We start from the raw sequence: 55868 nt of genomic DNA, 5'->3' as shown, positions 1-55868 counted from the left end.
GACGATCTGAAGGCGATTTTCCGCACCAACCAGCTGCATCAGAAGCGCCAGCAGCAGCGTTTCGGCAAATTGCTCGCCGAATTGCTGGGCTGAATAGCACTTCCCAAAACCGCTGCAAGGGCTTTACATTGGCACTTGTAGCGGGTTGGAAAGCTTGGTTAAAAAATCAGCGCTTCCCTAATCGCTGGTGATTTTTTAAACTGTTGAGTCCGCTCGCCCATCCGGGCAGCGCGCATATTGCATTTGCTACGAGGAAGACCATGGCCCGCGTAACCGTTGAAGACTGTCTAGAACACGTGGATAACCGCTTTGAGCTGGTCATGCTCTCTACCAAGCGTGCCCGTCAACTGGCAACCGGCGGCAAAGAGCCGAAAGTAGCATGGGAAAACGACAAGCCTACCGTCGTCGCCCTGCGCGAAATCGCTGAAGGCCTGATCGACTACGCAGCTATCGCCGAAGCCGAAATCGTTGAAGATGAACCGCTTTTTGCTGCATTCGAGGACGAGTCCAACGAGGCCGTCTAAGCCTATGCCTGGTCGACGTAGCACGGCGCGGGATCACAGCTTACGGCAGGAGTCATCATGCCGAGCATAGACGCCCTCGCCGATCGCTTATCGACCTATCTCGGCACGGACCAGGTCAATCTGGTCCGCCGAGCGTATTTCTACGCCGAACAAGCCCATGACGGTCAGCGCCGTCGCAGCGGCGAGGCGTACGTCACGCACCCGTTAGCGGTCGCAAACATTCTCGCCGACATGCATATGGACCATCAGAGCCTGATGGCGGCCATGCTGCATGACGTGATCGAAGACACCGGTATCGCCAAGGAAGCGCTGCAAGCGCAGTTTGGTGAAACCGTGGCCGAACTGGTCGACGGGGTCAGCAAACTGACCCAGATGAATTTCGAGACCAAGGCCGAAGCCCAAGCGGAAAACTTCCAGAAGATGGCCATGGCCATGGCGCGCGACATTCGCGTGATCCTGGTCAAGCTGGCCGACCGCCTGCACAACATGCGCACCCTGGAAGTGCTGTCCGGCGAAAAACGCCGGCGGATCGCCAAGGAAACCCTGGAGATCTATGCGCCCATCGCCAACCGCCTGGGCATGCACAGCATCCGCATCGAATTCGAAGACCTCGGTTTCAAGGCCATGCATCCGATGCGTTCCGCACGGATCTACCAGGCGGTCAAGCGCGCCCGGGGCAACCGCAAGGAAATCGTCAACAAGATCGAAGAATCCCTGAGCCACTGCCTGGCCATCGATGGCATCCAGGGCGAGGTCAGCGGCCGCCAGAAGCACTTGTATGGCATCTATAAAAAGATGCGCGGCAAACGCCGGGCCTTCAACGAGATCATGGACGTCTACGCGTTCCGGATCATCGTCGACAAGGTCGACACCTGCTACCGCGTGCTCGGTGCCGTACACAACCTGTACAAGCCGCTGCCAGGTCGCTTCAAGGATTACATCGCGATTCCCAAGGCCAACGGCTACCAGTCGCTGCACACCACGCTGTTCGGCATGCACGGCGTGCCGATCGAGATCCAGATCCGCACCCGCGAAATGGAAGAGATGGCCAACAACGGCATCGCCGCCCACTGGCTGTACAAATCCAGCGGCGACGAGCAGCCGAAGGGCACCCACGCCCGGGCTCGCCAGTGGGTCAAGGGCGTGCTGGAGATGCAGCAACGCGCCGGCAACTCCCTGGAATTCATCGAAAGCGTGAAGATCGACCTGTTCCCGGACGAGGTCTACGTGTTCACGCCGAAAGGCCGGATCATGGAGCTACCCAAAGGCTCCACCGCAGTGGACTTCGCCTATGCGGTACACACTGACGTCGGCAACAGCTGCATCGCCTGTCGGATCAATCGCCGCCTGGCGCCGCTGTCCGAACCGCTGCAAAGCGGCTCCACCGTGGAAATCGTCAGTGCCCCGGGCGCACGGCCCAACCCGGCCTGGCTCAACTTCGTGGTCACCGGCAAGGCTCGCACCCACATCCGCCATGCACTGAAACTGCAACGCCGCTCCGAGTCCATCAGCCTGGGCGAACGCCTGCTGAACAAGGTGCTCAACGGTTTCGACAGCGCGCTGGAAAAGATCCCCGCCGAACGCGTGCAAGCGATGCTCACCGAGTACCGCCTGGAGCTGATCGAAGACCTGCTGGAAGACATCGGCCTGGGCAATCGCATGGCTTATGTGGTCGCCCGCCGCCTGCTCGGCGAAGGCGAACAGCTGCCAAGCCCGGAAGGTCCGCTGGCCATTCGCGGCACCGAAGGCCTGGTCCTGAGCTATGCCAAGTGCTGCACGCCGATCCCGGGCGACCCGATTGTCGGCCACCTGTCCGCAGGCAAAGGGATGGTGGTGCACCTGGACAACTGCCGCAACATCAGCGAAATCCGCCACAACCCGGAAAAATGCATCCAGCTTTCGTGGGCCAAGGATGTCACCGGCGAATTCAACGTCGAGCTGCGCGTCGAGCTGGAGCACCAGCGCGGCCTGATCGCCCTGCTGGCCAGCAGCGTCAACGCGGCCGACGGCAATATCGAGAAAATCAGCATGGACGAACGGGATGGTCGCATCAGCGTGGTCCAACTGGTGGTCAGCGTGCACGACCGCGTGCACCTGGCTCGCGTGATCAAGAAACTGCGCGCCCTGACCGGGGTCATTCGCATCACTCGCATGCGTGCATAGCTCGCTATATAGCCCGCCCATTACAAGGAGTCATTCATGACCAAGACCGTTATCACCAGCGACAAGGCACCCGCCGCGATCGGCACCTATTCCCAGGCGATCAAGGCAGGCAACACCGTCTACATGTCCGGCCAGATCCCGCTCGATCCAAAGACCATGGAACTGGTGGAAGGCTTCGAAGCCCAGACCGTCCAGGTATTCGAGAACCTCAAGTCCGTGGCCGAGGCCGCCGGTGGTTCGTTCAAGGACATCGTCAAACTCAACATCTTCCTCACCGACCTGAGCCACTTCGCCAAGGTCAACGAGATCATGGGCAAGTACTTCCAGCAGCCTTACCCTGCCCGCGCCGCCATCGGCGTTGCCGCCCTGCCAAAAGGCGCGCAGGTTGAAATGGATGCCATCCTGGTCATCGAGTAACACGTCCGGCGCGGCTACCCAGGCCGCGCCGCCTCCGTTCTGAAAGGATTTCCTCATGCGCAAAGCGCTAGCCCTCTCGTTGTGCGCCCTGTTCCTCGGTGGCTGCGCCAGCGATCCCGCCGACCGTGACATCAGTGGTACCTGGATCAACCAGGTCGCCATCGACGCCGCCGCCAAAGGCGGACCGCTGCGCGAAGCCCTGCAAGGCTACGGCCCGAACCTGGAATGGGACGTCAACACCAAGGCCAGCCAGGCGCGCTACACCAACGGCTTCGAAAACGTCGAAGGCAAGGTGCTGGCTGAAGAGTCCGGCGCCTGGAAAATCGATTTCTACGGCAGCTCCGCCAGCGAATTGAAACGCGACGGCAAACAGCTGCTGCAAGAAGCCAACGACAACGAGCCGGAGCAGGTCTTCGATCGTCCCAAGGACCCGGCCCCGGAAGGCGCGCCACTGGGCGCCAACTTCGAGCGCGCCCTGTACTCGGCTTACCTGGGCGGCGAATGGAAAATCGTCAACGGCCCGGGCGAAGGCGGCACCGTGCTGTTCCAGTCCAACGGCCAGGTCATGGGCCTGCCGGGCGCCGATCGCTACGCACTGTGCCTCGCCGGCGACTGCGCCTCGATGAGCGGCGGCTACGACAACCTGTGGCTGCAGCTCAACGGCCAGGGCAACCCGTGGATCTTTGCGCGCAACGGCAAGCAACTGGAGATCTTCCAGCCCATCAACGCCTCCCAGGCGAACGAGGTACCTTCCCTCACCCCGGGTACGCGCCAGTGGCTACTGGAAAAACAGTGATCCAGCAAAAAGGAGCCGAAAGGCTCCTTTTTCTTTATCCATGATGCGGCTCAGCCCTGCCCTTCGATAATCTGCGCATACCCCTCGCGAAAACTCGAATAACGCGGCGCCCAGCCCAGGGCCCTGGCGCGGGCATTGCTGCAGCGCTTGCTGCCGGAACGCCGCACGCTCGAGCTGTCCGCCCACTCGGTCACGCCCAGGTACTCCCGTAGCCAGCCCACCACCTCGGCCAAAGGCACCGGTGCATCGTCGACCCCGATATAGCAATCCTCGAGCACCACGCCGCGCCGATCGGCCTGCAACAGGAAGGCCAGCAACCCCGCGGCATCGTCGGCATGAATGCGGTTGCCATACAGCGGTGGATCGATGGCGACGCGATAACCCTGACGCACCTGATTCAACAGCCATTCCCGCCCCGGGCCGTAAATCCCGGTCAACCGCACCAGGCTGGCTGGAATGCCACTCTGCAAGGCCACTTGCTCGGCCTCGAGCATCAGTCGCCCGGAATAGCCGTCGGCCTGGGCCGGCGAGGTCTCGTCGATCCACTCGCCGCCTTTCTGCCCGTATACGCTGCTGCTGGAAACGAACAGCAGGCGTTTCGGCGACTGCCCGTTCTGCTTGAGCCAGCCCAGGACATGGGTCAACCCCTCGACATAGGCCGCACGATAGCCCGCCTCGTCATGCTCGGTGGCGGCCGCGCTGTACACCAGGTAATCCAGCGACGAGGTGGGCCAGGCTGGCGGACACTGCTCACTGAAAAGATCGCCCGCCACGCCGATCACCCCTTCCGGCAATTGCGCAACCGTGCGCCGCAGGCCGTAGACCTGCCAGTTTTCAGCCAGCAGTTGCTTCGCCAGACGGCTGCCGACATCACCGCAGCCAGCGATCAGAACAGAAGGGGCGGACATCAGAAAACTCCTATCAGAAAGGCACAGACTAGCGTCGGCAATGGACGAGCGGCTAGCAATCAAAGAAAAAAAGATACTCTATTACTTCTGTTAACAAGAATTAGTTGCAATAATGACGGCCCATTTGTTCTCGGCCCTGCGAGGCCTAGAAGGACACTTACCCTTTTCCCTCTCAGGTCCGGCCAGCATGACACGCAATCAATTCTCCGCTTCGCCAACCCAACGCCCAAGCCCGCTGCGCGCCATGAGCGCGGCCGCAGCGTTGCTGTTCAGCCTGCTGCTGGCACCGACCGCGGCCTTCGCCGATGAGCAGGCCCCGGCTGGCGCCGCGACACCTGCGGCAGCCCACGCGCCGGCCGACGCCACGGCGCCGGTAGCCACTCCGGTCGCTGCAGCGCCGGCACCTGCCGAAGGCGAACCAGCCGGCGATGCACCTGAAGTCCTCGAAGCGGACAACTCCCTGGGCATGGCCCACGACCTGTCCCCGTGGGGCATGTACCAGAACGCCGACATCATCGTGAAGCTGGTGATGATCGGCCTGGCCATCGCCTCGATCATCACCTGGACCATCTGGATCGCCAAAGGCTTCGAGCTGATGGGCGCCAAGCGTCGCCTGCGCGGTGAAATCCTCAACCTGAAAAAGGCCACCACCCTCAAGGAAGCCAGCGTCACCGCCGCCAAAGAAGGCACCCTGGCCAACCTGCTGGTCCACGACGCCCTGGAAGAAATGCGCCTGTCGGCCAACAGCCGCGAGAAAGAAGGCATCAAGGAGCGCGTCAGCTTCCGCCTCGAGCGCCTGGTAGCCGCCTGCGGCCGCAACATGAGCAGCGGCACCGGCGTGCTCGCCACCATCGGTTCCACCGCGCCCTTCGTCGGCCTGTTCGGTACCGTGTGGGGCATCATGAACAGCTTCATCGGTATCGCCAAAACCCAGACCACCAACCTCGCCGTTGTCGCCCCCGGTATCGCCGAAGCCCTGCTGGCAACCGCCCTGGGTCTGGTCGCAGCCATTCCGGCGGTGGTCATCTACAACGTCTTCGCCCGCTCCATCGCCGGCTACAAGGCCCAGGTCTCCGACGCTTCCGCAGAAGTCCTGCTGCTGGTCAGCCGTGATCTCGATCACCTGCCGACCGCCGAGCGCTCTGCGCAACCTCATGTGGCCAAAGTAGGGTAATCCGCCATGGGCCTGCATTTGAAAGAAGGCGCAGAAGACGATCTCGCCGAAAACCACGAAATCAACGTCACGCCGTTCATCGACGTGATGCTGGTGCTGTTGATCATCTTCATGGTCGCGGCGCCGCTGGCTACCGTGGACATCAAGGTCGACCTCCCGGCCTCGACGGCCAAACCGGCACCACGCCCCGAGAAACCGGTGTTTCTCAGCGTCAAGGCCGACCAACGCCTGTACCTCGGCGACGACGAAGTGAAGGCCGAAGCCCTCGGCGCCACCCTCGACGCCAAGACCCAGGGCAAAAAAGACACGACGATCTTCTTCCAGGCCGACAAAGGCGTGGATTACGGCGACCTGATGAGCGTGATGGATGCCCTGCGGGCCGCCGGATACCTGAAGGTCGGCCTGGTCGGACTTGAGACGGCTACCAAGAAATGATCACGACGCGCCAAAAACTGACGCGTTACAGCGGTAGCCTGGCCATCGTACTGGGGGTCCATGCGGTCGCGATCCTGCTCGCGCTCAACTGGAGCTCCCCCATGCCGGTCGAGCTGCCACCCCAGGCGATGATGGTCGAGCTGGCGCCGCTTCCGGCACCGCCTCCTCCCGCGCCGCCCAAGGTCGTGACGCCACCGCAGCCGCCGGCTCCGGTCGAAGAGCTGCCGCTGCCCAAACTCGCGGAAGCGCCGAAGCCGACGATTTCCGTGCCCAAGCCGGTCAAACCCAAGCCCAAGCCGCAACCGCCCAAACCGGTGGAGAAAAAGCCGGAACCGCCGAAGGAAAAGCCGAGCGAAGAGAAGCCTAGCGACGCTCCGCCGACGCCCACCGCGGCACCGTCCTCGGCACCTGCTCCGGGCCCGTCGCCGGCGCAGATCGCCGCCAAGGAAAGCTGGCAAGGCACGCTGCTGGCGCACCTGGCCAAGTACAAGAAGTACCCGCCGGGTGCCCAGGCACGCGGCAAGGAAGGCCTGAACCGGCTGCGCTTCGTGGTCGACGCCCAAGGCAACGTGCTGTCCTATGAACTGGTAGGACGCTCGGGCAACGCCGATCTGGACCGGGCCACCCTGGAAATGATCCGCCGCGCCCAGCCGCTGCCCAAGCCACCGGCGGACATGCTCAACAACGGCTCGATCGAGATTGTCGCGCCCTTCGTCTACTCCCTGGAGAAACGTCGCCGCTGAGCATGATGCCCAGGCAATCCCCAGCAAAAAGGCACCCCAAGGTGCCTTTTTGCTTTTCCAGGCATGACCGGCATGCATTGCCCGGTGTCACAGCGAGCATTGAGTCTGATAACGTGCGTCTATCGATTGCAGCCGGTATGCTTGGCCCGCAACCTCATGGACGTCCGCTATGACTCTTACTGAATTACGCTACATCGTTACCCTCGCCCAAGAGCAGCACTTCGGCCACGCGGCCGAGCGTTGCCATGTCAGCCAGCCGACCCTGTCGGTGGGCGTGAAGAAGCTTGAAGACGAACTCGGTGTGCTGATTTTCGAGCGCAGCAAGAGTGCGGTACGTCTGACGCCGGTCGGCGAAGGCATTGTCGCCCAGGCGCAAAAGGTCCTCGAACAGGCCCAGGGCATTCGCGAACTGGCCCAGGCCGGCAAGAACCAGCTGACCGCCCCGCTGAAGGTCGGCGCGATCTACACCGTCGGCCCGTACCTGTTCCCGCACCTGATCCCGCAACTGCACCGGGTCGCCCCGCAGATGCCGTTGTATATCGAAGAGAACTTCACCCACGTGCTGCGCGACAAGCTGCGCAACGGCGAACTGGATGCGATCATCATCGCCCTGCCGTTCAACGAAGCCGACGTGCTGACCCTGCCGCTGTACGACGAACCGTTCTACGTGCTGATGCCCAGCACCCACCCCTGGACCCAGAAAGAGACCATCGACGCCAACCTGCTCAACGACAAGAGCCTGTTGCTGCTGGGCGAAGGCCACTGCTTCCGCGATCAGGTCCTGGAAGCCTGCCCGACCCTGACCAAGGGCAACGACGGCGCCAAGCACACCACGGTGGAATCCAGCTCCTTGGAAACCATCCGCCATATGGTCGCTTCCGGCCTTGGCGTCTCGATCCTGCCGCTCTCGGCGGTGGACAGCCATCACTACGCTCCGGGCGTGATCGAAGTGCGGCCGCTGACCGCGCCCGTGCCGTTCCGCACCGTGGCGATCGCCTGGCGCGCCAGCTTCCCGCGGCCGAAAGCCATCGAGATCCTCGCCGACTCGATCCGCCTGTGTTCGGTGGCCAAGCCGCCTGCCGCGAGCTAAGCCGTCGCGATGACTGAGCTGTCGAACGTGCCGGTCACGGCACTCAAGGGCGTCGGCGAAGCCATGGCCGAGAAGCTGGCCAAGGTCGGCCTGGAGAACCTGCAGGACGTATTGTTCCACCTGCCCCTGCGCTATCAGGACCGCACCCGCGTAGTACCGATCGGCGCGCTGCGCCCCGGGCAGGACGCGGTGATCGAAGGCACCGTCAGCGGCGCCGACGTGGTGATGGGCAAGCGCCGCAGCCTGCTGGTGCGCCTGCAGGACGGCACCGGCGGGCTCAGCCTGCGCTTCTACCATTTCAGCAACGCGCAGAAGGAAGGCCTCAAGCGTGGCACCCGCGTGCGCTGTTATGGCGAAGCCCGCCCAGGCGCGTCGGGGTTGGAAATCTACCACCCGGAATACCGTGCCATCAGCGGCGATGAACCGCCGCCCGTGGACCAGACCCTGACCCCCATCTACCCGCTCACCGAAGGCCTGACCCAGCAGCGCCTGCGCATGCTGTGCCAGCAGAGCCTGGCCCTGCTCGGCCCGCGCAGCCTGCCGGACTGGCTGCCGCAAGAGCTGGCGCGGGATTACCAGCTGGCGCCGCTGGACGATGCGATTCGTTACCTGCATCACCCGCCGGCCGACGCCGATGTCGACGAACTGGCCCTGGGTCACCATTGGGCCCAGCATCGCCTGGCGTTCGAAGAACTGCTGACCCATCAGCTGTCCCAGCAGCGTCTGCGCGAAAGCCTGCGCTCGCAACTCGCTCCGGCGCTGCCCAAGGCCACCCGGCTGCCGGCGCTGTACCTGAAGAACCTCGGCTTTGCGCCCACCGGCGCGCAACAGCGGGTCGGCAACGAGATTGCCTACGACCTCAGCCAGCCCGAGCCGATGCTGCGGCTGATCCAGGGCGACGTAGGGGCCGGCAAGACCGTGGTCGCCGCCCTCGCCGCCCTGCAGGCGTTGGAGGCTGGCTATCAGGTGGCGCTGATGGCACCCACCGAGATCCTCGCCGAGCAGCACTTCATCACCTTCAAGCGCTGGCTCGAACCGCTGGGGCTGGAAGTCGCCTGGCTGGCCGGCAAGCTCAAGGGCAAGAACCGCACAGCCGCCCTGGAACAGATCGCCGCCGGGGCACCAATGGTGGTCGGCACCCACGCGCTGTTCCAGGACGAAGTGCAGTTCAAGAACCTGGCGCTGGTGATCATCGACGAACAACACCGCTTCGGCGTGCAGCAGCGCCTGGCCCTGCGCCAGAAAGGCGTGGGCGGACGCCTGTGCCCGCACCAACTGATCATGACCGCCACGCCGATTCCACGGACCCTGGCGATGAGTGCCTACGCCGACCTGGACACCTCGATCCTCGACGAACTGCCCCCTGGCCGTACGCCGGTGAACACCGTGCTGGTGACCGACTCGCGGCGCGTCGAAGTCATCGAGCGGGTGCGCGCCGCCTGCGCCGAAGGGCGCCAGGCCTATTGGGTGTGCACGCTGATCGAGGAATCCGAAGAGCTGACCTGCCAGGCCGCGCAAACCACTTACGAAGACCTGAGCAGCGCCCTGGGCGAACTGCGGGTCGGCCTGATCCACGGGCGCATGAAGCCGACGGAAAAGGCCGAGGTCATGAGCCAGTTCAAAGCCGGTGAGTTGCAGCTGCTGGTGGCCACCACCGTGATCGAAGTCGGCGTCGATGTGCCCAACGCCAGCCTGATGATCATCGAGAACCCCGAGCGCCTGGGCCTGGCCCAGCTGCACCAGCTGCGCGGTCGCGTTGGTCGGGGCAGCGCCGCCAGCCATTGCGTCATGCTCTACCATCCTCCCTTGTCGCAGATCGGCCGCCAGCGCCTGGGCATCATGCGCGAAACCAACGACGGTTTTGTCATCGCCGAAAAGGACCTGGAACTGCGCGGCCCCGGTGAGATGCTCGGCACCCGCCAGACTGGCCTGCTGCAATTCAAGGTCGCCGACCTGATGCGCGATGCCGACCTGCTGCCGGCCGTGCGCGATGCCGCCCAGGCCTTGCTGGAGCGCTGGCCGCACCATGTCAGCCCGCTGCTGGAACGCTGGCTGCGCCACGGGCAGCAATACGGCCAAGTGTGAGCAGCGTCTCAGTTAAGGGGCGAACGCCCCGATCAAGCTGGTTATACTCCTGAAATTGTTTGAAAACGGATACAGACCATGACAGAAGTTGCCCTCGCCACCGCAGCCCCGCACGCTCCGTCTGTAATCCGGTTGCTGCTCGGCAAGCTGGACATCGGCTTCACGGAAGTCCTCGACCATCCTGGCCTGCCGGCCGCGCGCAAGGTACAAGCCGTCCTGCTGGACGACGCCGTCGGCGCGCTGATGGTGCTGTTCCCACAGAGCCAGTTGCTGGACCTCAATCGCCTCGCCGAACTGACCGGCCGCCGCCTGACCGCCGTCTCCACGGAACGCCTGGAGCGCATGCTCGGCAAACACAACCTGAGCCTGCTGCCCGGCCTGCCGGCGCTCACCAGCTCGCCCTGCCTGTATGAAGAAAGCCTGCTGCGCGAGCCGACCCTGCTGATCAACTCCGGTGAGCCGGGCCTGCTGCTGGAAATCACCAGCGACGCCTTCAAGAGCATGCTGAGCAAGGCCAGCGCCGGCAACTTCGGCGAGGCCCTGAGCAGCATCCGCCCGAACCTCGACCGTCCGGACGACGACCGCGAGGAAATCACCCAGGCGATGCAGGCCTTCACCGCCCGGCGCATCCAGCAACGCCTGGAAGCGACCATCGAGATTCCGCCGCTGGCCGAAACCGCGCAGAAGATCATCAAACTGCGGGTCGACCCCAACGCCACCATCGACGACATCACCGGCGTGGTGGAAACCGACCCGGCCCTGGCCGCGCAAGTGGTGAGCTGGGCGGCTTCGCCCTACTACGCCTCGCCAGGCAAGATCCGCTCGGTGGAAGACGCCATCGTCCGCGTGCTGGGCTTCGACCTGGTGATCAACCTGGCGCTGGGCCTGGCCCTGGGCAAGACCCTGAGCCTGCCCAAGGACCACCCGCAACACAGCACGCCGTACTGGCAGCAGTCGATCTATACCGCCGCCGTCATCGAAGGCCTGACCCGCGCCATGCCGCGTGCCCAGCGCCCGGAAGCCGGCCTGACCTACCTCGCCGGCCTGCTGCACAACTTCGGCTACCTGCTGCTGGCCCACGTCTTCCCGCCGCACTTCTCGCTGATCTGCCGCCACCTGGAGGTCAACCCGCACCTGTGCCACAGCTACGTCGAACAGCACCTGCTGGGCATCAGCCGCGAACAGATCGGCGCCTGGCTGATGCGCTACTGGGACATGCCGGACGAGTTATCCACCGCCCTGCGCTTCCAGCACGACCCGAGCTACGACGGCGCCTACGCCGAATACCCGAATCTGGTGTGCCTGGCCGTGCGCCTGCTGCGCAGCCGCGGCATCGGCTCCGGCCCTGTCGAAGACATCCCTGACGCCCTGCTCGAACGCCTCGGCCTGTCCCGCGACAAAGCCGAAGACGTGGTCAGCAAAGTCCTCGAAGCCGAAGTGCTGCTGCGCGAACTGGCCTCGCAATTCAGCCAGCACTGACCCCAGAAAAAAGCCCCGCTCCCGTAGGAGCGAGGCTTGCCCGCGATCATCTTCCGGCTGGTATACCGCTCGCCTTCAAGCCTTCGGCTTGGCCTTCTTCGGCTTCAGGTACTTGGTCAGCCCCTGGAACCAGATCACCAGCGCCGGGTTGCCCTTGATCTGGATCGACTTGTCCTGGATTCCGGTCATAAAGGCCAATTGCTTGTTCTTCGCCTGCATCGTGGCAAAACCATAGGCCGCGTCTTTAAAGGCAATGGCAAATGCCGGCTCGGGATGCACCCCCGATTTGCTGGTAATCCGCTGATCCTTCACCAAAAAATGCCGCGCCACCTTGCCGTCCAGCGTCTGCAGCTGAAACACCAGCGCCTTGTCACCCAACTGCTGCTGGAACGCAGGATTGGTCCGGCTGGCCTTGCCCATCAACAGCCCCAGCATCCACAGAAGAAAACGAAATTTCATGCGCAAAGCCCCAAAGGAAAAATGAACGGCTGACGCAGTGTAGCGGCTTCGGAGGGGAACGCCACAGTTATGCAATGTTAAGTGAAGATGAGCGCGTTATTGGTGATGATGACCGCCAAGTCACACTCATTTACCAGCAACCTTACAAATCTGGCGAGAAGCGGTCCGCTTATAGCCCTGTGAATCCTGAAACCTGATCCTCATCCACTCCTCGGCCAGGCAATAGCCAGCACTCCAGACAACAGGCTCAAGGCGAGCAGCACTTTGGCAATCAGGAACGCAACGTCAACGGAATCGGAAATGCCCCCACTGCCGCTTGCCCCACTAGCAATGCCAGCCAGCCCGAGCAAAGCGCTGAGTATCGAGATCGCTAGCAGCACGATCGCCAGTACCGTGAATATTTTATGCATTGTGCGGCTCCTTCATCGGGATGGCCCATAAGTCGCGCGTTGATACTTCGCATAGGCTCGTTGAAGCTATTTTTTCGGGATGTTTCTCGCTATTGGCTTTCTCTTAATAGTCGTCATCACGTCCGGTTGGTCTCCAGTTGATGTCTTTATCGGCGTGATAGCCCTGCACAGGGTTCGGTGGCAGTGGGTGGTCTTTGGCCAGATTGGGGAAGCGCAAGTCTGGATTGTTGGCTAGCTCCCTGGACACTTTGTAGTATGCATCTTCAGTCTTCTTGTCTTTATTATAAGAAAACTTACCATTTTGAAATACATCTTCTATTTCCATGGCACCTTTCCGCTCACCTAGAGCTGCAGTTCTCTGATAATAATGCATGGAGACAGGATAGTTCTCATCCACAACCTCATAATAAGACCCCAACTTATAAGCTGCGTCCGCATAACCCTGTCTCTCCGCGCACTTCAAGTACCCAAGCCCTACAGCATCCTTCCTCCTATCGTATATATAGATATATCCGATTCTGGTTTGAGCTTGAGGACTTCCCAAATCTGCAGCCCTAATCAAGAACTGCACAGCGCTCCTGTCTGATTGCACAATACCAACCCCTCTTTGTGTCATTACACTCATATCGTAGTAACCCAGAGGAGCTTGCAGCTGTATCATTTTCAGGTATAAATCAATCGCCTTGTTCGTATCCTTAGCAACCCCATCACCACGTTAATATAGCTCTGCAAAATTGTGCATCGCTTTCCAATGGTTCTTTTCTACAGCCTGCTGATACAGGCTGGCCACTTTGCTCCAGTCGGCCGGACGTTCTTTACTAAGCACCCGAGCTTGTTTAAACCATTCATCTGCTTGCTGGTCCAAGGGCGGAGCAGTGTCTTTTTCATGAACACACTTGAAATCATATGCCATGGAAAAACCACTGCTGCCCAATAGCACAACAGCCAGCAGTGCTTTAATAGTCATCATCACGTCCGGTAGGTTTCCAATTAATGTCTTTGTCGGCGTGATAACCCTGAATGGGGTGGGGTGGAAGCGGGTAGTCTTTAACTATTTTTGGAAAGCGGAGTTCTGGATTTTCAGAAAGCTGATCATATATATGGCTATAGTCAGCTGCGATCTTCATGTTTTTAGGGTAGCCAAGATCACCTTTTGTGAAAGTGTTTTCGACAAACAATGCTCCTTTGATATCGCCAAGGGCTGCCGATCGCTGGTAGTAGTGCATGGCGACAGGGAAGTTCTTGTCTACTATTTTGTAATAAGCAGCTAGTTCGTAGTTTGCTTTTGCATCATCTTGGTGGGCGGCGCAGCGCAAATAATCTACTCCAAGCTTGGTTTTCTTGATCTCATATATATATATGTTTCCTAGCCTAGTCTGAGCAAGAGGGCTACCTAAATCTCCTGACCTAAGCAGGAACATCATGGCATCTTTGTCAGATTGAACTACGCCTATGCCCCGCTGTGTCATCACACTCATGTCGTAGTATCCCAGCGGCACTTCCAGTTTAACCATCTGCATATATAGGTCGATGGCCTTGTTGGTGTCTTTTTTTACCCCGTCACCACGCAAATACAGCTCTGCAAGATTGTGCATCGCCTTCCAGTGGTTTCTCTCTACAGCCTGCTGGTAGAGTTGTGCTATTTTCGCCCAGTCAGGTAAGCGCTCTTTACTTATAGAACGAGCTTGCTTGAACCATTGATCTGCTTGCTGATCCAGAGGCGGGGCAGTATCTTTTTCATGTGCGCACTTAAATTCGTAAGCCATGGCAGTGTTTCCGAAGAGTAGGGCGAGTAATAAAAATATTAAATTAATCAACGGCCGTTGCATAAGGCGTCACCAAATCCCAGAATCGAACTAGATTTCCATTTAGTGGTAGATTTCCTTTCTGGTTTTTCCAGTTGTCATCTATCACCTGTTCCCAGTTTCTATAATCTTTTTCAATATTTTTAATTAGCGTAGGCTTTTCTGAGCTTACTTCATTCCCCGAATGCATCCCCCACAACCGCTCCCGCCAGGTCCGGGTGGTTTGCGGGCTTGGCATGGCGATATTCAGTTCGGAGTCGGAGTTCAGGCTGCGCTCGTTGATGTTGGCGGAGCCCAGGGTGAAAAACAGGTCGTCCACCAGCAGCAGCTTGCTGTGTACATAGATGGACTTGTACTGCGCCATTCCTTGTTCCGGGCCGAGATGTTCGGTGATATCGCGTTCGGTCTGGCGCTGCTCGCGCGTCTTGGGAGTAGCGGTTTCGCCGCCGTCCTTGCAACTGACCAGAGTCGCGACAATGATTTTCAACCCCTTGGGCGGCAGCATCTCCGGCTCCAGTTCGCGAGCCGCGGCCTGGTTGTAGTGTTTGTTGGGGTCCATGGCCAGGAGTTCATCGGCGCGACTCGGATCGATACCCTGCTCATGCATTTGCGTCTGTACCTTGGCCAGCTCCTGATCGCGTGTCGGCGATTCGTCACGGGCCTTCAGTTCGCGCTGGCGGTAGGCAAGCTGGCGTTGATCGTAGAGCAGGTCGCGGTGGGCCAGGGGCATCAGTTCGCCCTGGCCAAGGGTGTCGAGCATCTCGTAGGTGGAACTAGAGAAATGCCCACTCTCCGGGTTGTTGGTGACCACGAACAGGTGCAAGTTCTGTTGTTTGCCGGCAGCGACGTAGTCGGCGGCAACTTTCTTCAGGCGTTCGGCCAGCGGTTTGTAGCGGAAGTATTGGTTCTCGATATAGGCGTACTGATGCACATTGCCCAGGGCCTTTTCATATACCTCGAGAATGGTTTTTTCCGGGCCTTCTTCCGGTTGAGTCCGGCAAATCTGCGCGGGCTCTCCACCGTCACGAATCAGGCTCAGCGGTTTGATCGACGAACGCTCGTGGTTCAGGGTGCCCTTGAACACGCGGCGTATCCAGCTGCTGCTTTTGTCCCAGGCATTGCAGAAGTTGTGATTGAGGTCGAATAGCACCGGGCCGCGTACAAATAGGGAAAGGTCCTGCCAGGGGCCGAAGCCCAGATCGCGCTTGCCGGCTGCATCGTCGTAGGCGTGGGCGGTGGTGTCCCAGTAGTTGCGCTGCAGGTTGTGGCCCATCACAAGACCTTTCGCTTTTTGCGGGTCCATGTAGTCGACCACCAGGGTTTTCTGGTGATGGCTGGGAAATAGGCTCAGGGCCAGCATCTGCATGAAGGGCACATCGTGAGACTCGTCCTTGAGCAGTCGCCACAGGATGGCAAGACGCCCCCAATGCATGCGCAGGCCATTTTGATCGTCGTAGGTCAACTCTCCTACGAGTTTGAAGTCCCGCGTACGAAACTCGATATTGCGGGCTTCACCGCTGTGGACCCAGCGATACCAATTGCGGGTCTTGACCTGTTCGTTCGGGTCCTGGACCGTCCCTCCCGAATCACGACCCTTGACGTAGCCGCTGTCCAGGGCATCCAGGCTTTGCTGGATGTCGATCAGACGGTCGCGCGTGGCTCGTCGGCCGGCCTCGTCGTTTGCCGGAAGTTTTTCCAGGCGTGCCTGCTCCTGCTGCTGTTCTTCCAGGAGCTTTTTCCGTTTTTCACCCAGGGCGCTGGTGTCAGCCGGCTTGCCCGCAGTCATTCCGGAACCCATCGATGTTCCGCCCCTGCCACTCCAGCCCTCGCCGATAACCGAGTTTTCGCCGAGCTGGGCCAGTCGGTTGTTCCAGATCAGCACCCGCACCTCAACGCCATCGCTGGCCTTCAGCTTAAGCAAGTCCCCCAGGCTGAGGCTATCGGTCGAAGCCCGGTTGAGGCGCATCCCCGGGTCGAAGCCCCAACTGATGAGATCGATGCTTTTCGTAGCGTTCAGGATGCAGTCATAGACCTTTTCAAAGGCCTCCTCGCCACACACCAGCGGCGTCACTACGTTGCCTGCCGGGCGTGGCGGGCTTAGCGGATTGTTCTTGTGGGCGAACCAATCCGAGGTCAGGGTTGCGGCGCTTTCTTCAAGCGAGATCGACAGTTTCTGATCGAGGTATGTCATGGAGTGCTTCCTTTACTCTTTCTGCTCGCTTTGATCCGCCCACAATTGGCGGAACGCCTCACTGCTGCTCAACGCCTCCAGAGAGGCAGCTGCGCCCGGGAAGTCGCGGTATCCCTCACGCCCCAAGCGCTCACTGCGTTGGCGCGTCTGTTCGCTCGAGGTTTCGCTCATATCCAGGTTGAAACGGTGTCCGTTCACCGTTTCCACCGAATAGTTGCGGGTACCGGGAATATGCTGGAAAAGCACATTGCCCTTCTCGTCGCTGAAGCCTTTGTCGATAAGTGCACCATCGGCGTAGAGCTGATAAGGCTCATCCGGATACCCCGGCATGTTGGGCAACGGGGAAATACGAATGCACAGCTGACCCGGCACGGTTTCTTTCGCCGGGTTGGCCAATGCTTCCTCCATCAGGCTGCCAGCCTTGTCCGCATCGGCCGCGCCCGGTAGGCCCGGCATCAGAATGCCGATCCCGGTACCACTCCCCGGCGAGCCCCCCGCATTGATCTTCACCACCGGCCCCACCACCGTGACGCCGCCGGCATCGAGTTTGATAAAACTGCCCCCGGCCTTGATCGTCAGTTCGCTGCCCGCCTCGATCACCATCTTGGCGCCGGCCTTGAGGTGGATTTCCTGGCCGGCTTTGGTCAGCTGGGCGGTGCCGAGTTTGATGTGCTGGTTTTCGCCGACGGTCAGGTGGTCGTCCACCTTGGTTTCGGTCTTGCGGTCGGCGTGGGTGATCCGATGTTCTTCGGCCTTGAGTTCGGTGTAGGTGTTCTTTTCCACCGTGTCGTGGCGTTCGTGGCCGATGCGGATTTTCTGGTCGTGCTCGATGTTTTCATCCCAGTCGCGCTGGGCGTGGATGAAGATCTGTTCGGCGCCTTTTTTGTCTTCGATGCGCAGTTCGTTGTAGCCGGCGCCACCCGGTGAACTCATGGACTTGAACACCGTGCGGGTCTTGTTCGCCGGCAGGGCGTAAGGCACCGGATGTTCCTTGTGGTACAGGCAGCCGGTGATCAGCGGCTGGTCGGGGTCGCCTTCGAGGAAGGTCACCAGCACTTCCATGCCGATGCGCGGGATGACGAGGGCGCCGTAGCGGTCGCCGGCCCAGCTGGAGGACACGCGTAGCCAGCAGCTGGTCTTGTCGTCGGCTTTGCCTTCGCGGTCCCAGTGGAATTGCACCTTGACCCGGCCGTACTGATCGCAGTGGATTTCTTCGCCCTTGGGTCCGGTGACCACCGCGGTCTGGCTGCCGAGGACGCGGGGTTTCGGATGGTTCAGGGCCGGGCGGAAGAACACCTGCCAGGGTGTGGCGAGGAAGCGGTTACGGTAGCCCTGGTGGAAGTCGTCCTTGTTGTCGGTGGTGTCGCTGGTCACCGACTCTTCCAGCACCTGCGGCTGCTTGCCTTCATGAACGATGTGGGTCAGCAGCCACAGGTCGTTCCACTCGCTGCGCGGGTGCTCGGACAGTTCCAGGAAATGGCCGCTGACCAGTCGCGTCTGGTCGCCCCAGCCTTCGGCCTGCTGGTAGTCGGCGCGGTGGCGTTCGAGGGCGCGCTGGCTGAGGAACTTGCCGCGCGCGCGGTCGGTGAAACGCCCCGGGTAGTCGTAGTCTTCCAGGTCCGGTTCTTCGCTTTCAGCCTCGGGTTTATAGGCGGCCTCCAGTTGCAGGCGCGGCTTCTCGAAGTCGTAATCGCGTCGAGTAGTACGGCGGGTGCGGGTCTCCAGGCGCAGGTTGAAACCCTTGATCACCGGCTCGTCGGCGACCATGCCACTGCCCTGGATATAGGCGGTGGGCTGGCCGAGCTTGGGGAACACGGTCTGGTCGTCGCCGAACACCAGCAGGTGGCCCTGCGGGCTGTGCTGGAAGTGGTAATGCAGGCCTTCCTCTTCGCACAGGCGCTGGATGAAGTGCAGGTCGGTCTCGTCGTACTGCACGCAGTAGTCGCGGTCCGGGCACGGGGTGCCGAGCTGGAACTGGTAAGCGTTGCCCTGGATGCCGTGCTCTTCGAGGATCAGGGCGATGATCTTCGGCGCCGACAGCTGCTGGTAGATGCGCTGGTTGGTGCGGTGTTCGAGGTAGGCCAGCTGCGGTACCAGCGACACCTGGTAGCGGGTCAGGCGCTTGCCGGCATCGCCCTGGGCCACGCGGTAGATCTGCCCGTGGATGCCACTGCCTTGCGGATCGAAGGCGAGAAAAGCCTGCTTGTGCAGCAGGGTCTCCAGGTCCAGGTCGGGGTTCTCGCTGACCAGCTCCAGATCGAACCGGAACGGCTGGCTGATGCCTTCGATCCCCTCGAAAGACAGCACCTGCAAGTCACCCTGGAAGTCGTCGACCGTCAGGCTGAAGTGGGTTTCATTGGAAGGATTGAACATAGCTTGCTCCCTGTTCGATGGTCATCCGTTACGCCGATGGAACCAGCGTTGCAGCCAGGACGAATCCGCGCGCATGGCATCGCGCAATGCTTGGGCGGAGATGGTGCGTTCCGCCACGTCGAAGGCCAGCGCCGCGCGCAGGGCTGGCCAACAGTGTCTGGGTAGATGCCTGGGCGCTTGCAGCGAGCGGTCCAGGCGTTCGTCGCGGGCCTGGGTCGACGGCAACCGGCGATACGGGTGCTTGCCGCAGGCCAGTTCATAGATCACACAGGCCACCGCGTACAGGTCGGCGCTGGCCGACAAGGCGCCGCCCTCCAGCAATTCGGGGGCGGCATAGCCGGGCGTCCAGGCGTTGAAGCGGCTGCGGCTCAGTTGCGGCAGGCCGGGAAGGATGCCCTCCTCGGCCTGGCTCAGGCCGAAGTCGAACAGCCGCACGCCGTCTTCGCAGAGCATCACGTTGCTCGGCTTCAGGTCGCCGTGCAGCACACCGCGAGCGTGGCTGTACGCCAGGGCATCGAGCAGCGGCCGCACCACATCGCGCAGCTCTTTCCACGGCAGGCCCAACGGCCGCTCGCAGAGCAGTTTGTCCAGGGTCAGGCCGCGCATCAGCTCCATGGTGATGAAGGCGCGCTGGCACTGGGTGTCCACCTCGAAGCTGTGCAGGCGCACGACGTTCGGGTGGCGCAGGCGTCGGGTCAGGGCGAACTCGCTGTAGAGCAAGGCGCTGGCATCCGGCGTCTCGGAGAATTCTTCGCTCATGACTTTGAGCGCTATGTAAGGGTCGGGATCGCCGAACTGCTCATGCAGCAGGTCCCGCGCGCGGTAGACCGCGCCCATGCCACCGGCCCCGAGCAGGCGCTCGAGGCGGTAACGTCCGGCCAATACGTCCGGCAACCCGCCCACAGGCACCACGGCCTGGGCCTTGGAACGGGGGCGGCTCCTGGAGCGGTTGCGGCCCTTGCCCTTGGCCTTGGGCGCCACGGGACGCGGCGCCTCATTGGCCTTGGCGAAGGCGAAATAGGTCAGGTTGCTGGCCTCTTCCTCGCTCATCAGGATGTTATCCAGACCGGATTTGAGATCACTCATTGGCGGATCACCACGGCGGTCAGATTGTCCCGCGCCGAGCCGCGCAGGGCGCCGTCGAACAGACGCTCCAGCGCCACCTGCGGCGAAGCCAGGCTCAAGGCATTGCCCAGCGCATCGCTGGTCAGGCCCTGGTACAGGCCGTCGCTGCACAGCAGGAAGGCATCGCCGGGGTAGACCTGCAACTCCAGCACATCCAGGGTCAGCTGCTCGCTGGCGCCCACCGCCCGGGTCAGGGCATTGGCCGCCGGATGGGCCCGCGCCTGCTCGACGCTCATCTGCTGCTCGTCGATCAGTTGCTGCTGCAGCGAATGGTCCTTGGACAGCTGGTACAGACGCTGCCCGCGCCACAGGTAACAACGACTGTCGCCGGCCCAGATGCACGCCGCGCGGTCGCCTTCCAGCAACAGCGCGACCACGGTGCTGCCCATGATGCTGTCGTGGCGCTCGGCAGTGACGGTCAACTCCTGGCCCAGGCGCCGGTTGAGCCAGTGCAGGCACTGGCGCAGGCCCTTGAGCCGCTCGTCAAAGCTGTCTTGCGCCGGCAACTCGGCCAGGCTGGCGACGATCAACTGGCTGGCGATGTCGCCACCCTGATGCCCGCCCATGCCGTCCGCGACCACCCAGAGCCCCTGCTCCGGACAGTCGAGGAAGGCATCTTCGTTGCGCGCCCGAACCTTGCCCGGGTCGGTGCGCGCAGCGCTGCGCCAGGTACTGGCAACCAGCATCAGAGCTGCACCGGCATGCGGAAGGTACGCAGCACACCCATGTCGAACGGGTTCGGCGTGCGCTGGCTCATCAGCAGGTAGTTGGCGCGCAGGCCGCCCAGGTCGGCCTTGAGCACCAGCACGTCACGGCCGGTCAGGTACTCGGTCTGCATCAGGTCGAACAGACGGAACAGCGACCAGGGGCCGGTGTTCTTTTCGATGCCCACCGGGCGCCCGGCCATCTTGTCCAGCACCAGGCTGGTGCGGCCGTCTTCGGCATCGGTCGGCCACTTGAAGGACACCGGCACGATCGGGCCATGGCGGTATTCCATGGTCTTGTCGCCGAAACGGAACTCGGAACGGCTCACCGCCGGGTCCAGGGTGTAAGGCTCCAGCTTGAACTGCACCTGCGGCTCCGCCGGGTTCTCCGAGAAGAAGCTCTGGCGGATCACCTGGGCCGCGGCCATCTGGTCGAGGTAGACCTTGGACATCGGCAGGCTGTGGCCGTCGATGCTGCGCAGGCGGTAGTTGCCCGGATCGCCGCTGACGAAAGGCCGCATGTAGTTTTCGAAGAAGCGGTCGGCGATGCCCTGGGCCTTGAAGAACTCGCGGAAGTCGCTGATGGCGACATCGCTGGTGCTGTGGGCGCTGAACGGATAACGCTTGCTGATGGCCTTGCCGTAGAAGCTGTACAGCTCGCTCTGATAACGCTGGTTCAGGTATTGGTAGGAGTCGTTGAGCACCAGGCGCCAGGTGTCTTCCGCCAGCACGTTGAACCACACGCTCACCGGACGCGGCAGGCGCACCGAGGCGTTGCGCAGGTTGCTCAGGGCATCGCGCTGGCCGCTCATGCGGGTCTTGGCCATTTCGAACGCCGCCTGCTCGGGCGCGCTGGCACGGGCCAGGCCGGCCAGTTGCAGTTGCAGGTCGTTCAACGCTTGCAGCGCTGGCGTCAGGTCCGCCGCCGGGCCGTTGTTGTCGTCCAGCAGGCGGTGCAGCGGTTCGAAGCGACGTTGCAGCGACTTCTTCGCGGTGTCCGGCAGGTTCTTGGCCAAAGCTTCCTGGGCCTTGCCCGCGGCAGCCGCCGCGACCTTGCCCAGCGCCCCGCCCTTCTCGGCGGCTTTATCCGCCGCGGCGGTCACGTCTTCGGCGCTTTCGGCGATGGCCTGGAAGCGAGTGTTCTCACGCACTTCCACCAGCAGTTGCAGCACCGGCGAGTTGGCCGAGGTCAGGCCGGCGACCTGATCGGCGCCTTCGCCGGCATCGTTGAACGGCTGCAGGCCGACCTGGCCCACCGCTTCGCTCCAGAAATTGGCGTAGTCGCGGAAGTACAGCTGCTCCAGCTCCACCATCAGGCGGCGCAGGTCCATGCCGCTGATGCCGCTGCCTTCGCCCAGCACCCAGTTGTCACGCAGGATATCGGTGACCAGCGCCGTGCCCTGGACCGAGAAATACTGCTGGTAACCCTGCTGGGTGTAGAAGCCCGGAATCGCGTAGTCGGTGCCGACGAACAGGCTGCCCTGCGGCCCCAGGTGCTGGCTCAGGCGGTACTCCGGCAGGCTCCGCGCCTGTTCGCGCAGCACGCGGTAGACCACGTTGGCCAGCGACTCGCTGCGCAGCACCTGGCGCGCCTGGGCCACCAGCGTGTCGTTGAGCGGGTAGCTGAACGGCAGCTTGAGCAGGCGTTCGAAGTGCGCGTTCAGGCCGTTCTGCACCGCGGTGTTGCCGGCGTAGCGCGTCGACCAGTCGCTGGCCACCCAGTCCTTGAGCCAGGACGGATCGCGACGGTCCTGCATGTTCAGCATCAGGTACGCCCGCAGGCTGTTGAGCAGGCGGTCGCGGTCGCGCATGTTGCCGCGGATCTGCCCTTCGAGCATCTGCGCCACCCGTGGCAACAGCTGGGCTTGCAGCTCACGCTCGTAGGCACTGAGCACCACCGGGTTGCTTTCCTCGCCCTGGTACAGGCCGACCCGCTCGTGCAGCGAGACGTCGCCCTTGGCCGGGAACACCTTGGTGGCTTCGAAGCTGGTGTCGAGGGTCTTGAGCGCCGCCATCGCGTCGTCGCGGGCGGTCAGCGCCGTGCGCTGCTGGTTCCAGTTCTGCGCCAGGGAGCGCAGGTTTTCCAGGCGCTCGTAGTTGGCGGAGAAACCGCCGGCCCAGAGCAGGCCGAACAAGGCCAGGGCCACCAGCGCGCCAACGTACAGCGCACGCTGGCCCCAATGGATGCGATTGCGCTCGCGCTTGTCCAGGCCAGCCAGGTCGGCCTCGGGAAAAATCACCCGGCTCAGCAGGTGGTGAATGAAGCGCGAACGACCGCTGCGCAGGGTCGGCAGCACACCGGCCGCCATGCCCAGGCTGGCGCCGATGCTGGCGGTGTCGGGGTCGAGCTTTTCGGTCAGGTGCGGCGCGCTGGTCAGGTAGAAGCCGCGCAGCTGGCTGGCCCGCTGGTAACGGTTGCCGGTGAACGCCATGTCGACGAACAGGCACAGGTGCTCGCCGATCTGGCCCAACTGGTGCGGGAAGTCGAGGATGCGGCCACGGCGCTGGGTGTCGCGCTCCTGGTGCATGCGCATGATCACCTGGCTGTTCAGGCGCCGCAGCAGCTCTTCGAACTCCTGGCGCAGCACGGCGACGTCGGTGCCGTTCTGTTCCTTGCGGAAGCTGGTGCCGAGCACCTGGTCGCTTTCCTCGCGGCTCAGCTGGTCGAAGAACTCGTCGAAGCCCAGCAACTGGTCGGCCTTGCTCAGCACCAGGTACACCGGCACATCGACATGCAATTTCTGATGCACGTCCTGCAGGCGCGCGCGGACCTGGCGCGCCAGGGTCTCGAGATCCTGCTCGTTGCCGCTCAGCAGCAGCTCCACCGGAATGGTCACCAGCACGCCATTGAGCGGACGCCCGCGACGGCGCTTGCGCAGCAGGTTGAGCAAGGTGCTCCAGGCACTGGCGTCGACTTCCGCGTCGGGCTGGGTCAGGTAGCGGCCGGCGGTGTCGATCAGCACGCCGTGGTCGGCGAAGTACCAGTCGCAATGCCGGGTGCCGACGGTGTCGCGGGTCAGCTTGCGGTCGATCTTGTTGATCGGGAACTCAAGGCCCGAGAAGTCCAGCAGGCTGGTCTTGCCGCTGCTCTGCGGACCGATCAGCAGGTACCAGGGCAGGTCGTTGCGCCAGCGCTCGCTGCGCCCGCGGTACAGGCTGGAGGTCTTGAGGGTGCGCATGGCTTCCTTGAAGCGGCTGCGCAGCTCTTTCTGTTCCTCGTCGATCAGCTCTTCGCGGCGCAGGCGTTCCTGGCCGTCTTCGCTGTCTTCCATTTCTTTCTTGCGGACCCCGGCGCGCCAGCTGACGAAGACCATGGTCAGGCCCCAGATCAGGAACAGCACGCTGATGGTCAGCAGGCGCGAGGTCGCGCTTTCCCAGAACTTGTAGTCGTTGACCGCCAGCAGCGGCCCGACGAACCACACCAGCAGTGCCACGAACAGCACCAGCAACAGCGTCCAGACCCACGTCTTGCGCAGGAAGGCGCCGACTTTCTTGAAGAAGTTTTTCATCACACGTCCCTGTATTACGGCTGGGGCTGGACCACGGCCGGGTCAAGCTGCTGATAAGGTTGCAGAACGGTCTCGCGCTGCTCGCCCAGAACCCAGGCGAACCCCGAATACATCACCACCAGGCAGACCACCGTGAACAGCGCGACCATCCACCACGGCACGATGCGCACCAGGCTGCGACGCTTGTCGTGCAAGCCTTCCCAGTGTGGCGACAGCTCGCGCGGCACGTCGCCACGCAGCTGACGGATCTGCCGGTACAGCGCGTCGCGAATGCCTTCGAGTTCGAGCATGCCGCGGGCCATGACCCGGTACTTGCCCTCGAAGCCCAGCGACAGGCACAGGTACATCAGTTCCAGCATCGGCAGGTGCTTGACCGGGTTCTTCGACAGCCGGTCCAGCAGCTGGAAGAACTTCTCGCCACCAAAGGTCTCGTTGTGGAAGCTGCTGAGCAGGCTCATCTGCGACCACTCGCTTTCATTGCCCCACGGGGTGGTGACCACCGCCTCGTCGACCACGGTGCACAGCACGTAGCGGGCGGCCATGACCTGGCTGCTTTCGGCGCCGTTGTGCAGGGCGCGCACCTCGAACAGCTTCAAGGCCGAGGTCAGGCGCTCGTTGAGCGCGTACAGGTCTTCGCGGGTGTCGCTGTGCTTGAGGCGCACCACTTCCGACAACAGATCGGAGGCCGCCGCCACCAGCGCGTTCAGGCTGATGTTGAAGGCCTCGGCCGGGCGCAGGCGCGCGGCGTAGATCATCCGTTCTTCCAGTTGCTCGAAGCGCGGCGGCGCGGCGAAATCGGTCAGCGGACTCTGTGCCGGGCCATGGCCCTGGCGATCGAGCAGGACGGTCTTGTCGTCCTGGTTGTGTTCCATGTCCTTGATCATGTCGGTCAGTTCCTGATGGCCCAGAATTTCAGTTCAAGCTCGGCGAATTCGCCGGACACGTGGAAGGCGAAACCGCCGGAACGCTCCAGTTGCGCCAGGTCTTCGGAACTGAGCTCGAGGATGAAATAGGTTTTGTTGGAGTGGAACGCGATCTGCCGTGGCGCCACCGGCAAGGGTTTGACCTTGATCCCCGGCAGGTGCAGGTTGACCAGCTGGCGAATCCGCTCCACCGGGCCGACCTTGAGGTGCGCCGGCAAGCGATGGCGCAGTTCTTCGGAGTCGCAGTTGGCACTGGCGGCCAGGACGAACGAGGCCGACCCCAGCAGCTTGTGGTCGTGCAACGGCGACACGATGATCCCGTACTGACGCGCCTGCAGCACCAGCTCGATGGCGTGCTGTTCGAGCACCATCGACAGCACCTGGCGGATCGCGTCCATCAACTTGCGGAAGCTCGCACCCTGGTCGCTGTGCTGGTAGCGGCTGTCCAGGCGCGGGCGCTTGCTGTCGCTGGCGAAGGTCGCCAGATCGCCGAGCATGGTCAGCAGCGTGCGGTACAGCTCTTCCGGGTGCACCTGCTCCAGGCCCAGGTAGTGGCGCAGCAGCAGTTCGGTGCGGTTGATCAGTTGCAGCATCATGAAGTCGCCGACTTCGGCGCCGCCGACCTTGCCGTTGGAGCGGATCCGGTCGGCAATGGTGTCGCCACGGTGGCTGAGCATGCTGATCACTTCTTTCAGGCACGACAGCAGGTAGCTCGAGGCATGGGCGTGGATGAAGGTCGGCACGAAGTCCGGGTCGAGGCTGATCACCCCGTCGGGAGTGGTATCGAGGACTTCGCAGAGCTTGAGCTTCACATAGGCCTGGTCGCTCTGTTGCTCGCCCAGCAGCAGGCGGAAGTCCGGCCGGGCGCAGCTGACCTGGCTGCTGGAATCGTCGCCGGCGTTGGAGTCGGCCACTTCCGCCTCGTAGGTGGTGTAGCGCGCCAGCACATCGGACTGCTCCGGACGGCGCGCCTCGATGTGGTTGCCGGTCACCAGCGGCAAGGCCAGGTACACCGGGGTGTTGCCGGTGTTCGGCGGCACGTCGAGGGCCAGCGGCTCGGTGTTGCCGCCCAGTTCGAACAGGCTGCCGTCGGGCAGGATGCCGGAGGCCTGGCTGATCACCAGCTTGCCCATGTTGAGGAACTGCAAGTCGATCTCCAGGCTCAGGAAACCCCAGGAATAACTGCCCAGCAACTGGGTGCGGGTTTTCATCTGGTAGTCGTAGTAGCGATCGTTGTGCTGGAAGTGCTGCGGGCGCAGCAACATGCCTTCCTGCCAAATGACTTTATGCACGTTCATGATTACTTGTCCGCCTTGGCGAGCGTTGCGTTGCTGGTGCGGATACCGGCCTGGTCGAGGGTCAGATCGGCTTCGGTCAGCTCCACCGGAGTGAGCTGCACCACATAGCGCCACTGGGCTTCGGAGATATCGCGGTAGGCCGCCAGCACACCGACGTAGCGGCTGCCTTCTTCGACGCTGAGCTTGAGTTCCACGGTTTCACCCGGGCGCAGTTCCAGTTCTTCGCTGGCCACCATGTCCGGCGCCAGGGACTCCTTGGCGCGCTCGTAGAGGCTGAAGAAATCGGCGTTCTCGAAGGCCACCGGATGCTTGAGTTCGATCAGCCGCACCACGATCGGCGACGGGCGACCGTTGAGGTCCGGGTTGAGCTGGTCGCTGGCGGTCAGCTTGAGGTTGAGCTTGGTCATAGTCGAGTACGGCGACAGCGACGAGCAGCCGGCCAGCAACGCCAGGGCGGTCAGCATGGCCAGCGTCTTGAGTAACAGGGTCGAGCAGCGAGACATGCGCATCATCCTTGGTGTTCGGTGTGAAGGGTGGAGATCAGGCGGATCTGTTCTTCGTAGGCCTGGGCGAAGTCACGGGCCAGCAGGCGTTCGCTCCAGTCATCGTCCTGACGCAGGGCCTGGTGATAGCGGTTGTAGGCTCTCCAGCGGCTGCCGGAGGTCGCCAGCAACGGCTTGTTGTCGCGCTCGAAACGCAGGGTCAGCTGCTGCGGCGAGAAATGCTCGAGGGTGCCGCGCACGGCCGCGCGGCTGGCGGTCAGCAGCGCCACCTGGTGCGCCTGCAGATCGCGGAAGGCACGGGAGATCGCCTGCTCGGCCGGCAGCTGGCCGGGCTTGTTGCCTTGCAGCAGGATGCCCAGCGCTTCGCTGGCGTCCACGGCGAACTTCAGTGGGTTCTTGCTGCCGCCCTGGGCGGTGGTCAGGGCCAGGCGCAGTTCGTTTTTCAGCTCGCTGCGGGTGCGCAGGCTCTGCTGCAGGCCACCGATGCTTTGCTTGAGCAGGCGCGCGGCATCGATCGCCAGGGCTTCGCGGGCGTCGTGATCGAGGCCTTTGAGGTCCACCCCCAGCGCCGCGCCGAAATGCTCCCAAAAGCCTTCGCTCTGGCGCTCCACCGGGGCCGGCTCGACGGCGACCGGCGCCTCGGGCTGTGCCACCAGTTCAGGCACCAGCAGGCTTTCCATGTCGATCCGCGCATAGTCCGCGCGCTGGCGTGGTTCCTGGCGCGGCGTGTTGAGCGCGGTCAGCTCGTCGATTTCCGAATACACCCGCTCCTGCTGATCCAGCGCGTTGAGCGGGTCGAGGTCGAGGAATGCGTCATCGGGAATGATGCTGCCGGCGGCCTGCGGACGCCCGACTTCGGCGTCGAAGGTCGCCGGATCGCGCACCAGGCGCGCACGGATCTCGAAATCCCCCAGCACATAGACGCTGCCGTGCTCGATACGCTGCGGCTCGCCCTTGCGCAGGCGCGCGCCGCTGTCGCTGGCCTGGATACCGTTGCTGCTGGTATCGGTGAGGAAAAACATCCCGTCGCGGTAGCTGACGATCGCGTGGTGATTGGACAGGTGGCGCTTGCGGTCCGGAATGATCCAGTCGCAATCCTCGCCCCGCCCGATCACCCCGCCGGCCTGCTTGAAGGTTTTGCTGCTCAACTCCGTGGGCACGAACTGCTTGGTGTTCAGCATTTCGAAAACCAGTTCCATGATGATGCTCCTTGCGGTCACTTGCCGCGATTGACCGCCTGCGGATCACCCAATGGGCGATAGGTGTTGTCGTTGAATTTGTAATTACCGCTACAGCCGCCGAGGCCGCTGAGAACGATCAGAGCCAGCAGGGCGGCTTGCCAGTGACGAACAGACATCAGAGGGTCTCCATGGGTAGACAATGCACAAAGCGCCGACCCTTGCGGGCGACGCCTGGCGAAACGAAAAAGGCGCTTGGGGCAGTCATGTCGCGCTAGCCCTCGAAGTCGCCAAGATTGATGTTCAACCGCCCGAGGCGGTACAGCAGCGTGCGCCTGGGCAACCCCAGCTCGCGGGCCGCGAGGGTCTGGTTGCCGTCGTTCTTGCGCAGGCAATCGAGCAGCAGATGACGCTCGACCTTCTCCAGGCGCTCGCGCAGGTTCAGCCCGGGTTCCTCCGGCAACGCTTCGATGCTCAGGGAGAAATGCTCGGCCAGCAGCTCGCCGCCTTCGCACAGCAGCACCGCCCGCTCCACCAGGCCCTTGAGCTCGCGCACGTTGCCCGGGAAGGTGTAGCCCGAGAGGTGATTGAGGGCGGTTTCCGACCAGCTCACCGGGTCGCGCTGGAGGAAGGCGCAGGCCTTGTCGGCGAAGTGCCGGGCCAGGTCGAGGATGTCGCCTTCGCGCTGGCGCAGGGCCGGCAGCTCGATCGGGAACTGCGCCAGGCGGTAGTACAGGTCCTCGCGGAACTTGCCCTCGCTGACCAGCACCGCCAGGTCGCGGTGGGTCGCGGCGATGATGCGCACGTCGATCTTGTGGGTGTCGTTGGAGCCCAGCGGACGGATCTCGCCCTCCTGCAGCACGCGCAGCAGCTTGGCCTGCAGGGACAGCGGCATGTCGCCGATTTCGTCCAGCAACAGGGTGCCGCCATTGGCCGCGTCAAACAGCCCCGGACGGTCGCGATCGGCGCCGGTGAAGGCGCCCTTGCGGTAGCCGAACAGCTCGCTCTCCAGCAGGTTCTCCGGGAACGCCGCGCAGTTCTGCACGATGAACGCCTGGGAGCGTCGCGGGCCGTAGTCGTGGATGGCCCGCGCCACCACTTCCTTGCCGGTGCCGGTCTCGCCGCGCAGCAACACGGTGTAGGGGCTGTGCAGCACCTTGCTGATCAACTGGTAGGTCTGGCGCATGGCCGTGCTGTTGCCGATCAGCCCGTAGCCGCTGGCGCTGACCGGAGTGCTGGCCACCGGCGCCGCGTCGCCCACCGGACGACGCAGGCGTTGCAGCAGGTGCAGTTGCCCGAGCACGAACGAGCCCAGTTGCCCCATGGAATCGGCGAAGCCCTGCAGGTCGATATGTTCGCGACTGGCACACAGCAGCAGGCCTTCGACAGCCTTTTGCGTGTTCACCAGCGGCACGCACAACAGCGACTGCCAGGGCGTGTCCCGGGCCGGCAGGAAACTGGTTTCGTGCAGGCTGCCGCTCAACCCCACCAGGCTCACCACGCGGTTCTGGCACAGGGCGAACTGCAATAGCTGCTCACCGTTGTAGTCCGCCGGCAGGCTCGCTGCTTCCCGCGGTTGCAGGATGCCGCCCAGGCATTCGGCACTCAGGCCGAGCCGGGTATGAGTGGCATCGAGCAGGTACAGCTGGCTCAGCTCGCAACCGCTGAGCCCGGCCACGCCGCGCACGAAATCGCCCAGCAGCGCGCCACCGTCGGCCGCCCGCGACAGGCTGGCGAACTGCGCCAGCAGCGCCTCGGCGTAGATCAGCGGTTGCGGTACACGAGTGAACATCACACCCACCTCAGGCGAACTCGCAGGTCACGCCGCCGCTGCTGTCGAGCGTCGCGTGCACGCGCTTGAGGTTCTCGCCGGTGGCCATGGCGTCCAGCAGGCGGTCGGCCACCAGCGGCAATACATGCAGGTCGAGCAAATGATCGATCAGGCGCGCGCCGCTTTCGCTCTGGGTGCAGCGCTCGGCCAGATGGTCGACCAGGTTCTGGCAGTGAGTGAAATCCAGCTGGCGACGGTTCAGGCGTTCACCTAAACGGCCCAGCTTGATTTCGATCAGCTCGCGCAGCACCGGGCCGCCCACCGGGTAGTACGGCACCACGCGCATGCGCGCCAGCAGCGCCGGCTTGAAGTGCTTGCTGAGCACCGGGCGGATGGTCTCTTCCAGGGTCTCGGCGCTCGGCCGCTCGCCGTTCTCGCACAGGGCGCTGATGCGGTCGCTGGCCAGGTTGGAGGTCATCAGGATCAGGGTGTTGCGAAAATCGATCTCGCGCCCTTCGCCGTCGTTGGCCACGCCTTTGTCGAAGATCTGATAGAACAGGTTGAGCACGTCCGGGTCGGCTTTCTCGACCTCGTCGAGCAGAATCACCGAATAGGGTTTCTGCCGCACCGCCTCGGTGAGCATGCCGCCCTCGCCATAGCCGACGTAGCCTGGCGGTGCACCGATCAGGCGCGACACGGTGTGCTTCTCCTGGAATTCGGACATGTTGATGGTGGTGATAAAACGATCGCCGCCGTACAGCAGGTCGGCCAGGGCCAGGGCGGTTTCGGTCTTGCCGACGCCGCTCGGGCCCACCAGCAGGAATACGCCCACCGGCGCGTCCGGCTTGTTCAGGCCAGCGGCGGTGGCGCGCATCGAGCGGTCCAGCGCATGCACCGCCTGCTCCTGACCACGAATGCGCGCGCGCAGGTCGGTGGCGAAGCTCGCGACCTTGGCGTTGTGTTCACGGGCCAGCTGCGCCAGCGGCACGCCGGTCCAGGCGCTGATCACTTCAGCCACCAGGCGCGGGCAGACTTCGAAGCTGACCAGACGCTCCTGGCTCTGGGCATCGCTCAGGGCGCGATGGGTTTCGTTGAGGGCGGCTTCCAGTGCCTCGACGCTCTGCCCTTCTTCCACTTCAGCGGCAAGGGTTTCGATCACCGTGCCTTCGGCATCTTCTTCCACCGACACCAGCGACGGCTGGTTGGCCGCGTCGCGGGCCTTGGCCAGTTGCTGGCGCAGTTCGAGCAGGCGCTCGGCCAGGGTGCGCTGTTCGCTCCACAGGGTTTCCAGGGCTTGCTGCTCGGCCTCGGCCTCGGCCAGGCGGGCCTCCAGCGCGTCCAGGGCTTCCTGGTCAATCACCAGGCCGGCTTCGGCATCGCGGCGCAACGCCTGACGCTGACGGCCGCCTTCGGCCAGCTCGCCACGCAGGCGCTCCAGGCTCTCCGGCGCCGCGGCCAGGCTGATGCGCACCCGGGCACAGGCGGTGTCGAGCACGTCCACCGCCTTGTCCGGCAGCTGGCGGCCGGCCAGGTAGCGGGCCGACAGTTCGGCCGCGGCCACCACCGCGTCGTCGCGCAGGTAGATACCGTGGCTTTTCTCGTAGACCTGGGCCAGGCCACGCAGGATGGTCACCGCCTCGCTGACGGTCGGTTCATGCAACTGCACCGGCTGGAAGCGACGGGCCAGGGCCGGGTCTTTCTCGAAGTACTTCTTGTACTCGGCCCAGGTGGTGGCGGCGATGGTGCGCAGCTCGCCACGGGCCAGGGCTGGCTTGAGCAGGTTGGCCGCATCGGAGCCGCCCGCGTTGCCACCGGCGCCGATCAGGGTATGGGCTTCGTCGATAAACAGAATGATCGGCTTAGGCGAAGCCTTGACCTCGTCGATCACACCCTTGAGGCGGCGCTCGAACTCGCCCTTCACGCTGGCGCCCGCTTGTAGCAGGCCCATGTCCAGCGACAGCAACTCGACGCCCTTGAGCACTTGCGGCACTTCACCGGCGGCGATACGCGAGGCCAGGCCTTCGACCACCGCGGTCTTGCCGACACCGGCTTCGCCGACCACGATCGGGTTGTTCTTGCGACGACGGGCGAGGATGTCGACCATCTGGCGGATCGCGCCATCACGGCACAGCACCGGGTCGAGCTTGCCCTCGCGCGCCTGCTGGGTCAGGTTGTGGGTGAAGCGCTGCAACAGCGATTCGCCCGGCGCCGCCGGCTTGCCGCTGGCCGGCTCTTCCTTCTGCGACAGGGCGAAATCCTTCAGGCGCTCGATGTTCAGCTTGGCTAGCAATGGCTGGTAGCGGCTACCGGCGTAACGCATCGGGTTGCGCAGCAGCGCGAGGATCAGCGCCGCCTGCTCGACCTGGCTCTGGCCCAGTTCGAGGTTGGCCACCAGCAAGGCGTCCTGCAGCCACTGCACCAGCTCCGGGGCGAACACCGGGTTGCGCGAGGCGCTGTGCTCGACCCGCGATTGCAACGCCGCGCTCAACTCGCCGGCATCCACTTCGGCGTCCTGCAACGCGCGTGCGAGCAGGCCTTGCGGGCGCTCCAGCAAGCCCAACAGCAGGTCTTCGACCAGGATCTTGCTGCCGCCCCGGGCGACGCAGCGTTCAGCGGAGCTTTCCAGGTCACGGCGGGTTTCGGCGTCCAGCGCCTGGATCAGTTGCTGCAGGTCTACGTTGATCATGTCATCTGTCCTTAATGAATTTTGCTGCCCAGGGTCACCACGCCGTCCGCGCGTTCGCGGCCGAGCCAACTGGTCCACCCCAGGCGACAGGCGTTCTGCTCACCGATGCGCAGTTCGCGGATTTCTTCCTGGCGCAGGACCAGGCGAATGTCGTAGTCCAGCGGGTCACGCAGGGTGAACCGCACCAGCGCGCACAACGGCTGGTAGCCGAAACCGATCGGCAGGAATTCGTGGAAGCGTTGCCAGTCGAGCTGGCGGATATGGATGCGGAACTTGCCGCTGCGGTCGCGCACCCGTTCGCCCAGCACCAGGTCTTCGCCGAGCTGGCTGTTGGCGCGGCCCAGGCGGTTGCGCTGCTCTTCGAGAATCTCCACCCGGCGCTCGATGCACTGTTCGATCACCAGGTCCGCATGCTTGAAGTAGTAGCGCAGCACGGCCTCGATCAATGCCGCCGAGTGGGCCCGCAGGCTGAGCAGGCCAAGGTACGGCAGCAGGCGCTTCCAGTTCAGCTCCTTGGCCTTGCGGATGTCCTCGCCGCCGAGGCCGATCAGGGCGAACAGCTGGGCGGAAAACGGGTCGAGCGCGCCGCTCTTGAAGCTGGCGCGGTAGCGGTACTTGCGCCAGATCGGCAGCATCAGCCGTTGCAGGCGATGGTGGAACAGGTCGAGGAAGTTGCGGGTCGGGTTGCCGTCTTCGCTGTCGCCCAGGGCTTGTTCACCGTAGAACGCCGGCAGCGGCGAGCCGGAACCGAACAGCCCGATCAGGTTGAACCGCAGGCGCGCGCGCATCTGCCCGTGCTCTTCGAAAAACTCCACGCGATCGACGTCGCTGCCAGGGAAACCCAGGCTCGGATTGGCCTGGAATTCCAGCTGGTCGTAGAGATCCTCTTCGCTCAGGCCCGGATGGGAATCGCGCAGCCGGTCCACCACCAGCAGCACGGCCTGAAACAGCGAGTACTCGCGAATGACCCGGGTCAGCCCGCTTAAAGCAGGGGCTGTAGACCCATACGTGGTGTCCATTGGTACACCTCTCCCTGTGTACTTTTTACCCGCAGCTCGTGGTACGAGTTGAGACTGGCGTAAAGAGCGAAAAACTCGTTGAGAACCGAGGCGAAGACGAACATGTCGCCCTCACCGATATAGCCTTCCGGATCGATGGTCAGCTCGGTGCGCAGACCGCGCAGCGGCAGGCCCCGATGCAACCGGTCGACATGCTCATGGCGGATCGACTTGAGCCCGCCCAGCAGGCGCTTGCTGACCTTTTCCAGGTGCTGGTCGTAGTAGCGCGGCAAGTCGTAGGTTTCGAGAATCACCTTGAGCGCATCGACGTTGGCCAGCGACAGATAGTTGAGCGACATATTGCTGATCAGCTTCCACAGGAAGTCGCGATTCAGCGGCGGCGCGTAGCTCGAGGTGGCCGGGGTGATGTTGCGGAAACTGAGGAACTCCGGGGTTTCCTCGCACGCCTGGTTGATCTCGCCGAGCTTGAGCCGGCGCGGCAGGTTCTGGTTGGTGCAGGTCAGCTCGATGGACAGGGTTTCGTGGGCCTCGGTGTGGCGGATGCCGAAGCTCAGGTAAGTGTCCAGGCCGTCGTGCAGCAGCGAGGAACGCTGGCGGATGCTGTAGTGCGGGCGGCTTTGCGGGACGTCGAAGCTCGGGTCGTGCTCGAAGGATTCGAACGGCACGTATTCCTGGTAGCCCAGGCCGCCGGGCTTCCAGCCGGTCACGGTTTCCACCGAGAACACGCCGCAGTTTTCCAGGTCGTATTCGGCCGGCAGCAGCAGGTACTCGTCCTGCTTGCCGTCGAGGCGGATCGGCAGGGCGTCGTGCTTGAACAGGTTGGCGATCGGCGTGCAGTACAGCTTCACGTTGTCCAGGGTCGGCCGCAGGCGCTGGATGCCGCTCTTGCGAATGTCGAAGCGTACCTCAAGGCCGTGCAGCTGCTTGAGGGTGTCCTCCGGCAGCGACTTGAGCAGGTCCAGGCCGTTCAGGTCGACGAACAGGAACTTGTCCTGGAAGGCGAAATACTCCTGCAGGTAGCGATAGCCGCGGAAGGTGTTCAGCGGATACGGGATCAACGCCTCTTCCTCGGCAAAGCCCACCGGCTGCACGCGGTTGCCGGGCATCTTGAACGACATGGCATTGCCGCTGACACCCGGGAACGGCTTGCCGTCCATGCCCAGCGGCACCAGTTCGATGCCTTCGAGGTTGCGCAGCAGGCTCAGGTAGAGCATCTGGCTGATGTAGCGCTCGCCCGCCAGGTGCAGGCGCAGGCGGCTGAGGTTCAGCTCGCCGAGGTGGCCGTCGCAGCTCATCTCCAGGCGCAGGCTGAGCAGCGCGCCGTCGCCTTTCACCGAGTAATTCAGCGCCGTCAGGTCCAGCGGCAGGACTTCGGTCGGGTAGCAAGTGCGGAAGCGACAACGCACGTCATCGATGGGCTTGCTCTCCACCGGCGTATCACGCTCCACGCGCAGGGCCGGCCCGGACTGCTTCAGCGGGTCGAACTGCAGAATGCTGAACGCCGGCAACGGCCGCATGTAGTTCGGCCACAGCAAGTGCATCAGCGAGTGGCTGAGTTCCGGTAGCTCGTCATCGAGCTTCTGCCGCAGGCGACCGGTGAGAAAGGCGAAACCTTCGAGCAGGCGCTCCACATCCGGATCCCGCCCGGCCTGGCCCAGGAACGGCGCCAGGGCCGGACTACGCTCGGCGAAACGGCGACCCAGCTGACGCAGCGCGGTGAGTTCGCTTTGGTAGTAGTGGTTAAAGGACACGGGTTACCTGCCTGGTATTGAATCTCATGAATAAACCGTCCTGTAGAGCGCAACCGTCAGCCCGGAAACCACGTAGCCCACGATGAGCACACACGGAATGAAAACCAGCCAACCCAACATCGGTGCAACGTCACTGGCATCACCGCCAAGCATTTTTGCCAACCGGAAAAGCATCCACGAAGCGGCGTAAAAAGGGATGAACAGCAACGGCCCGAGCCAGACCCGCGCGAGTATTTGTTGCTCGCTCTTGCCACGCAGCAGGCGCATTTCCAGAAGGGCAAAGGCGATGTACGCCACAATGCCCATGGTCAACGCATAGGTCTCGAACAACTCGATGGTCAAAGGGGTGCCTCTCAGACACTCGTCCAGCAGCATGAGCAGGAGAACGGCCAGCGGAATCCAGAGGGCTGTGACAAGCAAGCGACGGCGGCCTGCACTGAGCATGCAATCCCTCTCTCCCATGATTACTGCGCCCCCGCTTTTTCAGAGGTAATCGCAACGCTGGTCTGTAGATAAAGCGCCTCGCCATCAAACCCGGTGATGGCCGCGGCACTCAGCGGAAAGCCATCTTTGCCGTCGTACCGAATCCAGCCTTCAGCCCAGATGTCCCCATTCTCGTGCCGGATCTCGACGTAATAATCCGGCGCCTCGGCCTTGGCGATTTCGACGAACACACCACCATCCTCCGCGCCAACCCACAGCGCATTGGGATGAGCGAACAGTTTTGGCGGGGTATTCCGCTGCCAGGTAAACAGCAGCGCGCACAGCACCAGGATCGCCAGCACTCCGATCGAGCAAAGGAATGCGTTGAGCAACCTGAATACCTTGCCCCTCATCGAGGGCGCCGCGATGGCTGGCATCGGCCCCTCAGAAAATTTCACGGGGCACCCCACTGATTGACCCAGCCCCTTTTTCCACGCACCGACCCAGCTTGCGCAGTGCGGCGAATTTGCTTGGGTCGTAGTGGTTAAAGGACACGCCTGCTTACCTGCTTATCGTTTTTGAGAAAATTTCAGCGCCAAGACATTCAACAACCGCTCACCTCATGAACAGAACGTACGGTCATCGATCGTCCATTCACGCTGGGTCCCTTCACTGATCTTTTCCACGCCACTCAGGTGCCGTTTCAACTGGGCGCCGTCAATGGTCTTGCTCCCGGCGGCATCGCTGATCGTCAGCAAGTAGTTGGCCGGTATCTGCTCGATCACGTCTTCGCCATAAGAGGCAAAGCTCGCCACCAGTACGCGGGAGCCCGCCGCGGAGGTCATCGTTCGGTCCAGTGCATGCATGTTGGAACTGTTGGAAACCTTCATCTCCAGGGGCTGGCCGCAACGGTTCGCGAGATACACCTGGTTGTTGTAAACCTGTTGAGCCGCGCAACCGCTCAATGAAACAAAAAGCAGGATGAAGCCGGCGAACCTGGTCATCGAGTTCAACCCTTGCCAATCCCGGAAAACGGCGCCGGCGAATGCGAATTGCCGATAATCACCGTCCCCGACCCACCGATAACGATATTTCCATGAGTCCCGACCGAATCAACCGTGGCCGCCGGCTTGCCGTTGATCAGCACGGTAGTCGCCAGGCCGCCGGACATCGCACCGCCACACGCCGAGGCATCGCCCTGGCGGGCGGCCGCGAGGCCGTCGAAGAACACATCGCCGGAACCGGCGGCGATCGGGTTGGTTGCGTGGCCGGGGAGCGGGCAGGCGGTGGGGTCGCTGACGCGTGCTGCGGGTTTACCTGACATCCTCGTCTCCTTAACTGACCTTGACCTGGCCGCTGCCATCCAGGCGCGCGGAAAAACTGACCTGGCGCTTGAACCCGTCCACCTCAAGCAGGCCTTCGATATTGAAAGCCAGCTTGAGCTGGTCGTGATCACGCGGCAGGGAAACGACACGCACGTTGCTCAGACGCGGTTCGTAGGCTTCGATGAAGCTTTCGATGGCCAGGCGAGCCTGGCTCAGGGCGTCGTGCAGGCTCAGGCGCATGTCGTTGAGATCGGGCAACCCGTAATCGGACAGCGTCTGCACGCTGCCCGCACGGGTGCTGAGCATCTTGCCCAGATGGGCAGCCACCGACGCCATGGCGGAAACCTCGCGGCTCCAGCCGACACGTTTGTCGGCCTCGCCACTCAGGCGTTCGAAAAGGCTGCCGTATCCGGTCATGACCTAGCTCCTGGTTACTCTTTGTCCAGCTTGCCAACCAGCGACAGGGTGAAATCGGCACCCATGTACTTGAAGTGCGGGCGCACATTCAGACTGACGCGATACCAGCCCGGCTCACCTTCCACATCGCTGACAATGATCTGCGCGGCGCGCAGCGGACGACGGCCACGCACTTCGGCGCTCGGGTTTTCCTGGTCGGCGACGTACTGGCGGATCCACTTGTTGAGTTCCAGCTCGAGGTCGGTACGTTCTTTCCACGAACCGAGTTGCTCGCGCTGCAGCACTTTGAGGTAGTGAGCCAGGCGGTTGACGATCATCATGTACGGCAGTTGGGTGCCGAGCTTGTAGTTCAGCTCCGCGGCCTTGCCTTCGGCGCTGATGCCGAAGAACTTCGGCTTCTGCACCGAGCTGGCGGAGAAGAACGCCGCGTTGTCGCTGCCTTTGCGCATGGTCAGGGAGATGAAGCCTTCCTCGGCCAGTTCGTATTCACGACGGTCGCTGACCAGTACCTCGGTCGGGATCTTGGTTTCGATTTCGCCCATGCTTTCGAAGTGGTGCAGCGGCAGGTCTTCCACCGCGCCACCGCTCTGCGGGCCGATGATGTTCGGGCACCAGCGGAACTTGGCGAAGCTGTCGGTCAGCTTGGTACCGAACGCGTACGCGGTGTTGCCCCACAGGTAATGCTCGTGGCTGTTGGCAACGGTTTCCTTGTAGACGAAGGATTTGACCGGGTTCTCTTCCGGATCGTACGGGTTGCGCAGCAGAAAGCGCGGTACGGTCAGGCCGATGTAGCGCGAGTCTTCCGACTGGCGGAAGCTCTGCCATTTGGCGAATTGCGGGCCTTCGAAGTGATCTTTCAGATCCTTCAGGTCCGGCAGGCCGGTGAAGCTTTCCAGACCGAAGAATTTCGGACCGGCCGCGGCGATGAACGGCGCGTGGGACATGCAGGCAACGCTGGACACGTACTGCATCAGCTTCACGTCTGGCGAGCTTGGCGACATGAAGTAGTTGGCGATGATCGCGCCCACCGGCTGGCCACCGAACTGGCCGTATTCAGCGGTGTAGATGTGCTTGTACAGGCCAGACTGCATCACTTCCGGCGAATCTTCGAAGTCGTCCAGCAGGTCCTGCTTGGAGACGTTGAGGATTTCGATCTTGATGTTTTCGCGGAAGTTGGTGCGGTCGACCAGCAACTGCAGGCCACGCCAGGCCGATTCCAGGGACTGGAAGTCTTCGTGGTGGAGGATTTCGTCCATCTGGCGGCTGAGCTTGGCATCGATCTCGGCGATCATGCGGTCAACCATGGCCTTCTTGACTGGCTCGCCATTGTTCTGAGGCTTGAGCAGCTCTTCGATGAAGGCCGACACGCCGCGCTTGGCGATGTCGTAGGCTTCGTCGTCCGGAGTCAGGCGGGTTTCGGCGATGATGCTGTCGAGAATGCTGTACTCGCCGTTCTCGTTGCTTTTCTGTTGTGCTGCACTAGTGCTCATAGTGTTTGGCTTCCTTGACTGATAGAGACTCAGGCTTCGGTGGCTGCGGCGTTCAGGCCCAGCTCACCGAGTACACGACCGCGCGATTCGTCGTCGGCGAGTACGCCTTCGATGGCTTTACGGAATGCAGGGGCGTTACCCAGCGGACCCTTGAGGGCCACCAGCGCGTCGCGCAGTTCCATCAGTTTTTTCAGCTCAGGCACTTGCTCGACCAGGCTGGCCGGGTTGAAGTCCTTCATCGAGTTGACGCGCAGCTTGACCGCCAGCTCTTCAGTGTCGCCCTCTTCCTGAAGACGGTTAGGCACGCTCAGCGTCAGGCTCAGCTCCTGCTTGGCCAGCACTTCGTCGAACGTCATTTTGTCGATGCTGATCGGCTTGCGGTCTTCCACTTTGCGCTCGTCCACGCGCTGGGTGTAATCACCGATTGCCAGTAGCTTCAACGGCAGTTCAATCTCTTCCTGAGCACCGCCGGTGGCGGGTTTGAAGGTGACGTTGATGCGTTCCTTGGGGGCTACCGAGCCTTCTTTGGCCATGGCTTTTCTCCTTGCGGTTGTTGGCCCTGGGGCCTATTCGAGTACCACTTCGAGGTCGAGGTGGCACAGCCTGCGATAAATCTCTTCCTTGCGTTCTCGCACTGCGTGGTTCTGCGGCAACAACTCACAGCAGCTATGCAGGAGGTGCAGCACTTCCAACGCAAGATCCGGCTCCCAGGCATGCAGGCCCGAGCTCAGTAATTCTTGATCGAGGGTTTCGAGCTGGGTCTTGGCCAGCTCGTATTTCTTGGCCATGAAGCACAGCCGCGCCAGGCTGAACTGCCAGAAAAACCTCACCCGCCCACCATGGGCGTTCTGCAGGCCTTGCTTGAGGATCTGCACGGCGGCCTTGAGGCCGTCCTTGCGCAGGATCGGCAAGACCTCTTCGAGGGCTTCTTCCCAGGCCGGCTGGCTGGCGGTCGCTTCGACCTTGCGCGGCGCGCTGGCGCTTTGCAGATGGGGCATGACGTGGGCGCTGATCCAGCCGCGGGTGGCCGGGTCGGCGAAAGGCGCGCCGTCGTGGAAACGCAACTCGACCACCCCCGGCAGGCGCTGCAACAGGAGCGCGAAGTGAAACTCCACTTCGCGCATCGCCTGGTCGGCGTTCAGCCCCTGCAGGCATTCCCAGACCATGCGCTGGCCGTCGAACCAGAACGGCGCCCTGGCCAGGCTGGCTTCGAGCTCCACCAACAGGTCGGCGTATTGCCCATTGGCAAAACGCTCCTGGTAGGTCTTGAGCTTGTCGGCCGGCAGCCCGCGCAACGCAGTGATCTGCTCGGCGTTGCGCTCCGGGACGGCATCGATGGGCAACCACAGCATGGTGCGGTTCAGGCGCAGGGCGCGTACGTCAGTGGCCTTCTGCTTGAGCCACCAGGCGCTCAGTGGACGGGCGTTTTCCTGCATCGCACGCAGGGCCTTCTGCGCTTCCTTCTCGTTGTCGATCGGCGCGCCAGGCGTGAACAGCTGGGTCGCGGCCTGCTTGACCTGGGCCACCACCGCGCCCACGGCGCCAGGTTCTGGCTGGTTGTCGGCGGCGCGCTGGACCATGGTCGACAGCCGCCGACAGATCGGCAGCAGCAAGGGCGCGTTGTCACCCAGATGCTCGGTGAGCGCGGCGTCGAGCCCTTCCAGGTGTTCCACCAGGCGGCGGAACAGTGGCAGTTGCTCCTTGATCGCGATGTTTTCGCCCAGCACCTGCTCGAGACGCGGCACCAGCCAGCCGATGGCGGCAGCCCGGGTACGCAGTTTGGCGGGGTGGATCTGCGCCCAATGCTGTTCGCACAGGTGCTGCAGAAGACCAAGGCCGGCCAGCAGGCCGGGGAAGGATTCACGCTGATACAGCGCCCAGGTGAGCCAGGCGGCCACCCGCAGATCCTTGGACTGGGTACGCAGCAGCGCTTCACTGTTTTCGAGGATTTTCAGCCAGTCGATCTGACCGCTTTCGTGCATGGATTGGGCTTTGCCCAGCTCACTTTCCAGTGCCTCGTATTCGCTGGAGAAGCGAACGTCCTCGCCCGCAAAACTCTCTTTGGAAACAGAGGCTTTGGCGAGTTCGAGGTAATGGGCAGAAAGTTTACTTGAGTAGGACATCCATGGCCTTTTTTGAGATTACGGTCTATACGCACGCGAGACTTTTTTCGCGGGCTGGACAGTATCGAAGAGAGTACTCATCCAATTGAGCCTGCTCTTTCAAGAGCGCGCATCGTAATCAGTATGATGGCCACTAGCAAGCATCCCTTCAAACGACAAGACGAACTGTCATCGGCTGTTCGTAAGAGATTGCCTTATATTTGGCAGGGTTTCCCCCTAGACAACCAGCGGAATCCCTATTCCAACCAGTAACGCCATAAGCCGCGGGCCAGAGCCTTGCGCGATATAAACCAGAGAGCGATTCAATGATTAAGGGTAATGCCAGGCAGAATCGAAAGTGCCAGGTACGGAAATAAATCCTAATTCTGAACTTTTATGAAAGAGTGCAGTCGCGGACGCCCCTAACTTTGTAAAGTGCCACCAATATGATGGCATTCAAGACGATAGTTTGCCATCAAACAGTCTGTATGTTTTCTGAGTAATACAGATGTAGTTCCTCGCGAAACTTGCTGCATGCATTCCCATTCTTTATATGCCGAACAACCATCCATAAAAAATGGGCATCCGAATTATCGGCTTGCCCATTTTTCAATACGGTTCTCCCTGCTATCGAGGGAGTTTGTAACAGTTATGGATTGACGCTGTCTTTCAGCGATTTGCCTGGCTTGAAGGCTACGGTGTTGCTGGCCTTGATCTTCACCGGCTCACCGGTTTGCGGGTTCTTGCCGGTACGGGCGCCACGGTGACGCTGCAGGAAGGTTCCAAAACCTACCAGGGTGACGCTGTCTTTGCGATGCAGGGCGCCGGTGATTTCTTCGAGAACAGCATTGAGAACGCGGTTGGCTTGTTCTTTGGTCAGATCCGCTTTTTCAGCAATTGCAGCGGCGAGTTCTGGTTTACGCATAGTGAAGCCTCTTTGACGGTTTTTTGTTGTTATGTCCGTGCTGTTCTTCCGGAACAGCGCCCAAGGCGCCGCAGGCTCTACTCTGCGGCAGACGGGTGTGAGGATGGCACGCAGTTAGGAGTGGCGCCAGTCTCTGCGCAACCTTTGTAGTGGCAAACACATGATTATTCCGACAGAACGACCGGTATTTAGGCCAACAAGCCGGGAAGCTCTTTGTTCAGGGCCAGTTTGTCCATGACCGCGGCCCCGGTCAGCGCATAACCCAGCAGTTTGCCGCTGGCATCGCGGCACAGCGCCTTGATGTCGGCGCCCTGCCCTTCGACCGTCCACGCGCCTTCCAGGCCGCGTGGCGGTGGCGAAACCACCAACGGGCAGACCGGGGTTTTCACGGTGATCGGCATCGGGCCATAGCTGACTGCCGTCGGGTTACCCGCCAGGGTCTGCGCCAGCGCTCGCGCACAGCTCATCAGGGGCATGACGTACAACAGATTCAGCCCATCGACCTCGGCGCAGTCGCCCAAGGCATAAATGTTGGCGTGGGAGGTCTTGAGATGCCGGTCCACCACCACTCCACGGTTGACCATTAACCCCGCGGCGGCGGCCAGGTCGATACGCGGACGCAGGCCGATCGCCGACACCACCAGGTCGCAGGCAATCACCTCACCATCGGACAGATGCGCCTCCAGGCCATCCGCCGTGCGCTGCAAGCGATTGAGCACCGGCCCCAGGTGGAAGCGCGCGCCCAGGCTTTCCAGCCCGGCCTGCACCGCGGCGGCGGCCGCAGGGTGCAGCAGCGTCGGCATGACCTGCTCGCAGGGTGCCACCAGGTTCACTGCATAACCGCCGAGGATCAGGTCGTTGGCGAACTCGCAGCCGATCAGGCCGGCGCCCAGCAGCAGCACCCGGCGCTTGCCGGCCGCGGCCGCGCGAAAGCGTGCGTAGTCTTCCAGATCGTTGATCGGGAAGACCAGCTCACCAGCGTCGCCCTCCACCGGTACACGTACGGTTTCCGCGCCCCAGGCCAGGATCAGGTCGCGGTAGTTCACCGCTTCTTCGCCAATCCACAGGCGCTTGTGGCCAGGGTCGATGCCGCTGATGCGAGTATGGGTGCGCACCTCGGCCTTCAACTGCTCGGCCATGGCGCCGGGTTCGGCCATGCTCAGGCCGTCGGCTTCCTTGTTCTTGCCAAAACCGGTGGAAAGCATCGGCTTGGAATAGGAACGTCCATCATCCGCGGTGATCAGCAGCAGCGGCGTTTCGCTATCGAGCTTGCGAAACTCTCGAGCCAGGTTGTAGCCGGCCAGCCCGGTGCCCACGATGACGACAGGTGCGTTCATTCCTTACTCCTTCAGGTTCAGGGGATCACAGGGTGTGATCAGCCGATTTCGATCATTTCGAAATCCATTTTGCCGACGCCGCAATCCGGGCAGAGCCAGTCTTCAGGCACGTCTTCCCAGCGGGTACCGGGCAAGATTCCGTCGTCCGGCCAGCCATCAGCCTCGTTGTAGATCAGGCCACAGACCACACATTGCCACTTTTTCATTTACGCGTTTCCTCAGGTTCTCAGGCTGTTGCCGGCGGGATGGTCGATGAATCGACTCTGGATGACGCCAGGGGGCGCGTCCGGCCCAGCGCGTTTTGTACTGATGAGCACCGACGGATGCAAGCACGTTCGCTGCGGGCGGCCGCTCCATTGCGGCAAAATCGCCTGGCGCCATGCTAAGCTCGCGGCCTCATTTGCTGCCAATAATGACCCACTGTGCCGCACTCAATCTCTGCATTTTCCACCCCGGACTGGCTCTCGCAAAGCCGGCTGACGCCCCTCCCCGACGCACAGACCCTCGACTGGCTGTTCGATGAAGGTTCGCTGACCCGGCGCCTGACCCGTCTCTCCAACGACGGCTTCAGCGTGACGCCGCTGGTCGAGGGCTGGCAGCCCCTGCGCGCCGACGAATGCGCCGCGCTGGACCTGCAGCCAGGCAGCCAGGGCTGGGTACGCGAGGTGTATCTACGCGGTCACGGCCAGGCCTGGGTATTCGCCCGCAGCGTGGCGGCCCGCAGCGCCCTGCAGGACGGCGGGCTGAACATGGACGAACTGGGTAGCCGCTCGCTGGGCGAACTGCTGTTCTGTGACCAGGCCTTTCAGCGCCGCCCCATCGAGGTCTGCCATTACCCACGCCCGTGGCTGCCCGACGAGGTGCAGGCCGACGACCTCTGGGCCCGCCGTTCGCGCTTCGATCGCGCAGCCCTGAGCGTGCTGGTCGCCGAAATCTTCCTGCCGTCCCTGTGGAGCGCCGTCAGCGCCCAGCCGGAGAACCGCTGATGTATCAGAGCCTGCTCAAATCCCTCAACCGCCTGAATCCGCGCGCCTGGGACTTTATCCAGCTGACCCGCATGGACAAGCCGATCGGCATCTACCTGCTGCTCTGGCCGACCCTCTGGGCCCTGTGGATTGCCGGCAAAGGCTCGCCTTCGCTGGCCAATATCGTGATTTTCGTCCTTGGCGTGACCCTCACCCGGGCCGGTGGCTGCGTGATCAACGACTGGGCCGACCGCAAGGTCGACGGCCATGTGAAACGCACCGAACAGCGCCCGCTGGTCAGCGGCAAGATCAGCTCCAGGGAAGCCCTGGTGTTCTTCGCCGTGTTGATGTTCATCAGCTTCCTGCTGGTGCTGTGCACCAACGCGGCGACCATCTGGCTGTCGCTGGGCGGCCTGGCCCTGGCGGCCAGCTACCCCTTCATGAAGCGCTACACCTATTACCCGCAAGTGGTGCTGGGCGCGGCGTTCTCCTGGGGCATCCCGATGGCCTTTACCGCCGAGACCGGCGAGCTGCCGGCCACCGCCTGGCTGCTATACATCGCCAACCTGCTGTGGACCGTGGGTTATGACACCTATTACGCAATGACCGACCGCGACGACGACCTGAAGATCGGGGTGAAATCCACCGCGATCCTGTTCGGCGACGCCGACCGGGTAATAATCCTTACCCTGCAGGGCCTGGCGCTGGTGTGCCTGCTGCTGGCGGGCGCGCGTTTCGAGTTGGGTATCTGGTTCCACCTGGGCCTGCTGGTGGCAGCCGGGTGTTTTGCCTGGGAGTTCTGGTACACCCGCGATCGCGACCGGATGAAGTGCTTCAAGGCCTTCCTGCATAACCACTGGGCGGGATTGGCGATTTTCCTGGGGATAGTCGTGGATTACGCCGTTCGCTGAGGACCGTTATCGCAGGCCAGCCTCATACCTACCGTTTCTGTAGGAGCGAGGCTGGCCCGCGAAGAAACACTACGATCAATCAGGCTTGGCTACTTTCCAGGCGCCATCCATCTTGCCGTCGCCGGTCATGTCACCGGCTTTCTTGTCCATCACGAAGGTGTACAGCGGCTTGCCGTCGTAGGCCCACTGCATGGAGCCGTCGTCACGCTTGATGACGGTCCACTCGCCCATCGCCTTGTCGCCGCTGGCGGCCATCAGCGGCGGCCAGTTGGCGGCGCACTTGTCGTTGCACATGGACTTGCCGCCGGCGTCCTTGGCAAAGGTGTACAAGGTCATGCCCTTGTGATCGACGAACATGCCGTCTTTGGTCATCGCCGGTTCCGCAGCGAACGCCAGCCCCGGCAGGGCCAGCGCAGCGCTCAGCAACAGGGCTTTCCAGGATTGCGTGAGTTGAGTCATGGAAACCTTCTTTGGTGGTTGTCAGGATTCGGACCCAAAGCTTAGTCCACGAATGCAGCCCTCGCACCAGCACCTAAAATACTGTCACACGACTGCAATAATTCCGTTATCTAATGCGGCGCAAGACAGTTAAATGACAAGAGGATTAAGCATGGTTGGCAGGAGCATTCTGATCGTTGACGACGAAGCGCCCATTCGCGAAATGATCGCCGTTGCGTTGGAAATGGCCGGCTACGACTGCCTGGAGGCGGAGAACTCCCAGCAGGCCCATGCCATCATCGTCGACCGCAAGCCCGACCTGATCCTGCTCGACTGGATGCTGCCCGGCACCTCCGGCATCGAACTGGCGCGGCGCCTGAAACGCGATGAGCTGACCGGGGACATCCCGATCATCATGCTCACCGCCAAGGGCGAAGAGGACAACAAGATCCAGGGCCTGGAAGTCGGCGCCGACGACTACATCACCAAGCCATTCTCCCCTCGCGAGCTGGTCGCGCGCCTCAAGGCCGTGCTGCGCCGCGCTGGCCCGACCGACGGCGAGGCACCGATCGAAGTCGGCGGCCTGCTGCTGGACCCGATCAGCCACCGCGTGACCATCGACGGCAAACCGGCCGAGATGGGCCCGACCGAATACCGCCTGCTGCAATTTTTCATGACCCACCAGGAGCGCGCCTACACCCGCGGCCAGTTGCTGGACCAGGTCTGGGGCGGCAACGTCTATGTCGAAGAGCGTACCGTCGACGTGCATATCCGCCGCCTGCGCAAAGCCTTGGGCGATGCCTACGAGAATCTGGTACAAACCGTGCGCGGCACCGGCTACCGTTTTTCCACCAAGGCCTGAAGCCGGCCCCTTATTCGCCAGACGCTTACAAGGACGCGTGTTAAGTGAACCAGAACTGGCATGGCACCCTGATTCGCCACATGCTGCTATTGGTCACCGGCTGCCTGCTGGTGGGCCTGATCAGCGGTTACTACGGCTGGAGCCTGGCCATCGGCCTGGGGATCTACCTGGCCTGGACCCTCAAGCAACTGCTGCGCCTGCACGAATGGCTGCGCCTGCACCAACCCGATGAAGCACCGCCCGATGGCTACGGCCTGTGGGGCGAGGTGTTCGACAGCATCTACCACCTGCAACGCCGCGACCAACGGGTGCGCGGGCGCCTGCAAGCGGTGATCGACCGGGTCCAGGAGTCCACCGCGGCGCTGAAAGACGCGGTGATCATGCTCGACAGCGACGGCAACCTGGAATGGTGGAACCGCGCCGCGGAAACCCTGTTGGGCCTGAAGACCCCGCAGGACAGCGGCCAGCCGGTGACCAACCTGGTGCGCCATCCGCGCTTCAAGGAATATTTCGAGCAGGACAATTACAACGAGCCACTGGAAATCCCCTCGCCGACCAACGACCGGGTCCGCATCCAGCTGTACATCACCCGCTACGGCAACAACGAACACCTGATGCTGGTGCGCGACGTGACCCGCATCCACCAGTTGGAACAGATGCGCAAGGACTTCATCGCCAACGTCTCCCACGAGTTGCGCACGCCGCTGACGGTGATCTGCGGCTACCTGGAAACCCTGCTCGACAACGTCGAGGAAGTGAATCCGCGCTGGAGCCGCGCCCTGCAGCAGATGCAGCAGCAAGGCGGGCGCATGCAGACCCTGCTCAACGACCTGCTGCTGTTGGCCAAGCTGGAAGCCACCGACTACCCGTCGGACAACCAGCCGGTGCCGATCGACGTGCTGCTGCAGTCGATCAAGAGCGATGCCCAGGCGCTGTCCGGGGAGCGCAACCAGCGCATCACCCTGGAAGCCGACGCGCAGGTCCTGCTCAAGGGCAGCGAGGCGGAACTGCGCAGCGCCTTTTCCAACCTGGTGTTCAACGCCGTGAAATACACCCCGGCCGAGGGCAACATCCGCATCCGCTGGTGGGGCGACGAGCAAGGCGCGCACCTGAGCGTGCAGGACTCGGGGATCGGCATCGACAGCAAGCACTTGCCACGCCTGACCGAACGCTTCTACCGGGTCGACTCCAGCCGCAACTCCAACACCGGCGGCACCGGCCTGGGCCTGGCCATCGTCAAGCATGTGCTGCTGCGCCATCGGGCGCGCCTGGAGATCAGCAGCGTGCCGGGCCACGGCAGCACTTTTACCTGCCATTTCGCCCCGGCCCAGGTGAAAAGATTGCGTACCGACACCCTGACCGACCAGCGGTGACAGCCACGCGCCACTAGGCAATCGCCCTGCCAGCCGCTACATTGGCTGGCTTGCGCCGGCCATTGCGCCGCGCATTTCTCTCTTTTTCGAATACACGGAACCCGCAAAACTCCATCATGGACCCTTCCCCTGGTTTTACCCTCGCGTCTCTTTTCGCCGACTTCGGCATGATTCTTTTTGCACTGCTCCTGGTTCTGCTCAACGGCTTTTTCGTAGCCGCCGAGTTCGCCATGGTCAAACTGCGCTCGACCCGGGTCGAGGCCATCGCCCACAAGAACGGCTGGCGCGGGCAGATCCTGCGCACCGTCCACAGCCAGCTGGATGCCTACCTTTCCGCGTGCCAGTTGGGGATCACCCTGGCCTCCCTTGGCCTGGGCTGGGTCGGTGAGCCGGCCTTCGCGCATTTGCTGGCGCCGCTGCTCAGCGCCGTGGGCGTGGATTCGGCGGAAGTGGTCAAGGGCGTGTCGTTCTTTACCGCCTTCTTCATCATTTCCTACCTGCACATCGTGGTCGGCGAGCTGGCGCCCAAGTCTTGGGCCATCCGCAAGCCCGAGCTGTTGTCGCTGTGGACGGCGGTGCCGCTGTACCTGTTCTACTGGCTGATGTACCCGGCGATCTACCTGCTCAACGCCAGCGCCAACACCATCCTGCGCATCGCCGGCCAGGGCGAGCCCGGCCCGCATCACGAGCACCACTACAGCCGCGAAGAACTGAAGCTGATCCTGCACTCCAGCCGAGGCCAGGACCCTAGCGACCAGGGCATGCGCGTACTGGCCTCGGCCGTGGAAATGGGCGAGCTGGAAGTGGTGGACTGGGCCAACTCCCGGGAAGACCTGATCAGCGTGGAGTTCAACGCGCCGCTGAAGCAAATCCTCGCCCTGTTCCGCCGCCACAAGTTCAGCCGCTACCCGGTCTACGACAGCGAGCGCAACGAATTCGTCGGCCTGCTGCACATCAAGGACCTGCTGCTGGAACTGGCGGCGCTGGACCACATCCCCGAATCGTTCAACCTGGCCGAGCTCACCCGCCCGCTGGAGCGCGTTTCCCGGCACATGCCGCTGTCGCAGCTGCTGGAACAGTTCCGTAAAGGCGGTTCGCACTTCGCCCTGGTGGAAGAAGCCGACGGCAAGATCATCGGCTACCTGACCATGGAAGACGTGCTGGAAGTGCTGGTCGGCGATATCCAGGACGAACACCGCAAGGCCGAGCGCGGCATCCTCGCCTACCAGCCCGGCAAGTTGCTGGTGCGCGGCGATACCCCGCTGTTCAAGGTGGAACGCCTGCTGGGCATCGACCTGGACCATATCGAGGCCGAAACCCTCGCCGGCCTGGTCTACGAGACCCTGAAACGGGTACCGGAAGAAGAAGAGGTCATGGAAGTCGAAGGCCTGCGCATCATCATCAAGAAGATGAAAGGCCCGAAAATCGTCCTGGCCAAGGTGTTGATGCTCGATTGAGCAAGGCCTGAGCCCCCATCGCGAGTAATCGACGCTCGATTGCTCGCGATCCCTCTCCCCCGATTATCACCTACTCCGCCGATCACCCTGTAGCCGCTGCCGAAGGCTGCGATCGACCTCGGCGGCACTCCGACGAAGCGGGCGCAGGATCTTGAGATCGCTGAAGGCCTTCAGCAGCGGCTACATGGCTACTTCTTGCCCAGCGCGAAGTTCGGCAGGCTGCCGATGGGCTGGTTGAACTGATAGGGAATCGACACCAGCCCCAGCCCCGTATTGCGCTGCACCACGAAGTGCAGGTGCGGGCCGCTGCTGTTGCCGGTGTTGCCCGACAGTGCCAGCGGGCTGCCCACCACGACCTGCTGGCCTTCACGCACCTTTACCGAGCCGCGCTTGAGGTGCAGGTACACCCCCATGGTGCCGTCGTTGTGCAACACCCGCACGAAATTGCCGGAAGGGTCGGTGCCGCGCCCGCTCTGGCGGTTCTCGGTCTTCACCACCACCCCGCCGCGCGCCGCGATGATCGGCGTGCCCTCGGGCATGGCGATGTCCATGGCATAGCGGCTCTTGGGGCCGAAATGGCTGTACCGGCCGTTGGCGCCCTGGGTCAGGCGAAAGGGGCCACCACGCCAGGGCAGCGGGTAACGATAGGCCTGGGCGGCGCCCGCAGGGTCGCCCAGGGAGTAACGAAACTGCGGGACATAGATCAGCGGCTTGCCCGCCTGCATGGCCGTGAGCTGCGCCAGGCGCTGTCGGCTGCGGGCCGGCAGTACCCGGCGAATCGGCTGCCTGGGGGCACTGCGGATATTCTTCAGGCCGGTAAACCCCAGCTCGATCTCCACCGGCGCATACAGGTCGTTACGCACAAAGACGCTGTCCATACCCCAGCTCTTCTCGACGTCCAGACGCACCTGGCGTTCCAGGTGCTCGACCATGCGATCGCGAAACACGAACACTTGGGCGCCCGGCGACGGACGGTCGCTGTAGGACACCACGCCGTTGGCGTCGGTGGACTTGTAGATGGTCATGGCCATGGCCGAGGTGGCAGCCAGCAACAGACCGCAGGAAAACAGCAGGTGCATGAACATGGGCAAGATTCTGAGGAAAGCCTGAAATCAGGCTAGCAGCCCGACGTGGACTTTGTATGAATCAACCCTGCACCAGAGGTTCCATTGCCGACGGACTGAAACTGATATCGACCCCCAGGTGCGCGGCGTCGGAGAGGTTGACCAGCGCATCCAGGGAAAACTTGTTGATCTTGCCGCTGAGCACGTCGTTGAGCCGCGGCTGGGTGATATTGAGCCGCCTGGCGGCCTCCTTCTGCGAAACACCCCAGGCCTTGATGGTCTTGCCCAGCTCCAGCATGAGCTTGGAGCGCAGGCGCATATTGGCGGCTTCCTGGGGCGAACCTTCGAGCGCGTCCCAGACACTGGCGAAACGCTCGGTATGCATGTGATCGGTCATGGCGTGAACTTATCTCCTGAAGTCTGGCCCGAGCCAGCTCGATGTCCCGCGCTTCGGTCTTGCGGGTGGTCTTGCGCATGGCATGCAGCACATAAATGGCCGCGGGCCGGTTGGCCACGTAAAACACCCGAAACGCTCCTGAATCCTCACTGATCCTGATCTCGAACACTCCAGGCCCCACGGTTTTCATCGACCGGCAGTCATAGGGCGGCTCGCCCTGCTGCAACAGATCCAGCTGAAAACCCGCGGCCCTTCGCGCATCCAGCGGAAAAGCCCGGAGGTCCCGGAGCGCGCTCCCGACAAACACCACATCCTTGTGCCTAGGCATCGAACCTCTCCCGTTACTGACCCCAGAGAGGTTAAACAACCCGACCGCCACAGCGCGCGACCGGGTTGTTTCAAAGCGTGGCCAGGCACAAGAAAAGCCAAAAGCACAGACCACAAACTATATCAGTACAGATATAAATCAACCTGAAAAACCGAGAATCGGACACACGGCATCAAACCACTGCCCCCTCCACCAAACGCCTTGCTCTGCGCCGCCTGCAACACATCACGACCATCACCCAACACCAGATACAGCGCCTGAATGACACACCCCAGATCACCCTCATCAGCGTGCAAAAGCGTGGTACAGGAAAGTGTTTGCAGCAGGTTTCGCGCCGCATTCAAACGCAGACTGGCACTGGCCTGCAGATCGACCAGCGACGCATCCGGGTTGATCAGCAGAACGGGGGAGTCGCCGGAGTTGGACTTGAGGGGAATTGGCTTGGACATCGATAACGCTCCTATTTTGGGAGCTGTCAGCCATCGTCGCCAAACGATAGGGTGGCAGCTGTACGCAGGTTGGCGAACCGGGTAAATAGGAAAACCGGCAGACCCGAAGGTCTCCCACGCACAGCCGCCATAACACGGCGAACACGAAATGCCCGACATGATACATGGCGCTGTTACGCCTATTAACACGAGTCGCCAAACCCGGTCGCGGAATTGGCCGCGACAAACCAGAGCCTAGGTTTGAGCCCAGAAGGAAGCAATCGAGGGATTGTGTGGGGATGTGAAAGGTCGGGGGCCAGCGGTCCGGAGAATGCAGCGTCAGAGCGGACGCTATCGCGGGCAAGCCTCGCTCCTATGGAAACGTGGCTGCCCGCGAAACAGCGGGCAGGAACCCGTCAGGCGCCGGGGACGAAGTGTTTCTGCGCCGTGCCGCGGGCGATCAGGCGGGAGATGTAGTCGAGTTTCTGCGCATCCTGGTCGACGAAGCGGAAAGTCAGTTGCAACCACTCGCTGTCCGGCTTCGGCTCATAGGCCACCACCGCATGCAGGTAGCCGTTCAAACGCGCCACTTCGGCATTGTCGCCCTGCTCCAGGTCCAGCACGGCGCTGTCGAGCACCTGCGGCAGCGTATCGGTGCGCTTCACCACCAACAGCGCCTCCTTGATACTCAGCGCCTTGATCACGCACTGCTGGGTACCGCTGGGCAAGCGCAACTGGCCCTGGCCACGACCACCAGCAGACGCAGCGGCGGCAGGAGCCGGCGCCTTCACCGGCGGACTGTTGAGCAACCCACGGGACGGGGCTGCGGCGGGAGCAGGAGCGGACACCACGGCAGGCTTGGCAAACGGATTGACCGCCGCAGCCGCCGGCGCGGCACCGATGACTTCGGCCTTGCCGCCGGTCAGGGCACTCAGGGAGTCATTGCCGAACGCCGAGTTCATCTTGGTCGGCGCGCTGTTCATCAGGGTGTCGAGCTTGCCGACCTTGTTCAGCGCCTGCTTGACCTTGGTCAGCAGCTGCTCGTTGGTGAACGGCTTGCTGACGTAGCCGGAGACGCCGGCCTGGATCGCCTGCACCACGTTCTCCTTGTCGCCGCGACTGGTGACCATGATGAACGGCATGGCCTTCATCGCTTCCTGGCCGCGGCACCAGGTCAGCAGCTCCAGGCCGGACATTTCCGGCATTTCCCAGTCGCACAGGACCAGGTCGAAGGCTTCACGGGCCAGCAGGGCCTGGGCTTTACGGCCGTTGATGGCGTCCTCGATCTTGATGCCAGGGAAGTAGTTGCGCAGACACTTCTTCACCAGGTCACGAATGAACGAAGCGTCATCCACCACCAACACACTTACCTTACTCATCGACCACCCCTTTAAAAATCCCGGCTAGCATAACGCTTTACTGATGGCACTTTGCCAAAACTCTTCAGTCACGCCAGGACTTTTCGTTCGCGGGCGCTGCTTTTCAAGTTAAATCCCCATAAACGAAAACGCCCGGCCAAAGGGCCGGGCGCTTCTCTCGGGCAACCTTACTTATCGTCAGCTTCACCCGGAACATTAGCGGTTTCGGCACTGGTGCCTTCAACTTCTTCCTTCATCCGCTTCAGGCCCAGATGGCGCACATCGGTGCCACGCACCAGGTAAATCACCAGCTCCGAGATGTTGCGCGCGTGGTCACCGATCCGCTCCAGGGAGCGCAGGACCCAGATGATGCTCAGAACGCGCGAGATCGAGCGCGGATCTTCCATCATGTAGGTGGCCAGCTCGCGCAGCGCGGTCTTGTACTCGCGGTCGATGATCTTGTCGTACTGGGCCACCGACAGCGCCAGGTCGGCGTCGAAGCGGGCAAAAGCATCCAGCGCATCGCGGACCATGTTGCGCACCTGGTCGCCGATATGCCGCACTTCCACATAGCCACGCGGGGCTTCGCCTTCTTCGCACAGCTGGATGGCGCGACGGGCGATCTTGGTCGATTCGTCGCCGATGCGCTCCAGGTCGATCACCGATTTGGAGATGCTGATGATCAGGCGCAGGTCGGAAGCCGCCGGCTGGCGACGGGCGAGAATGCGCAGGCATTCTTCGTCGATGTTGCGTTCCATCTGGTTGATCTGGTCGTCGATCTCGCGCACCTGCTGGGCGAGCCCCGAGTCGGCTTCGATCAGCGCGGTGACGGCGTCGTTGACTTGTTTCTCGACCAGCCCGCCCATCGCCAGGAGGTGGCTGCGCACCTCCTCGAGCTCGGCGTTGAACTGCTGGGAGATGTGATGCGTGAGGCCTTCTTTACTAATCATGGTTGGCGTCCTTGGAGCGTCCGGTAAGGTGCGGTGGACCGCAGCGTCAGTTCAGTGAGCAACAACAGCTTCCTAGCCGTAACGACCGGTGATGTAGTCTTCGGTCTGCTTCTTCGCCGGATTGGTGAACAGCGTATCGGTGTCGCCGAATTCCACCAGTTTGCCCATGTACATGAACGCCGTGTAGTCGGAGACACGCGCGGCCTGTTGCATGTTGTGGGTCACGATCACAATGGTGAACTTCGATTTCAGTTCGTAGATCAGCTCTTCGACCTTCAAGGTGGAGATCGGATCGAGCGCCGAGCACGGTTCGTCGAGCAGCAGCACTTCCGGTTCCACGGCGATGGTGCGGGCGATCACCAGACGCTGCTGCTGGCCACCGGACAGGCCGAGTGCCGATTCATGCAAGCGATCCTTGACCTCGTCCCACAGCGCCGCGCCCTTGAGGGCCCACTCGACGGCTTCGTCGAGGATGCGCTTCTTGTTGATGCCCTGGATGCGCAGGCCGTAGACCACGTTCTCGTAGATGGTTTTCGGGAACGGGTTGGGCTTCTGGAACACCATGCCCACGCGGCGGCGCAGCTCGGCGACGTCTTCGCCCTTGCGGTAGATGTTGTTGCCGTAGAGGTTGATCTCGCCTTCCACGCGGCAGCCGTCCACCAGGTCGTTCATCCGGTTGAAGGTCCGCAGCAGGGTCGACTTGCCGCAGCCGGACGGGCCGATGAAGGCGGTCACGCGCTGCTTCGGAATGTTCATGCTGACGTCGAACAGCGCCTGCTTCTCACCGTAGAACAGGCTCAGGCCCGGGACTTCGATGGCCACGGTTTCCTGGTCCAGGTTCAGGCTCTGCTTGTCGCGGCCCAGGGCCGACATGTTGATGCCGTGGGTATGTGCTTCTTGTTGCATGATCTCACTCCGTTCGTAGCTGCAAGCTTCTAGCTGCAAGCTGCAAGTTTGAGCAAAAGCGGCTTGTAGCTTGCCGCTTGTGGCTAATGGCTTTAGCTATCCAGCGCCTTGTATTTCTCGCGCAGGTGGTTACGAATCCACACTGCCGACAGGTTGAGCGTCGCGATCACCAGCACCAGCAGCAGCGCCGTGGCGTACACCAGCGGCCGCGCGGCCTCGACGTTCGGGCTCTGGAAGCCGACGTCATAGATATGGAAGCCCAGGTGCATGATCTTCTGGTCCAGGTGCAGGTATGGGTAGTTGCCGTCCACCGGCAGCGACGGCGCCAGTTTCACCACACCCACCAGCATCAGCGGTGCCACTTCACCGGCGGCGCGGGCCACCGCGAGGATCATGCCGGTCATCATCGCCGGGCTGGCCATTGGCAGTACGATCTTCCACAGGGTTTCCGCCTTGGTCGCGCCCAGGGCCAGGGAACCTTCACGCACGGTGCGGGGAATCCGCGCCAGGCCTTCCTCGGTGGCCACGATCACCACCGGCACCGCCAGCAGCGCCAGGGTCAGGGAAGCCCAGAGCAGGCCCGGGGTACCAAAGGTCGGCGCCGGCAGCGCTTCGGGGAAGAACAAGCGGTCGAGGGAACCGCCCAGCACATAGACGAAGAAACCCAGGCCGAACACGCCGTAGACGATGGCCGGCACGCCCGCCAGGTTGTTCACCGCGATGCGGATCACCCGGGTCAGGGTGTTCTGCTTGGCGTATTCACGCAGGTACACCGCGGCCAGCACGCCGAACGGGGTGACAATCATCGCCATGATCAGGGTCATCATCACGGTACCGAAGATCGCCGGGAAGATACCGCCCTCGGTGTTGGCTTCACGTGGGTCGTCGCTGAG

54 protein-coding genes and 3 pseudogenes (2 of these 57 cut by a window edge) are annotated in these 55868 nt (G+C 62.5%); 16 read left to right on the top strand and 41 right to left on the bottom strand.

Annotation, left to right across the window (positions count from 1 at the left end):
* The 5 genes from gmk to BMY68_RS15765 form a co-directional block, all read left to right on the top strand.
* Positions 1-93: the end of a guanylate kinase gene (gene gmk, locus BMY68_RS15785; protein WP_007921126.1), read on the top strand. Its footprint begins 528 nt before the window's first position; only the last 93 of its 621 coding nucleotides appear in the window; the start codon falls outside the window, past its left edge; it ends in the stop codon at positions 91-93.
* Between the two features lie 167 nt (positions 94-260).
* Complete coding sequence (gene rpoZ / locus BMY68_RS15780; protein WP_007921129.1) at positions 261-524, top strand: DNA-directed RNA polymerase subunit omega; 264 nt, start codon at positions 261-263, stop codon at positions 522-524.
* A gap of 57 nt (positions 525-581) precedes the next feature.
* Positions 582-2687: a bifunctional GTP diphosphokinase/guanosine-3',5'-bis pyrophosphate 3'-pyrophosphohydrolase gene (spoT, locus tag BMY68_RS15775; protein WP_007921131.1), complete on the top strand. Its 2106-nt coding sequence runs from the start codon at positions 582-584 to the stop codon at positions 2685-2687.
* Between the two features lie 36 nt (positions 2688-2723).
* On the top strand, positions 2724-3104 hold the full coding sequence (locus tag BMY68_RS15770; protein WP_007921133.1) for a RidA family protein: 381 nt from the start codon (positions 2724-2726) through the stop codon (positions 3102-3104).
* Positions 3105-3159: 55 nt separating this feature from the next.
* Positions 3160-3900 carry a putative periplasmic lipoprotein gene (locus tag BMY68_RS15765; RefSeq protein ID WP_007921135.1) on the top strand — a complete coding sequence of 247 codons (741 nt, stop codon included), beginning with the start codon at positions 3160-3162 and terminating at the stop codon, positions 3898-3900.
* 50 nt (positions 3901-3950) lie between these two features.
* Here BMY68_RS15765 and BMY68_RS15760 read toward each other — a convergent pair whose 3' ends face one another.
* Entirely contained in the window at positions 3951-4808 is an 858-nt protein-coding gene (locus BMY68_RS15760; protein WP_085532829.1) for an SDR family oxidoreductase, read from the bottom strand.
* Between the two features lie 187 nt (positions 4809-4995).
* On the opposite strand from BMY68_RS15760, the gene exbB reads away from it, so the two are divergent.
* The 6 genes from exbB to BMY68_RS15730 all read left to right on the top strand — a co-directional run bounded on the left by exbB (position 4996) and on the right by BMY68_RS15730 (position 11814).
* Positions 4996-5982, top strand: a complete 987-nt coding sequence (gene exbB, locus BMY68_RS15755) for a tonB-system energizer ExbB (RefSeq protein ID WP_062824235.1) — start codon at positions 4996-4998, stop codon at positions 5980-5982.
* A 6-nt stretch (positions 5983-5988) separates the two neighbouring features.
* Entirely contained in the window at positions 5989-6417 is a 429-nt protein-coding gene (exbD, locus tag BMY68_RS15750; protein WP_007921142.1) for a TonB system transport protein ExbD, read from the top strand.
* Entirely contained in the window at positions 6414-7160 is a 747-nt protein-coding gene (locus BMY68_RS15745) for an energy transducer TonB family protein (protein ID WP_007921144.1), read from the top strand. Before exbD ends, BMY68_RS15745 begins: the two co-directional genes overlap by 4 nt.
* 169 nt (positions 7161-7329) lie before the next feature.
* Positions 7330-8250: a hydrogen peroxide-inducible genes activator gene (locus tag BMY68_RS15740; protein WP_007921147.1), complete on the top strand. Its 921-nt coding sequence runs from the start codon at positions 7330-7332 to the stop codon at positions 8248-8250.
* 9 nt (positions 8251-8259) lie between these two features.
* Positions 8260-10335, top strand: coding sequence for an ATP-dependent DNA helicase RecG (gene recG / locus BMY68_RS15735; RefSeq protein ID WP_085532827.1), 2076 nt, complete (start codon positions 8260-8262; stop codon positions 10333-10335).
* A 78-nt stretch (positions 10336-10413) separates the two neighbouring features.
* A complete protein-coding gene (locus BMY68_RS15730; RefSeq protein ID WP_085532825.1) occupies positions 10414-11814 on the top strand; it encodes an aminoacyl-tRNA deacylase and HDOD domain-containing protein in 1401 nt (466 codons plus the stop codon).
* A 75-nt stretch (positions 11815-11889) separates the two neighbouring features.
* On the opposite strand, the gene BMY68_RS15725 is transcribed toward BMY68_RS15730, so the two are convergent.
* From BMY68_RS15725 to BMY68_RS15585, 31 genes and pseudogenes are all read right to left on the bottom strand, one after another.
* Entirely contained in the window at positions 11890-12273 is a 384-nt protein-coding gene (locus BMY68_RS15725; protein ID WP_009046193.1) for a hypothetical protein, read from the bottom strand.
* Positions 12274-12473: 200 nt separating this feature from the next.
* Positions 12474-12683 carry a hypothetical protein gene (locus tag BMY68_RS15720; RefSeq protein WP_062824231.1) on the bottom strand — a complete coding sequence of 70 codons (210 nt, stop codon included), beginning with the start codon at positions 12681-12683 and terminating at the stop codon, positions 12474-12476.
* Between the two features lie 103 nt (positions 12684-12786).
* A complete protein-coding gene (locus tag BMY68_RS30135) occupies positions 12787-13008 on the bottom strand; it encodes a hypothetical protein (RefSeq protein WP_239694098.1) in 222 nt (73 codons plus the stop codon).
* A 222-nt stretch (positions 13009-13230) separates the two neighbouring features.
* Positions 13231-13344 (bottom strand): annotated as a pseudogene (locus BMY68_RS30315) (sel1 repeat family protein); the annotation flags it as partial.
* Positions 13345-13398: 54 nt separating this feature from the next.
* On the bottom strand, positions 13399-13650 hold the full coding sequence (locus BMY68_RS30130; RefSeq protein ID WP_239694097.1) for a hypothetical protein: 252 nt from the start codon (positions 13648-13650) through the stop codon (positions 13399-13401).
* Entirely contained in the window at positions 13640-14449 is an 810-nt protein-coding gene (locus BMY68_RS15710; RefSeq protein WP_085533185.1) for a tetratricopeptide repeat protein, read from the bottom strand. The genes BMY68_RS30130 and BMY68_RS15710 overlap by 11 nt, the downstream gene beginning before the upstream one ends.
* A gap of 43 nt (positions 14450-14492) precedes the next feature.
* Entirely contained in the window at positions 14493-16679 is a 2187-nt protein-coding gene (locus BMY68_RS15705; RefSeq protein ID WP_085532823.1) for a phospholipase D-like domain-containing protein, read from the bottom strand.
* Positions 16680-16691: 12 nt separating this feature from the next.
* Positions 16692-19052: a type VI secretion system Vgr family protein gene (locus BMY68_RS15700; RefSeq protein ID WP_085532821.1), complete on the bottom strand. Its 2361-nt coding sequence runs from the start codon at positions 19050-19052 to the stop codon at positions 16692-16694.
* Positions 19053-19073: 21 nt separating this feature from the next.
* Positions 19074-20138 carry a serine/threonine-protein kinase gene (locus BMY68_RS15695; protein ID WP_085532819.1) on the bottom strand — a complete coding sequence of 355 codons (1065 nt, stop codon included), beginning with the start codon at positions 20136-20138 and terminating at the stop codon, positions 19074-19076.
* Positions 20135-20863, bottom strand: a complete 729-nt coding sequence (locus tag BMY68_RS15690; protein WP_007930264.1) for a PP2C family protein-serine/threonine phosphatase — start codon at positions 20861-20863, stop codon at positions 20135-20137. Before BMY68_RS15690 ends, BMY68_RS15695 begins: the two co-directional genes overlap by 4 nt.
* Positions 20863-24390, bottom strand: a complete 3528-nt coding sequence (gene tssM / locus BMY68_RS15685) for a type VI secretion system membrane subunit TssM (RefSeq protein ID WP_009046206.1) — start codon at positions 24388-24390, stop codon at positions 20863-20865. Before tssM ends, BMY68_RS15690 begins: the two co-directional genes overlap by 1 nt.
* A 14-nt stretch (positions 24391-24404) precedes the next feature.
* Entirely contained in the window at positions 24405-25274 is an 870-nt protein-coding gene (gene icmH / locus BMY68_RS15680) for a type IVB secretion system protein IcmH/DotU (RefSeq protein ID WP_007930266.1), read from the bottom strand.
* A gap of 5 nt (positions 25275-25279) precedes the next feature.
* A complete protein-coding gene (tssK, locus tag BMY68_RS15675; protein WP_009051584.1) occupies positions 25280-26611 on the bottom strand; it encodes a type VI secretion system baseplate subunit TssK in 1332 nt (443 codons plus the stop codon).
* Between the two features lie 2 nt (positions 26612-26613).
* Positions 26614-27114, bottom strand: a complete 501-nt coding sequence (gene tssJ / locus BMY68_RS15670) for a type VI secretion system lipoprotein TssJ (protein WP_007930268.1) — start codon at positions 27112-27114, stop codon at positions 26614-26616.
* A 5-nt stretch (positions 27115-27119) separates the two neighbouring features.
* Positions 27120-28313: a type VI secretion system-associated FHA domain protein TagH gene (gene tagH, locus BMY68_RS15665; protein WP_009041347.1), complete on the bottom strand. Its 1194-nt coding sequence runs from the start codon at positions 28311-28313 to the stop codon at positions 27120-27122.
* Between the two features lie 17 nt (positions 28314-28330).
* Positions 28331-28471 (bottom strand): hypothetical protein, encoded by a 141-nt coding sequence (locus tag BMY68_RS15660; protein WP_007930271.1) that lies wholly within the window; start codon positions 28469-28471, stop codon positions 28331-28333.
* 95 nt (positions 28472-28566) lie between these two features.
* Positions 28567-30084: a sigma-54 interaction domain-containing protein gene (locus BMY68_RS15655; RefSeq protein WP_085532817.1), complete on the bottom strand. Its 1518-nt coding sequence runs from the start codon at positions 30082-30084 to the stop codon at positions 28567-28569.
* A 10-nt stretch (positions 30085-30094) separates the two neighbouring features.
* Positions 30095-32749: a type VI secretion system ATPase TssH gene (gene tssH / locus BMY68_RS15650; RefSeq protein WP_085532815.1), complete on the bottom strand. Its 2655-nt coding sequence runs from the start codon at positions 32747-32749 to the stop codon at positions 30095-30097.
* An 11-nt stretch (positions 32750-32760) separates the two neighbouring features.
* Positions 32761-33768 (bottom strand): type VI secretion system baseplate subunit TssG, encoded by a 1008-nt coding sequence (tssG, locus tag BMY68_RS15645; protein ID WP_007930277.1) that lies wholly within the window; start codon positions 33766-33768, stop codon positions 32761-32763.
* Positions 33732-35519, bottom strand: a complete 1788-nt coding sequence (gene tssF, locus BMY68_RS15640) for a type VI secretion system baseplate subunit TssF (RefSeq protein WP_007930278.1) — start codon at positions 35517-35519, stop codon at positions 33732-33734. The genes tssG and tssF overlap by 37 nt, the downstream gene beginning before the upstream one ends.
* A 24-nt stretch (positions 35520-35543) precedes the next feature.
* Positions 35544-35963: a hypothetical protein gene (locus tag BMY68_RS15635; RefSeq protein ID WP_139214888.1), complete on the bottom strand. Its 420-nt coding sequence runs from the start codon at positions 35961-35963 to the stop codon at positions 35544-35546.
* 20 nt (positions 35964-35983) lie between these two features.
* The gene (locus tag BMY68_RS15630) at positions 35984-36334 is read right to left on the bottom strand and encodes a hypothetical protein (RefSeq protein WP_239694096.1); all 351 of its coding nucleotides are present in this window, start codon (positions 36332-36334) and stop codon (positions 35984-35986) included.
* Between the two features lie 228 nt (positions 36335-36562).
* Positions 36563-36946, bottom strand: coding sequence for a hypothetical protein (locus BMY68_RS15625; protein ID WP_085533180.1), 384 nt, complete (start codon positions 36944-36946; stop codon positions 36563-36565).
* A 26-nt stretch (positions 36947-36972) separates the two neighbouring features.
* Positions 36973-37266, bottom strand: a pseudogene (locus tag BMY68_RS15620) (PAAR domain-containing protein); the annotation flags it as partial.
* A gap of 10 nt (positions 37267-37276) precedes the next feature.
* The gene (gene tssE, locus BMY68_RS15615; protein WP_007930282.1) at positions 37277-37684 is read right to left on the bottom strand and encodes a type VI secretion system baseplate subunit TssE; all 408 of its coding nucleotides are present in this window, start codon (positions 37682-37684) and stop codon (positions 37277-37279) included.
* Positions 37685-37698: 14 nt separating this feature from the next.
* The gene (gene tssC / locus BMY68_RS15610) at positions 37699-39174 is read right to left on the bottom strand and encodes a type VI secretion system contractile sheath large subunit (RefSeq protein ID WP_009041355.1); all 1476 of its coding nucleotides are present in this window, start codon (positions 39172-39174) and stop codon (positions 37699-37701) included.
* Positions 39175-39203: 29 nt separating this feature from the next.
* The gene (gene tssB, locus BMY68_RS15605; protein WP_007930286.1) at positions 39204-39707 is read right to left on the bottom strand and encodes a type VI secretion system contractile sheath small subunit; all 504 of its coding nucleotides are present in this window, start codon (positions 39705-39707) and stop codon (positions 39204-39206) included.
* Positions 39708-39740: 33 nt separating this feature from the next.
* On the bottom strand, positions 39741-41297 hold the full coding sequence (gene tssA, locus BMY68_RS15600; RefSeq protein ID WP_009041356.1) for a type VI secretion system protein TssA: 1557 nt from the start codon (positions 41295-41297) through the stop codon (positions 39741-39743).
* Positions 41298-41925: 628 nt separating this feature from the next.
* Positions 41926-42201, bottom strand: coding sequence for an HU family DNA-binding protein (locus BMY68_RS15595; RefSeq protein ID WP_003213368.1), 276 nt, complete (start codon positions 42199-42201; stop codon positions 41926-41928).
* Between the two features lie 188 nt (positions 42202-42389).
* Entirely contained in the window at positions 42390-43538 is a 1149-nt protein-coding gene (locus BMY68_RS15590; RefSeq protein WP_085532813.1) for an NAD(P)/FAD-dependent oxidoreductase, read from the bottom strand.
* A 38-nt stretch (positions 43539-43576) separates the two neighbouring features.
* Positions 43577-43744 (bottom strand): rubredoxin, encoded by a 168-nt coding sequence (locus BMY68_RS15585; protein WP_007930291.1) that lies wholly within the window; start codon positions 43742-43744, stop codon positions 43577-43579.
* Between the two features lie 216 nt (positions 43745-43960).
* On the opposite strand from BMY68_RS15585, the gene BMY68_RS15580 reads away from it, so the two are divergent.
* Both BMY68_RS15580 and ubiA read left to right on the top strand, forming a co-directional pair.
* A complete protein-coding gene (locus BMY68_RS15580) occupies positions 43961-44524 on the top strand; it encodes a chorismate--pyruvate lyase family protein (protein ID WP_009041358.1) in 564 nt (187 codons plus the stop codon).
* Complete coding sequence (gene ubiA, locus BMY68_RS15575; protein ID WP_009041359.1) at positions 44524-45414, top strand: 4-hydroxybenzoate octaprenyltransferase; 891 nt, start codon at positions 44524-44526, stop codon at positions 45412-45414. Before BMY68_RS15580 ends, ubiA begins: the two co-directional genes overlap by 1 nt.
* A gap of 75 nt (positions 45415-45489) precedes the next feature.
* Here the strand turns inward: ubiA and BMY68_RS15570 are convergent, their stop codons facing one another.
* Positions 45490-45873, bottom strand: coding sequence for a COG4315 family predicted lipoprotein (locus BMY68_RS15570; RefSeq protein ID WP_085532811.1), 384 nt, complete (start codon positions 45871-45873; stop codon positions 45490-45492).
* A 151-nt stretch (positions 45874-46024) separates the two neighbouring features.
* Here BMY68_RS15570 and phoB point away from each other — a divergent pair, with 151 nt between their 5' ends.
* The 3 genes from phoB to BMY68_RS15555 all read left to right on the top strand — a co-directional run bounded on the left by phoB (position 46025) and on the right by BMY68_RS15555 (position 49544).
* Complete coding sequence (phoB, locus tag BMY68_RS15565) at positions 46025-46714, top strand: phosphate regulon transcriptional regulator PhoB (protein ID WP_007896474.1); 690 nt, start codon at positions 46025-46027, stop codon at positions 46712-46714.
* Positions 46715-46794: 80 nt separating this feature from the next.
* On the top strand, positions 46795-48087 hold the full coding sequence (gene phoR, locus BMY68_RS15560; protein WP_239691108.1) for a phosphate regulon sensor histidine kinase PhoR: 1293 nt from the start codon (positions 46795-46797) through the stop codon (positions 48085-48087).
* 116 nt (positions 48088-48203) lie between these two features.
* Entirely contained in the window at positions 48204-49544 is a 1341-nt protein-coding gene (locus BMY68_RS15555) for a hemolysin family protein (protein ID WP_007930300.1), read from the top strand.
* A 188-nt stretch (positions 49545-49732) separates the two neighbouring features.
* Here BMY68_RS15555 and BMY68_RS15550 read toward each other — a convergent pair whose 3' ends face one another.
* From BMY68_RS15550 to pstA, 8 genes and pseudogenes are all read right to left on the bottom strand, one after another.
* Positions 49733-50629, bottom strand: coding sequence for a peptidoglycan DD-metalloendopeptidase family protein (locus BMY68_RS15550; protein ID WP_085532809.1), 897 nt, complete (start codon positions 50627-50629; stop codon positions 49733-49735).
* Between the two features lie 61 nt (positions 50630-50690).
* The gene (locus BMY68_RS15545; RefSeq protein ID WP_037004383.1) at positions 50691-51005 is read right to left on the bottom strand and encodes a helix-turn-helix domain-containing protein; all 315 of its coding nucleotides are present in this window, start codon (positions 51003-51005) and stop codon (positions 50691-50693) included.
* Positions 51006-51009: 4 nt separating this feature from the next.
* Positions 51010-51333, bottom strand: a pseudogene (locus BMY68_RS15540) (type II toxin-antitoxin system RelE/ParE family toxin); the annotation flags it as partial.
* 122 nt (positions 51334-51455) lie between these two features.
* Complete coding sequence (locus BMY68_RS15535; protein ID WP_085532807.1) at positions 51456-51782, bottom strand: hypothetical protein; 327 nt, start codon at positions 51780-51782, stop codon at positions 51456-51458.
* A gap of 395 nt (positions 51783-52177) precedes the next feature.
* Positions 52178-53140: a response regulator gene (locus BMY68_RS15530; RefSeq protein ID WP_053263131.1), complete on the bottom strand. Its 963-nt coding sequence runs from the start codon at positions 53138-53140 to the stop codon at positions 52178-52180.
* A 167-nt stretch (positions 53141-53307) separates the two neighbouring features.
* On the bottom strand, positions 53308-54069 hold the full coding sequence (gene phoU, locus BMY68_RS15525; RefSeq protein WP_009041366.1) for a phosphate signaling complex protein PhoU: 762 nt from the start codon (positions 54067-54069) through the stop codon (positions 53308-53310).
* A 72-nt stretch (positions 54070-54141) separates the two neighbouring features.
* Positions 54142-54975, bottom strand: coding sequence for a phosphate ABC transporter ATP-binding protein PstB (gene pstB, locus BMY68_RS15520; protein ID WP_007928526.1), 834 nt, complete (start codon positions 54973-54975; stop codon positions 54142-54144).
* A 92-nt stretch (positions 54976-55067) separates the two neighbouring features.
* Positions 55068-55868, bottom strand: partial view of a phosphate ABC transporter permease PstA gene (pstA, locus tag BMY68_RS15515; protein WP_085532805.1) — the final stretch only. 870 nt of this gene lie beyond the right edge of the window; only the last 801 of its 1671 coding nucleotides appear in the window; the start codon falls outside the window, past its right edge; its stop codon occupies positions 55068-55070.

The sequence above is a fragment of the Pseudomonas sp. NFACC41-3 genome (assembly GCF_900109505.1).
Taxonomy (GTDB): Bacteria; Pseudomonadota; Gammaproteobacteria; order Pseudomonadales; family Pseudomonadaceae; genus Aquipseudomonas; species Aquipseudomonas chlororaphis.
This window is presented reverse-complemented; position numbering and strand designations above follow the sequence as displayed.

What these genes read in the sequence shown, in the direction of transcription:
- tagH (WP_009041347.1), bottom strand. Translation starts at nt 28,313, where the DNA reads ATGGAACTGGTTTTCGAAATGCTGAACACCAAGCAGTTCGTGCCCACG.
- BMY68_RS15770 (WP_007921133.1), top strand. Translation starts at nt 2,724, where the DNA reads ATGACCAAGACCGTTATCACCAGCGACAAGGCACCCGCCGCGATCGGC.
- tssM (WP_009046206.1), bottom strand. Translation starts at nt 24,390, where the DNA reads ATGAAAAACTTCTTCAAGAAAGTCGGCGCCTTCCTGCGCAAGACGTGG.
- tssE (WP_007930282.1), bottom strand. Translation starts at nt 37,684, where the DNA reads ATGACCGGATACGGCAGCCTTTTCGAACGCCTGAGTGGCGAGGCCGAC.
- tssC (WP_009041355.1), bottom strand. Translation starts at nt 39,174, where the DNA reads ATGAGCACTAGTGCAGCACAACAGAAAAGCAACGAGAACGGCGAGTAC.
- BMY68_RS15590 (WP_085532813.1), bottom strand. Translation starts at nt 43,538, where the DNA reads ATGAACGCACCTGTCGTCATCGTGGGCACCGGGCTGGCCGGCTACAAC.
- recG (WP_085532827.1), top strand. Translation starts at nt 8,260, where the DNA reads ATGACTGAGCTGTCGAACGTGCCGGTCACGGCACTCAAGGGCGTCGGC.
- tssA (WP_009041356.1), bottom strand. Translation starts at nt 41,297, where the DNA reads ATGTCCTACTCAAGTAAACTTTCTGCCCATTACCTCGAACTCGCCAAA.
- BMY68_RS30135 (WP_239694098.1), bottom strand. Translation starts at nt 13,008, where the DNA reads ATGGAAATAGAAGATGTATTTCAAAATGGTAAGTTTTCTTATAATAAA.
- BMY68_RS15585 (WP_007930291.1), bottom strand. Translation starts at nt 43,744, where the DNA reads ATGAAAAAGTGGCAATGTGTGGTCTGTGGCCTGATCTACAACGAGGCT.
- BMY68_RS15535 (WP_085532807.1), bottom strand. Translation starts at nt 51,782, where the DNA reads ATGTCCAAGCCAATTCCCCTCAAGTCCAACTCCGGCGACTCCCCCGTT.
- BMY68_RS15655 (WP_085532817.1), bottom strand. Translation starts at nt 30,084, where the DNA reads ATGTTCACTCGTGTACCGCAACCGCTGATCTACGCCGAGGCGCTGCTG.
- exbD (WP_007921142.1), top strand. Translation starts at nt 5,989, where the DNA reads ATGGGCCTGCATTTGAAAGAAGGCGCAGAAGACGATCTCGCCGAAAAC.
- pstB (WP_007928526.1), bottom strand. Translation starts at nt 54,975, where the DNA reads ATGCAACAAGAAGCACATACCCACGGCATCAACATGTCGGCCCTGGGC.
- icmH (WP_007930266.1), bottom strand. Translation starts at nt 25,274, where the DNA reads ATGATCAAGGACATGGAACACAACCAGGACGACAAGACCGTCCTGCTC.
- BMY68_RS15700 (WP_085532821.1), bottom strand. Translation starts at nt 19,052, where the DNA reads ATGTTCAATCCTTCCAATGAAACCCACTTCAGCCTGACGGTCGACGAC.
- BMY68_RS15725 (WP_009046193.1), bottom strand. Translation starts at nt 12,273, where the DNA reads ATGAAATTTCGTTTTCTTCTGTGGATGCTGGGGCTGTTGATGGGCAAG.
- BMY68_RS15550 (WP_085532809.1), bottom strand. Translation starts at nt 50,629, where the DNA reads ATGTTCATGCACCTGCTGTTTTCCTGCGGTCTGTTGCTGGCTGCCACC.
- phoR (WP_239691108.1), top strand. Translation starts at nt 46,795, where the DNA reads ATGCTGCTATTGGTCACCGGCTGCCTGCTGGTGGGCCTGATCAGCGGT.
- BMY68_RS15545 (WP_037004383.1), bottom strand. Translation starts at nt 51,005, where the DNA reads ATGACCGATCACATGCATACCGAGCGTTTCGCCAGTGTCTGGGACGCG.
- BMY68_RS15730 (WP_085532825.1), top strand. Translation starts at nt 10,414, where the DNA reads ATGACAGAAGTTGCCCTCGCCACCGCAGCCCCGCACGCTCCGTCTGTA.
- BMY68_RS15705 (WP_085532823.1), bottom strand. Translation starts at nt 16,679, where the DNA reads ATGACATACCTCGATCAGAAACTGTCGATCTCGCTTGAAGAAAGCGCC.
- BMY68_RS15690 (WP_007930264.1), bottom strand. Translation starts at nt 20,863, where the DNA reads ATGCTGGTTGCCAGTACCTGGCGCAGCGCTGCGCGCACCGACCCGGGC.
- BMY68_RS30130 (WP_239694097.1), bottom strand. Translation starts at nt 13,650, where the DNA reads ATGACTATTAAAGCACTGCTGGCTGTTGTGCTATTGGGCAGCAGTGGT.
- BMY68_RS15695 (WP_085532819.1), bottom strand. Translation starts at nt 20,138, where the DNA reads ATGAGTGATCTCAAATCCGGTCTGGATAACATCCTGATGAGCGAGGAA.
- BMY68_RS15625 (WP_085533180.1), bottom strand. Translation starts at nt 36,946, where the DNA reads ATGACCAGGTTCGCCGGCTTCATCCTGCTTTTTGTTTCATTGAGCGGT.
- tssH (WP_085532815.1), bottom strand. Translation starts at nt 32,749, where the DNA reads ATGATCAACGTAGACCTGCAGCAACTGATCCAGGCGCTGGACGCCGAA.
- ubiA (WP_009041359.1), top strand. Translation starts at nt 44,524, where the DNA reads ATGTATCAGAGCCTGCTCAAATCCCTCAACCGCCTGAATCCGCGCGCC.
- BMY68_RS15765 (WP_007921135.1), top strand. Translation starts at nt 3,160, where the DNA reads ATGCGCAAAGCGCTAGCCCTCTCGTTGTGCGCCCTGTTCCTCGGTGGC.
- phoU (WP_009041366.1), bottom strand. Translation starts at nt 54,069, where the DNA reads ATGATTAGTAAAGAAGGCCTCACGCATCACATCTCCCAGCAGTTCAAC.
- BMY68_RS15555 (WP_007930300.1), top strand. Translation starts at nt 48,204, where the DNA reads ATGGACCCTTCCCCTGGTTTTACCCTCGCGTCTCTTTTCGCCGACTTC.
- spoT (WP_007921131.1), top strand. Translation starts at nt 582, where the DNA reads ATGCCGAGCATAGACGCCCTCGCCGATCGCTTATCGACCTATCTCGGC.
- tssJ (WP_007930268.1), bottom strand. Translation starts at nt 27,114, where the DNA reads ATGTCTCGCTGCTCGACCCTGTTACTCAAGACGCTGGCCATGCTGACC.
- tssG (WP_007930277.1), bottom strand. Translation starts at nt 33,768, where the DNA reads ATGGACACCACGTATGGGTCTACAGCCCCTGCTTTAAGCGGGCTGACC.
- phoB (WP_007896474.1), top strand. Translation starts at nt 46,025, where the DNA reads ATGGTTGGCAGGAGCATTCTGATCGTTGACGACGAAGCGCCCATTCGC.
- BMY68_RS15745 (WP_007921144.1), top strand. Translation starts at nt 6,414, where the DNA reads ATGATCACGACGCGCCAAAAACTGACGCGTTACAGCGGTAGCCTGGCC.
- rpoZ (WP_007921129.1), top strand. Translation starts at nt 261, where the DNA reads ATGGCCCGCGTAACCGTTGAAGACTGTCTAGAACACGTGGATAACCGC.
- tssK (WP_009051584.1), bottom strand. Translation starts at nt 26,611, where the DNA reads ATGAACGTGCATAAAGTCATTTGGCAGGAAGGCATGTTGCTGCGCCCG.
- BMY68_RS15760 (WP_085532829.1), bottom strand. Translation starts at nt 4,808, where the DNA reads ATGTCCGCCCCTTCTGTTCTGATCGCTGGCTGCGGTGATGTCGGCAGC.
- BMY68_RS15740 (WP_007921147.1), top strand. Translation starts at nt 7,330, where the DNA reads ATGACTCTTACTGAATTACGCTACATCGTTACCCTCGCCCAAGAGCAG.
- BMY68_RS15720 (WP_062824231.1), bottom strand. Translation starts at nt 12,683, where the DNA reads ATGCATAAAATATTCACGGTACTGGCGATCGTGCTGCTAGCGATCTCG.
- BMY68_RS15530 (WP_053263131.1), bottom strand. Translation starts at nt 53,140, where the DNA reads ATGAGTAAGGTAAGTGTGTTGGTGGTGGATGACGCTTCGTTCATTCGT.
- BMY68_RS15570 (WP_085532811.1), bottom strand. Translation starts at nt 45,873, where the DNA reads ATGACTCAACTCACGCAATCCTGGAAAGCCCTGTTGCTGAGCGCTGCG.
- BMY68_RS15710 (WP_085533185.1), bottom strand. Translation starts at nt 14,449, where the DNA reads ATGGCTTACGAATTTAAGTGCGCACATGAAAAAGATACTGCCCCGCCT.
- exbB (WP_062824235.1), top strand. Translation starts at nt 4,996, where the DNA reads ATGACACGCAATCAATTCTCCGCTTCGCCAACCCAACGCCCAAGCCCG.
- tssB (WP_007930286.1), bottom strand. Translation starts at nt 39,707, where the DNA reads ATGGCCAAAGAAGGCTCGGTAGCCCCCAAGGAACGCATCAACGTCACC.
- BMY68_RS15635 (WP_139214888.1), bottom strand. Translation starts at nt 35,963, where the DNA reads ATGCTCAGTGCAGGCCGCCGTCGCTTGCTTGTCACAGCCCTCTGGATT.
- BMY68_RS15595 (WP_003213368.1), bottom strand. Translation starts at nt 42,201, where the DNA reads ATGCGTAAACCAGAACTCGCCGCTGCAATTGCTGAAAAAGCGGATCTG.
- BMY68_RS15660 (WP_007930271.1), bottom strand. Translation starts at nt 28,471, where the DNA reads ATGTCTGTTCGTCACTGGCAAGCCGCCCTGCTGGCTCTGATCGTTCTC.